We start from the raw sequence: 54958 nt of genomic DNA on the forward strand, positions 1-54958 counted from the left end.
TGCAGCGCGCCCATCAGCATCGGACCGCGCCAGATGACGGACTTGGCCGGATCGAGCATCAACCCGATCGACATCAGCACGACGCCATGTGCCGCAAGCGGCGTGATCCGCTGGCCATCCGGGCTGGTTGGGCGCGCGGAGACACCCATCATCCTCGGCTGGCTCGGTCCGTGAATGTCGGCGTCGAGCAGGCCCACACGCCGCCCCGCCCTGGCGAGCGCCACGGCGAGGTTGGAGGCGACGGTGGATTTGCCCACACCGCCCTTGCCCGAGGCCACAGCGAGAATCGACGCAACCCCCGCCGGGCGGATCGAACTCGTGCCCCCCTTCGGATGCTGGCCAAGTTTCAGCGCAGGCGGCGCGGCATGGGCGGTGAGTGCGACCGTCGCCTTGCTCACCCCCGGCAGGCTGAGCGCCGCGCGCTCGGCAGCGGCGCGCAGGGGCTCCATCATGCGGGCCATCTCGGGGCTTGGGGCCTCGATGACGAATCGCACATCCGCCCCCTCGATGGTCAGCGCACGCACCATGTCGCGCGAAACCAGATTGCCGCCATCGGGCAGTTCCAGCTGCGCCAGCCGCGCCTCGACTTCCGAACGTGTTACCGGCATGTTCACTCCTTTGGCATCCCTGCCTGAATAAGTGGCAATGCAATGCGCCAAGGCAAGGCATGTTGGCAGAGTGCCTGAAAAACACCGCAGTTGCTTAACCTTAGGTCAATTTCCCTTATGCATTTGCTGCATAGCAGCATTGCTTATCCGGGGTATTGTGCAGGTGCAGCAAAGCGCTATCTTGAACTCAACAAGGGCAAAGCGAAACGCACCGCACCCGAATACGAACATATCCGCAAGGTTCCGAAAGATGACATATACAACCGAAATTAACCGCTCCGCAACAAAGGTGCTGGGCGAAGACATAAGCGCCGCAGTCTATGCCGCAATGCAGCGCATCGTGGATTATCGCCTCTATCGCCGCACCATCCGCGAGTTGTCGCAACTCGGCGCGCATGACTTAGCGGACCTGGGGCTGCATCGCAGCGAAATCCGCCGCGTCGCACGGGAAACAGTTTACGGTCGCAGATCGTAATCACGAGATCAGGTGCTCCTCTCCTCCTCCCTGGGGCATCTGTTAGGGTCATGGGCTTCTCTTCTCCTCCCTGAAGGCCATGATCGTCAAAGCGGGATCATCACGATCCCCACCATTTGCGAAAGGCCCCTCCTCCTCCCTGGGCCGGACGTATAGGAAACGGCGGCGCCTCTCCTCCTCCCTGGCGTCGCCGTTTTTTATTTGTATCGCTCTGATTGCCAGCCGCGCTGGCCGTGTGGATCAATGCAGCGCGCGGATCCGGTCACGCCGCCGCGGGCAGGCCAGCGACACCTGACAAGCCTCTTGCAGACATTCCACAAATGCCCGCGCGGCATCGCTTTCGGCGGCATGAACCGCCGGTTCGTCAAGTGCCGCGCGCACCATCTGCGCAGTCACCGGGCCGGGCATGGCAAAGATCCATTCAAGAAAACCACGTCGCGCATCACCCCGGGCCTGCGCGCCGGTTGCGGTATTCGCCTCCAGCCCTTCGAGAATTCGGGTAAGGGTCATCGGTCTTTTCACTCCCCGGCCACACCCCGGGCCGGATGGGGCGGAAAGGGCAAGGGTCATGGCGCAGCCGCTGCGCACACGCCCGCACCGCCCCCCGCGGTTCGACGTAGCACCACGGCTGGTTTCCGGGCTTGGATGGCGGGCCTTTCGACCCTGCATTCCCGCACCTTCCCGGACCATGACCGGCCCAGTGGCATATCGCCGGAACGCCCTCCCTTACCGTTGCGGGGGCAGCGCCGGAATCTCACCGGCTTCCCAATTCTCCGCCCCGAGAGGCGGCACCTTGGCGAGTTCACGCTAGCAGGCCACGGTAATGCTGGAAAGCACGGATTTGGAGTATTTCCGGAAAGATGGAACGCAGGACTTGACCCCCAGAATTTGCAATTCCACAGTTGACCAACGCAAATTTGCAAACCCGACGCCGAGGAATCCGATGGCCATCCAGAAACTCTATGCCGGGGCCAAGCTGCGCGAGACCCGCCAGCGCCTGGCGCTGACGCAAAAGGATTTCGCCGCCAAGCTGGGCGTCTCGCTGCCCTATCTCAACCAGATGGAAAACAACAACCGCCCCGTCAGCACCACGGTGGTTCTGGCGCTGGCGCAGGAATTCGGCTTCGATGTCACCGAACTGTCGACCGGCGATGCCGAAAGGATGGTCTCCGACATGCGCGAGGCGCTGGCCGATCCGGTCTTTGGCGACGATCCGCCCCCCTTGGCCGATCTGCGGCTGACCGCCTCGAACGCACCCTCCCTTGCGCGCGCCTTTCTCGATCTGCACAGCGCCTACCGACAAACACACGAGCGACTGGCCTCGCTGGACGAGGCCCTGGGCCGCGAGGACGCGCGCAGCCAGTCCAGCCCTTGGGACGAGGTGCGCGATTTCTTTCACTATTGCGACAACTATATCGACGCGGTCGATCACGCCGCCGAACACTTCGCCGAAGCAGACGGGCAGCAAGCGGTATCCGCCCTGGCCATCGCGCGGCTGACAGCATTGGGAATCGCTGTGCGCGAGGCCGATACGCCCAAGCTGCGCCACTATGACCGCGCCGCCGGAGTGCTTACGCTGTCATCGCGCGCGGCCCCCGAAACGCGCCGGTTCCAGCTCTTGTTGCAACTGGCGCTGGTGACGCAGGATCAACTGCTCGAAGCGACGCTGGATTTCGCGCGTTTCCAGTCCGACGCCGCGCGCTCGATCGCCAAGATCGGGCTGGCCAATTACTTTGCCGGGGCCGCGCTGATGCCCTATGGCCGGTTTCTCGCCGCCGCCCAGGAGGTGCGACACGATCTTGAGGTTCTCGCCAACCGCTTCGGCGCCTCGATCGAACAGGTCTGCCATCGGCTCTCGACCCTGCAACGGCCCGGAGCCAAGGGCATCCCGTTCTTCTTCGTGCGGGTCGATCAGGCGGGCACGATCACCAAACGGCACTCGGCGACGCGGTTGCAATTCGCCCGCTTCGGCGGGGCCTGTCCCCTGTGGAACGTGCATCGCGCGTTCGAGACGCCGGGCCGGTTCCTGCGGCAACTGGCCGAAACGCCCGACGGCGTGCGCTATATCTCCCTCGCGCGCGATGTCAGCAAGCCGGGCGGCAGCTTCGGCGCGCCGGTGCGGCGCTTTGCGATCGCACTCGGCTGCGAGGTGAGGCACGCGGGCGATCTGGTCTATGCCGACGATCTCGATGTGAGCAATGCGCGCGCCTTTGAACCGATCGGCATTTCCTGCCGGATCTGCGAGCGGGCGGACTGCCACCAGCGATCCGTCCCGCCGCTGGAACGACGCCTGCAGGTAACGCCGGACGAACGCGGCGTGCTGCCCTATAGCGTGGGCTAGCGCGCGCCGCCGCGCCTAATCCCCGTCCCGCATCGGCGCAATCTCCACCGGCAGCGCCCAGTCGCTGACCGGCGTGGCCTCATCCGCCGGTCGCGCCAGCAGCACCTGCGCGTGAAAATGGCCCGTGGTCTCGACCCCCTCGGTCACATGTCCGGCGGCGCGTGCGTTTTCAATCGCGCGCGCCTGTTCCCCGGCGCTCTCGAACCGGCGATGCACAAAGGGCGGGATCGGCAACGCTTCGACCACCAGGCCATGCGCCTGCAATACCTCGGTCGCGGCAGAGCGTTCATTGCCGCGAATGGGCGAGGTCATCACCCAGGGCTTGCGCGCGGCACAAGCCGCCAGCAGCCGGTCGAGCGCGCGCGGCATCAGTTGTGCGACGGAACCGCATTCGACGATCATGTCGCAGCGCGCCAGTTCCGCGGCCAGCGCCTCCGAGGGCGCCGCCACCTCCAGATCCTCGGCAAAGCCCGCGTCAAACAGGCCCACCGCCCGCCCATAGGCCACCGCATTGGGCATCACGTCCAACCCGGTGACATGGAGCGACAGATCGCGGCGGCGCAGACCGGCGAGCCAGTCGCGATCCCAGGCCATCACCTCGGCGGGCGAGGCACTGTCGAACCGCGCCTCGCGGTAGCGCGCGAACACCTGCGCCAGTGTCAGATCATGCGCCATCAGCGCGGTGACGATCCCGTAGCTGCTGGCAAAGTCCAGAATTCGCGCGACGCTCAGCCCACGCAACCGCACCAGTTCCGCCAGCCCGGCGCGAAAGGCCGCCACCGCGTGATGCTGGTTGCGATAGCCCAGCGCATCCATCATGCGGAAATAGGCCCGGCAATCGGGCTGATCGTAGGTGTCGTCAAAGATCGTGACGAAACTGTCCTTTGATGTCTCTGGCACCTTGTTCATCGTGGATACCTGGCCTTTTCTCGGTCTGACCGGACGGACCGGCAAGTCCTGAACCTTGCCGCGGGACCACGGTTTTACAACCGAAATCACGCGGATTTTCACAGGCAGGCACACAAGTGTGACAGAATTTCCGGTTCTGAAACATTATTACGCGCGCCTGTCTGCAACGTGATGCGTCGTGCGCGCAAGTCACTTGAAAGACGCAGGCCAGAGGCACACCCTTTCAGGGCGCGTTCGTTTTTGTTTCAGGAACTCATCATGAGCCATACCAGCACCCAAGTCATTCCCGATGCCTCCAAGATCATGTTCGGCGCAACGCTTGCCTGGATCGCCGTCCTGATCTACGCCTCCTCGAATTCCATCGTCTCGCTGCTGGCCGAAATCGGATCGCAGAACCGGGTGATGGGGCGCAACGTCATCACCTACTGCAACCTGCTCTTCGTCGGCTCACTGATGTCGATGGTGCCGATGGTCATCATGTTCTGGCGCGACTGGACATGGGAGAACCTCGCCAAACTCGGCCGCAGGCACTGGGCGATCCTGACCGCCTCGGCCTTCTTTTCCTCGGCGCTGACGCCCGGCCTCTTCTTTTACGCGATCGAGAATACAACAGTGACCAATGTGGTGCTGATGGGGCGGATCGAGCCGCCGCTCTTTCTGATCGCCGCCTGGGCCATCCTGCGCGAGGAATTCGAGCCGTGGTCGTTTGTCGCCGGCCTCGTGGCGCTGGTCGGCGCGGTGGTGATGATCGTGATGAACACCGACGACAACAGCTTTGTCTTCGGCAAGGGCGAGATTGGCGCACTGCTGGCGACGCTCTCCTACATCGCCTCGACACTCATCGCACGCACCGGGCTGCGTGGCATCCCGATGGGGATCTTCGCGATCTACCGGACGGCGGTGGGCACCACGTTCTACTTCTTCCTCGCGATCTATCTCTTCGGCATCAACCATTTCGAGGACGTGTTTCACCCCGTCGTCTGGCAATGGGTCTGGATCTATGCGGTGATCGTGGTGATCTGCGGACAATTTGCCTGGGCGCTCGGGTTGAAATACGCCCGTTCCGGCGATGTCTCGCTGGCCACGTCCTTTTCACCGCTGGCGGCGATCCTGATCGCCATGATGCTCTTGGGCGAGGATCCCGGTCCCGGCCTCATCCCCGGTGGCGCGATCATCCTTGCGGCGATCGGCATCGGCCAGTATGGCCGGATGCGCAGGCAGCATCAGGCGGACAGCGACGCCCGCAAACTGGCCCGCGACCGCGCGCTCGAACATGAGGGCGAGGTAAATTTCAAGGGCGCGTGACGCGCGTCCTCAGCCGTCCGGCGGCCTGCCGTAGCTCTGGAACACCTCGCGTGGCCCGCAATCCTCCGACGCCTGCCCGGTCAGCCGTGCAAGCGCGGCACGTTTGATCGCCCGCGCCGCGCCTATATCAAGGGCGGTGTCGGGGACAAAACCGGTGATCGCACCGCCCGCCCCCACGTCCGGCATCAGCAACAGTTCGACCGAAAGACTGCCGCACAGCGCATCGCGCATTGCAACCGCCGCCGCCAGCGCCGCCATGCCATCCGCCCCCGGACAGGGGGCCAGAACACACAGACCCGCGGCATTGGCGTGCGGCGCAAACTCACGCGCCTGCGACAACGGCAGCATCCGCGCCGTCGGATAGGGTGCCAGAACCTCGCGCAACACCTGCGCCTCGGGCGTATCGCTGGCCCCCAGACAGACGGTGACGCGCCCGCCCGCGGACGATTTCGCCACCAACACCCCCAGCGCGTGCCGGATGACCTGCCCGGCGTCCGGCGCGACGGTCACGATTTCCCGCGTTATCGCCTCCGCCTGCCGACTCAGGAAAAAGTGCAGGATTTCCTCTGCCATGTTGTTGTAATGGCCCACGTCGCGCGTATCGTGGATGATCCGGCCGATATCGACCTCCTCGACGCGATAACCCGCCGCATGCACCCGCAGCATCGCGTCGATATCGACCGCGTAATCGCCGGTCAGCAGCTGATGCGCGATCAGCGATTTGTCAAACAGATATATCCCCGTATTGGGCGCGCGCAGATGCCCCAGTCCGGGGAACATCAGCCGCAGCGCAGGCGCGACCAGCAGCCGCGTCATCGGCATGTTGTCCATGGGATCGTTCCACGCGCCCTTGATCAGCCCCACTCCGGGCGCGCGGGCGGCGGGCATGCGGGCAAAGAGCGCGGTTTCGAACCGGCCCAGATCGGCGTCCACCTTCATCACCCAGTCATGCGTCGCGGCGGCAATGCCCGCGCGCACGGCATGGCCCATGCCGGTGCGCGGCTCCTCGATCACCCGCGCACCGGCGGCGCGCGCCTCGGTGGCGGTGGCATCCTGCGAGCCGTTGTCGATCACGACAATCTCGGCCACATCGGCCATCGCAGACATCACCGTGACCACCTGCCGGATGGTCTGCGCCTCGTTTCTTGCGGGAACGATCACCGTGACCGGATCGGCCATTCTCTCTCCTTCGGCCCCTCGACCGACACTACATCCATGAAAAGCCTAATCGGGCCAATGCCGGATCACAACAGACTGCCCACTCACACCCGACAAACACCGCGCGAGGACGCTCGCCCGTTATTGACCGGCAACCGCGCTAGAATGCAAGCGTCGCCTCCACGGCGCGCGTCCAGGCGGCGATCTTTTCCTGCCGGCGGCGCTCTGGCATGGCGGGCAGAAACTGCCGGTCCAGCGCCCATGTGGCGGCAAACTCGGCCTGCCCCGGATAAAGCCCGATCTGCATCCCCGCAAGCCACGCCGCACCCAGCGCCGTGGTCTCCAGAACCTGCGGGCGGTCCACCGGCGCGTCGATGATGTCCGATAAAAACTGCATCGCCCAGTCGCTCGCACTCATCCCGCCATCCACCCGCAGCACCGCCTGCGCGCCCTGTCCGGCCCAGTCGTCACGCATCGCCTGCAGCAGATCACGGGTCTGGAATCCCACGCTCTCCAGCGCCGCGCGCGCCAGCTCCTCGGGCCGCGAATTGCGCGTCAGACCAAAGATCGCCCCCCGGCAGTCGGGCCGCCAATAGGGCGCGCCAAGCCCGGTAAAGGCAGGCACCAGAACGACATTCTGCCCCGGATCGGCCTTTTCCGCCAGCGGCTGCGTTTCGCTGGCCTCGCGGATGATCTTCAGCCCGTCGCGCAGCCATTGGACCACGGCGCCCGCCACAAAAATCGACCCTTCCAGCGCATAGGTAGGTTTGCCGTCCAGCTGATAGGCGATGGTGGTGAGCAGCCGGTTCTGCGATACCACCGGCGTATCGCCGGTGTTGAGCAGGGCAAAACAGCCTGTGCCATATGTGGATTTCAGCATGCCGGGCCGAAAACACGCCTGCCCCACCGTCGCCGCCTGCTGATCGCCAGCGACGCCCCGGATGGGTATCTCGCGACCGAAAAGATCGTCCCGCACCATGCCGAAGTCGGCGGCGCTGTCGCGCACCTCGGGGAGCATCCGCATTGGAATACCCAGCAGATCACAGATGGTCCGGCTCCAGCGCCCCTTGCGGATGTCATAGAGCAGCGTGCGCGCGGCATTGGTGGCGTCGGTGGCATGCACCCTGCCGCCCGTGAGTTTCCATATGAGAAAGCAGTCAACCGTGCCGAACAGCAGATCGCCCGCCTGCGCCTTGCTCCGCGCGCCCTCCACGTTCTCCAGGATCCAGCGCAGCTTGGTTCCCGAAAAATACGGGTCCAGCAACAGCCCGGTTCGCTCGGTCACTATCGGCTCGTGCCCCGCCGCACGCAGGTCCGCGCAGTAATCGGCGGTGCGCCGGTCCTGCCAGACGATCGCATTGTGAATGGCCCTGCCGGTGTGCCGGTCCCAGACCACCGTGGTCTCGCGCTGATTGGTGATGCCGATGGCGGCGATATCGGCCACGTTCAGCCCCGCCTTCTCGATCACCGCGCGGCAGGTGCCCGCCGTGGTGGACCACAGATCGTTCGGATCATGCTCGACCCAGCCCGATTGCGGGAAATGCTGTTCGAACTCCTCCTGCGCCATCGCCACCAGCCGCATCGAAGCGTCAAACAGGATCGCCCGACTCGAGGTCGTGCCCTGGTCAATGGCGAGGATATGAGACATGGCTCTGTCCGCTTGCTATGGATGTCATGTTCTCCCGCGTCATCATCCGGCTCGACCGGATGATCTCCCGAACCGGAGATCCTCGGGGCAAGCCCGAGGATGACCCGTCTTCCGGCACCGCGTCACCGCCCGGCATGACCGGGCGATGACAGGCCGCCGCCTTTACTGCCAGGACTTGATCAGCTCATCATAGGCGATGGTGATCGGCTCTTCGTCCTCGTTCTCCAGCTTGGCCTTGGGCGCGCCGGGTTGTGACAGCCAATAGGCCTCGTCCTGCGGCTCGTTCAGCTTGGGTCCGATATCGCCCTGAACGCCCGCACGCTCCAGCCGCTCCAGCACCCGCTCCTGATCGGCGCAGAGCGCGTTCAGTGCCTCCTGCGGGGTCTTGGCCCCCGACATTGCATCACCGATGTTCTGCCACCAGAGTTGCGCCAGCTTGGGATAGTCCGGCACGTTGGTGCCCGTGGGCGACCACTGCACGCGGGCGGGCGAGCGGTAGAACTCGACCAGACCGCCCAGCTTGTCGGCGCGCTCGGTAAAGCTCTCGTGCTGGATCGTCGACTCGCGGATGAAGGTCAGGCCGACATGGCTTTTCTTCACGTCCACGGTCTTGGAGGTGATGAACTGCGCATAGAGCCAGGCCGCCTTGGCGCGGTCCACGGGCGTGGATTTCATCAGCGTCCAGCTGCCTGCATCCTGATAGCCCACCTTCATGCCCTCTTCCCAGTAGACGCCGTGCGGGCTGGGGGCCATGCGCCACTTGGGCGTGCCGTCCGCGTTCATCACCGGCAGGTCGGGTTTCACCGACGCGGCGGTAAAGGCCGTGTACCAGAACATCTGCTGCGCCACGTTGCCCTGAGCGGGGATCGGGCCCGCCTCGGAAAAGGTCATGCCGGCGGCTGCCGGGGGCGAGTATTTCTCCAGCCATTCGATCGCCTTGGTCACCGCATAGACCGCAGCCGGGCCATTGGTCGCCCCGCCTCGCGCCACGCAGGAACCGACGGGCTGGCTGTTCTCGTTGACACGGATGCCCCATTCATCGACCGGCAGACCGTTCGGCTCACCCTTGTCGCCCATTCCGGCCATGGACATCCAGGCATCGGTATAGCGCCAGCCAAGGCTGGGATCCTTCTTGCCATAGTCCATGTTGCCAAAGACTTCGCCTTCGACGCCCAGATGGCTCAGATCGCGCCCGGTGAAGAATTCGGCGATGTCCTCATAGGCCGACCAGTTGACCGGAACGCCCAGATCATAGCCGTATTTCTCCTTGAAATCCGCCTTGTTCTTGTCGTCGTTGAACCAGTCGTAGCGGAACCAGTAGAGGTTGGCGAACTGCTGGTCAGGCAGTTGATAGACCTTGCCATCGGGCCCGGTGGTAAAGCTCAGCCCGACGAAATCCTCAAGATCGAGGTTGGGATTGGTCACATCCGCGCCCTCGCCCGCCATCCAGTCGGTCAGGTTGCGCGCCTGCTGATAGCGCCAATGGGTGCCGATGAGATCCGAGTCGTTGATATATGCGTCGTAGATGTTTTCGCCCGACTGCATCTGGGTCTGCAGCTTTTCAACCACATCCCCCTCGCCGATGAGGTCATGGGTGACCGTGATGCCGGTAATCGCGGCAAAGGCCGGGGCCAGCACCTTGGATTCGTAGCTATGCGTGTCGATGGTTTCCGACACGACCTTGATCTGCATGCCCGCAAAGGGCTGGGCGGCGTCGATGAACCATTGCATCTCGGCCTCCTGCTCGGCGCGGCTGAGCGACGACAGATCGCCGATCTCCGTGTCCAGAAACGCGCGTGCGGCGTTCATGTCCGCAAAGGCCGGCCCGGCCAACAGGCCCAGCGACACCAGCGCGGTGGTTGTGGTCATTCGTAAGTTCATGGTTTCCCTCCCTGAAGAACTTTTGAATATTCACGCCCGGAAATCCCCGGACGCCGGTTTCCCGACTACACCCAGCGAAACACCGCCGCGGCATAGACCAGGCAGACGATCAGCGCATAGGGTTGGTTCGCGCCGACAATCCCGAGCCAGGCCAGATTGATGAAGGCCGAACCCAGAAGCGTAATGAAAAGCCGATCCCCCCGCGTGGTCTCGATCCTGAGGATACCAACGCGCGGGGTCTCGGGGAATTTTATGGCCAGTATCGTGAAGGTGATGAGCAACATCGCGATGATCCCGAAGAAGATCGCCGTGGGCCATGTCCATGCCATCCAGTCCATCACGACCACTCCTTTTTAACATTCATATGAACCGGGACTGAAAAGCGAAGTCGGTGGCTGCTAACACGTTTTAATTCTCCACCTGCTTCCACGATGGAGAGAACTTTGAGGCCGCTCTTTGCGGTGGCGTCAACCTCTACGTTGACTTCAAACTCAACTAATCGCTCCGTCCAAACTGGTTTCCCTTCGATTGCGGCAGGTGCAATTGCCTTGTCTTCGTCGGAGGCTGAACGAACCCCCTGTAATATCTCTAGAAGAGACTTCTTTATAAACTCGTTGAGTTCCATCACACCCTCCCCAACGCAAAGCCCTTGGCGATGTAATTCCGCACGAAATAGATCACCAAGGCCCCCGGCACGATGGTCAGCACCCCCGCCGCCGCCAGAACGCCCCAATCCAGACCGCTCGCCGAGACCGTGCGCGTCATGGTCGCCGCAATCGGCTTGGCGTCCACGCTCGTCAGCGTGCGCGACAGCAACAGTTCCACCCATGAGAACATGAAGCAAAAGAATGCGGCCACGCCGACACCGCTGGCGATCAGCGGCATGAAAATCTTGACGAAAAACCGCGGAAAGGAATAGCCGTCGATATAGGCGGTCTCGTCGATCTCCTTGGGCACACCGCGCATGAACCCCTCCAGGATCCACACCGCCAGAGGCACGTTGAACAGGCAATGCGCCAGCGCCACGGCGATATGCGTATCGAAAAGACCCACCGAGGAATAAAGCTGAAAGAACGGCAGCGCAAAGACCGCCGGCGGCGCCATCCGGTTGGTCAACAGCCAGAAGAACAGGTGCTTGTCGCCCATGAAATTATAGCGCGAGAACGCATAGGCCGCAGGCAGCGCCACCGCGACCGACAGGACCGTGTTCATCACCACGTAGATCAGCGAATTGACATAGCCCATGTACCAACTGGCATCGGTCAGGATCGTGGCATAGTTGGCGAGCGTCAGGTTCTGCGGCCAGAGCGAGAAGACGCCGAGAATCTCGTCATTGGTCTTGAGGCTCATGTTGACCAGCCAGTAGATCGGCAGCATCAGGAACACGAGGTAAAGCACCATCACCACATTGACCCGCGGCAGGCTGAGGCTGCGTGCGGCGCTTCGGGATGCGGTCAGATCGGCCATCACTTGCCCTCCCGTTTGTCGAGATTGACCATGACGGTGTAAAACACCCATGAAATCAGCAGGATCACGAGGAAATACATGATCGAGAACGCCGCCGCCGGACCAAGGTCGAACTGCCCCAGCGCCATTTTCACCAGATCAATCGACAGGAACGTCGTCGCATTGCCCGGACCGCCGCCGGTGACCACGAAAGGCTCCGTATAGATCATGAAGCTGTCCATGAACCGCAGCAGGATCGCGATCATCAGCACGCCTGCCATCTTGGGCAGCTCGATATAGCGGAACACCGCCCAGCGGCTGGCCTGATCTATCTTGGCCGCCTGATAATAGGCGTCCGGGATGGATTGCAGCCCGGCATAGGCCAGAAGCGCGACCAGCGAGGTCCAGTGCCAGACATCCATGACGATCACCGTCACCCAGGCGGCGCGGATATCCTGCGTGTAGTTGTAGGAAATCCCCAGCGCATCCAGCGTATGACCCAGAAGCCCGATATCGACCCGGCCAAAGATCTGCCAGATGGTGCCGACCACATTCCACGGAATGAGCAGCGGCAGCGACATCAGCACAAGACAGAGCGACGCCCAGAAGCCGCGCTTGGGCATGTTGAGCGCTACAATGATGCCAAGCGGGATTTCAATTGCCAGAATGATCGCAGAGAATATCGCCTGCCGCGCCAGCGCATCCCACATCCGCTGGGACGAGAGCATGTCCTCGAACCATTCCAGCCCCGCCCAGAAGAACTGATTGTTGCCGAACGTGTCCTGCACCGAATAGTTGACCACGGTCATCAGCGGGATGACGGCGGAAAACGCCACCAGAACCAGCACCGGCAGGACCAGGAACCAGGCCTTTTGATTGACCGTCTTTTCCATCAGGCCGCCTTTCGTTTTGGGTGATGGTGGATGTCATCCTCGGGCCTGACCCGGGGATCTTCAGCCGCAAACGCCTCTCCGTCATCCTCGGGCTTGACCCGAGGATCTCCGGCCCGACAGATCCTCGGGTCAAGCCCGAGGATGACGGGGGGATTGGCCGGGAATACAGGGCCGGGTCGGTCGGTTTCGCGGCAAGCAACAAAACTCATGCCGCCACCTCGATGCGAGAGCGGGGCGCGACGCGCCAGTCGTCGGAATAGACATTGACCGCCGCAGGGTCAAAACCGATCCGCGTCACGCCGGGCGCGATTCCGGCGCCCTCGGCGGCGATGGCATTGATCTCGACGCCGTTGAAATCGCAGCGGATGATCTTGTGCCGCCCGACATCCTCGACGCGGCGGATCGTGACCGGCAATCCGCCATCCCCGACTGCCAGCCGCACGAATTCGGGCCGCACCCCGATCTGCACATGCCCCGAGGGCCGCGCGTATTCGGCCCCGAGCGGCACCTCGACACCGCCCACGCGGGCGGTTGTCCCCTCGACTTCGGCATCGAGAAGATTCATGCCGGGCGAGCCGATGAAATAGCCCACGAACGTATGCTCCGGCCGCTCGAACAGTTCCTGCGGCGTGCCCATCTGCACCACGCGCCCGTCATGCATCACCACCACCTTGTCGGCGAATGTCAGCGCCTCGGTCTGATCATGCGTCACATAGATCATCGTATGGCCAAACTCGTGATGCAGCGCCTTCAGCTGCGTCCTGAGTTCCCATTTCATATGCGGGTCGATCACCGTCAGCGGCTCGTCGAACAAGAGGGCATTCACGTCCTCGCGCACCATGCCCCGGCCAAGGCTGATCTTCTGCTTGGCGTCGGCGGTCAGCCCGCGCGCCTTGCGGCCCAGTTCCGCCTCCATCCCAATCATGCGCGCGATGGCCTGCACCCGGTCGGCGATGTATTGCACGGACGCCCCCCGGTTGCGCAGCGGAAAGGCAAGGTTGTCGCGCACCGTCATGGTGTCGTAGACCACCGGAAACTGGAACACCTGCGCGATATTGCGCGCGGCGGTGGCCTGATCGGTGACATCCGCATCATTGAACAGGATGCGCCCCTGCGACGGGCGCAAAAGGCCCGAAATGATATTGAGCAGCGTGGACTTGCCACAGCCCGACGCCCCGAGCAGCGCATAGGCCTCGCCATCGCCCCAGACATGGTTCAGCTCCTTGAGCGCCCAGTCCTCCGGCGTGGCCGGATCGGGCAGGTAGGAATGCGCCAGATTATCAAGCGTGATTTTCGCCATTACCCCCCCTCACGCCGCCATCGCATAGGCCGCAGGCGCCACCAGCGCGCCGTCCGCGTCAAAGACATAGACATGCGCCGGATCCAGATAGACCCGCAGCGCAGCCCCCAGTTTCAACTCGCGCACCCCGTGGATCAGACCCACCCAGCGCTCGCCGTGATGATCGAGATGGACAAAGGTTTCCGATCCGGTGATCTCGGTGACGCTGAGGCGCGTGTCGAACACCAGCGCCTCGCCCGCCGCCTGTTCCAGTTCCAGGTGGTTGGGGCGGAACCCGGCCATATAGTCGCCATCGCGCAGCCCGGTCATGCTGCCGATCGCGGGCGCGCTCTGCCCCTCGCCGAACAGGATACGCCCGCCCGATTTGGTGACCCGCAGGAAATTCATCGGCGGATCGCTGAACACCCGCGCGGTGGTGGCGTCATTCGGCTGCCGGTAGACCTTTGGCGTCGGCCCGAACTGCGTCACCCGCCCCTCCCACAGCGTCGCGGTGTTGCCACCCAGCAGCAGCGCCTCTTCCGGCTCGGTCGTGGCATAGACGAAAATGCTGCCCGCCGCCTCGAATATCCTGGGGATTTCGGCGCGCAATTCCTCACGCAGCTTGTAATCCAGATTGGCCAGCGGCTCATCGAGCAGCACCAGCCCCGCATCCTTGACCAGCGCCCGCGCCAGCGCACAGCGCTGCTGCTGTCCGCCCGACAACTCCAGCGGCTTGCGCCCCAGCATCGGCGTGAGCTGCATCAGATCGGCGGTCCTGCGCACCGCCGCGTCAATCTCGGCCGCCGATTTCCCCATCAGCCGCATCGGCGAGGCGATGTTGTCATAAACGCTCATCGAGGGGTAGTTGATGAACTGCTGATAGACCATCGCCACCTTGCGATCCTGCACGCGCATGCCCGTCACATCCTGCCCATGCCAGAAAATCCGGCCCCCCTGCGGCACATCCAGCCCCGCCATCAGCCGCATCAGCGAGGTCTTGCCCGACAGCGTTGGCCCGAGCAGCACGTTCATCGTGCCGGACTCGAGCACCAGGTCGGTCGGATGGATATGCACCCGCCCGTTCACGACCTTCGAAACCCCCTCCAGTATCAGCGCCATGCGATCACCCCTCACTCATCCCTCGGCGACCGCGGGGCGCGCGCCCCCCATGCCCCGCTCCTGTCGCATCCACTCCTCCAGCGCGTCGATCTGCGCGCCGGTCATCTTCAGCCCCAACCGGGTGCGCCGCCAGACCACATCCTCGGCCTCGCTGGCAAATTCATGTCGCATCTGCCAGCGCACTTCGGCCGCCGTCAGCGTCGCGCCGAACTCGGGGCCAAGGTCGGCAGCGCTGCGCGCATCGCCCAGAATATCCACCGCCTCGGTGCCATAGGCCCGCACCAGACGCCGCGCCCAGGCCGCCGTCAGGAACGGATAGCCCCGCCGCAAACTCTCGATCAGCCGCTCCACCCCGTCAACGGGGAAATCGCCCCCCGGCAACGGCACACCCGCCGTCCAGTCGCCACCCGTCCCGGGAAAGAACGGCGTCAGCTTTGCCAGCGCAGCCTCGGCCAGCTTGCGATAGGTGGTGATCTTGCCACCAAACACGTTCAACAGCGGCACGCCTTCCCCCCCGACCAGGGACAGCACATAGTCCCGCGTCGCCGCCGTGGCCGATTTGGCCCCGTCATCATAGAGCGGCCGCACGCCGGAATAGGTCCAGACGATATCCTCGCGGGTGACGGGCCGCTCGAAATACTCGGATGCAAAGCGGCACAGGTACTCGGCCTCCTCCGGCGTGCATTCGGGACGCTCACCGGCATCGCCGTGTTCGGCATCGGTCGTACCGATCAGGGTGAACTCGCCCTCATAGGGAATGGCAAAGATGATCCGCCCGTCAGTGCCCTGAAAGAAATAGCACTTGTCGTGATCGTACAGCTTGCGGGTCACGATATGGCTGCCCCGCACCAGCCGGACGCCCTCGGACGAATTGAGCCGCAGGGTATTGGTGATCACATCCCTGACCCATGGCCCACCGGCATTGACCAGCGCACGCGACCGCACCACCTCTGTCGCGCCGGTCGCCTGATCCTCCAGCGTCACATGCCACAGATCGCCAACCCGCTCCGCCGACTGTACCCGCGTGCGCACCCGGATGCGCGCGCCGCGCGCGGCGGCGTCGCGCGCATTGAGCACCACCAGGCGGCTGTCCTCGATCCAGCAGTCGGAATATTCATAGGCCTGGGTGAACTTGTCCTTGAGCGGCTTGCCCTCGGGCGCGCGCGCCAGATCCAGCGTGGTCGTGCCAGGCAGGATCTGGCGCCCGCCCAGATGATCATAGAGAAATAGCCCGAGCCGGATCAGCCAGGCCGGGCGCCGCCCCTTCATCCACGGCATGATCACGTTGAGAATGCGCGAGGTGGGCGTTTCGCCCTCGAACCGCATGTCGCGATGCCAGGGCAGGACGAAACGCATCGGCCAGCTGATATGCGGCATGGCGCGCAACAGGGTTTCACGCTCGATCAGCGCCTCGCGCACCAGGCGGATCTCGAAATATTCCAGATAGCGCAACCCGCCATGAAACAGCTTGGTCGATGCCGAAGAGGTCGCCGATGCAAGATCGCTCATCTCCGCCAGCTCGACGCTCAGCCCCCGGCCCGCCGCATCGCGCGCGATGCCACAGCCGTTGATCCCGCCGCCAATCACAAACAGATCGACACATCTGTCTTGCGAACCCTGCGACACGCGCCCCTCCCTGTGCAACCTGAACACAAGCGAACCATCTTTTTCTATCTATGGTCAACAAGGAATGTTCGTTTTTTTTCTTTTTTTGCGACCTATATTGATTTCATTGACAAATTCACAGGCGATCCCGACACGCCCATGACTGTTGGTCGCATTACCCAAGATCACGTTACGTCACGCGACCATTCCGAACCGCGATTCGCGCGCCTCGCCGCATCGCAGCACAGCAGATGCTTGCAAGGCGCGGCAAAACGAACATAATCGAACCGAAAACCGATCAGGGACAGCCCATGTCGCAAACCTTTCGCCTGCCGGATATCCTTGAAATCGCCCGCACCGAGGGCAAGGTCACCGTCGAAGGTCTCGCCGAGCGCTTTGACGTCACCGTCCAGACCATCCGCCGCGACCTCACCGAACTGGCCAATACGGGCAAGCTCGAACGTGTCCACGGCGGTGCGATCCTGCCATCGGGTGTCACCAACATCCTTTACGAGGAGCGCCGCCGCCTCAACGAACCCGCCAAGGCCGCCATCGGGCGCGCCTGCGCCGCGGCGATTCCGCATGACGCCTCGGTCTTTCTCGACATCGGCACCACCACCGAGGCGGTGGCGCGCGAGCTGATGGACCACCGCAACCTGATGGTGGTGACCAACAACATGAACGTGGCGCAGATCCTGCTTGCCAACAAGGACTGCGAGATCGTGGTCGCGGGCGGCGCGCTCCGGCGCTCGGATAACGGTCTGGTCGGCAATCTCACAGCACGCACCATCGAGAATTTCAAGTTCGACTTCGCCATTCTCGGCTGCTCCGCGCTCGACGAGGACGGCGACATGCTGGATTTCGACATTCAGGAGGTGCTCGTCGGCCAGACCCTTCTCAACCGCTCGCGCGAGGTGTTTCTCGTCGCCGACCATTCCAAGTTCCAGCGCAGCGCGCCGGTGCGCATCGGATCGCTGCGCGATGTCGATCAATTCTTTACCGACCTGCCCCCGCCCGCGCTTCTTGCCGAAACCTGCGCCGGCTGGGGCACCCGGGTGCATGTGGCGCAGCCCCTCAACACGGGCTGAGCCGCGCCCCGCCAACCGTTGCCGCCCTGCTCAGACCTGGGCCTGAAACACCGCCCCCACCTCGCCCCGGATGATCCGTGCGATCTGCGCGCAATCCTCAAGGCTGAACGTCAGCGGCAGCCGCATGTCAACAATGCCACGCAGAATCCGGTCGCTCGCGGGCATGGGCGCACTCGGCGCATAGCGCCAACTGTCATAGCGGCTGGTGAACCCGCTCGGCTCGGACGCGCCAAACCACTTGAGTTCCACCCCGCGCGCCAGACACCGCCCGAGCACATCGCGAATCCGCGCGCCCTCCCAGTCCAGCAGCAGAAACTGGATGGAGGAACCGACATAGCGCTCATGTTCCGCCCGCTCCACCACCGTCAGCCCCGGCGTGCCGCGCAGCCCCTCCTCGACCACCCGATAGCGTTCGTTCCACTTTTCGCATTGCGCATCCAGCGCCCGCAACTGTGGCCGCAGGATCGCCGCGCGCAGATGATCCATCCGCCCCGAAACATTGGGCGTGTCGTATTTCACCCGCTCGAACACGTCGTCAGGCGGCACCGTGCCGTGGCGCTTGTAGAGCATGTAGGATCCCGACAGGATCACCGCCCGCGCCATCACCTCGTCGTCATCGGTGATCAGAAACCCGCCCTCGCCGGAATTGATGTGCTTGTAGGTCTGCGTCGAATAACAGCCCACCCTGCCCCAGCGCCCCGAGGGCACGCCGCGCCACGCCGCCCCCATCGTATGCGCGCAATCCTCGATCACGGTGACGCCCGCACCGTCGCAGATCGCCATCAGCGCATCCATATCCGCCAGATGCCCGCGCATGTGGCTCAGCATCAGCACATCCGCCTGATCCGCCTTGGCCGCCAGATCCTCCAGATCAATCGTCAGCGCCTCGGTCACCCCGACAAAGACCGGCACCGCCCCCACGCTCGCGATCGCCCCCGGCACCGGGGCCAGCGTAAAGGCGTTGCTCAGCACCCGGTCCCCCGGTCCAATACCCAGCGCACGCAGCGCCGTGGCCATCGCATAACCGCCCGAGGTCACGGCAAGCGCGTATTTCGCCCCGGTATAATCCGCAAATTCCCGTTCCAGCGCCGCCACCTCGCCCGGCTCATCGTCCACGAGGTTGTAACGATGCAGCCGCCCCGAGCGCAGCACGTCGAGCGCCGCCGCAATCCCCTCTTCGGGGATCGGCTCCTGCTGGGTAAACTTGCCTTTGAAAATCTCTGTCATGTGGGATGTTTTGGGGCGGGAGCGGTGGCAGGTCAATGGTTTCCACTCGGCGATCCTGCATCTTTCGAAAACCCGAAACCAGCCTGCGCGCTACCCGATAAGCCGCGCCACGACGTCCGGCAATTCGTCAAAATGCGCAATCATCGCCTCGGGCGTCAGGGCCGCCACGGCGTCCCCATTCGGCCCGAAGGTCACCAGGACGGACGGCACCCCCGCCGCGCGCGCGGTTTCCCGGTCGGTATCCGAATCCCCGACCAGCAGACACCGCGCCGGAACGCCGCCCGCACGCCGCACGGTTTCCCGCAAATGCTCGGGATCGGGCTTGCGCACTGCCAGCGTGTCGGCCCCGGTCAGGGCCTGAAACGCCCCAAGAACCCCCAACCGCTGCAGCAGCAGACGCGCCAGCGCCTCGGGCTTGTTGGTGCAGACCGCCACCCGGTAGCCTTCCGCGCTCAACTCCTCGACCGCCGTCATCGCGCCGGGATAAAGCACCGTATGCACGTTGATCGCGCTCCGGTAGGCCTCCAGCAGCACCGGATACTGCCGGTCGATCTCGGCCCGGTCCCCGGCCCGCCCCAGCCGCTCCATCCCGAGGCTTAGCATCGCCCGTCCGCCGCGCAGCGCGACCCCGGCATCGCGCACGGGATCCAGCAGGTCACCCACACCCATGCCCCGGAAACAGGCATTGGCGGCGGCGATCAGATCGCCGCTCGTATCGGCCAGCGTGCCGTCAAGATCGAACACCACCGTGCGCATTGCCCCGCCTTTCCTGTTCCGCAGCCGCATGGCGGCGTTCTGCCCATCTCTGTGTCATCCCGGTAACCACGTTTGATGGGACGCACCCTTGCACCTTTGTCCCAACCCGATAAAACCTGCGCTCAGGAAATACAAAGGGAAACGCATGGCCATCGCCCTCATCATCCTTGCCGCAGGTCAGGGCACGCGCATGAATTCCGACCTGCCCAAGGTGCTGCACCCAATCGCAGGCGCGCCGATGCTGTTGCACGCGATGCAATCGGGCGCAACACTCGACCCCGATCACACGATCATCGTCGCCGGTCACGGCGCCGATGCGGTGACGGCCGTGGCTCAGGCCCATGACCCCGGCGCGCAGGTGGTGCTGCAGACCGAACAGCTTGGCACCGCCCATGCCGTCGCACAGGCCGCCCCGGCGCTTGGCGACTATCCCGGCGACGCGCTCGTGCTCTATGGCGACACACCTTTCATCCAGCCCGAAACGCTTGAGAAAATGGTCGCCGCCCGCGCCCGCCACGACATTGTGATCCTCGGGTTCGCGGCCGCCGATCCGGGCCGCTACGGACGGCTCGTCACCGAGGGCGAGACCCTGGCCCGCATCGTCGAATTCAAGGACGCCACCCCCGGCGAACGCGACATCACGCTCTGCAACAGCGGCGTCATCCTGGCCCCCGCACCGCTGCTCTTCGATCTCATCGCCGAGGTCGGCAATGACAACGCGGCGGGCGAATACTACCTGACCGACATCGTTGCCCTGGCGCGTGCCCGTGGCCTTTCGGCCACCGCCGTCACCTGCCCCGAGTCCGAGACCATGGGCATCAATTCGCGCACCGAGCTCAGCCTCGCCGAGGCCGCCTTTCAGGCCCGCGCCCGCGCCGGGGCGCTGGAAAACGGCGTCACCATGCCCGCGCCCGAAACCGTGCATTTCGCCTATGACACCCATGTCGGCCGCGACAGCGTGATCGAACAGAACGTGGTTTTCGGCCCCGGCGTCACCATCGAGACCGGCGCGCATATCCGCGCCTTCTGCCATCTTGAAGGCTGCCATGTGGCGCGCGGCGCGGTGGTGGGGCCCTACGCCCGACTGCGCCCCGGCGCCGAACTCGGCGAGGAGACCCGCGTCGGCAATTTCGTCGAGATCAAGAACGCCATCATCGACGAAGGCGCCAAGGTCAACCACCTCAGTTATATCGGCGATGCACATCTGGGCGCGGGCACGAACGTGGGCGCAGGCACCATCACCTGCAATTATGACGGCGTCAGCAAACACCACACCGAGATCGGCAAAAACGTCTTCATCGGCTCCAACACTATGCTGATAGCACCGGTCACCGTGGGCGACGATGCGCTGACCGGATCGGGCTCGGTCATCACCCGCGACGTCGAACCCGGCGCGCTCGCCATCGCCCGCGCCGAACAGGTGAACAAACCGGGCATGGCACGAAAATTGTTCGATTTGTTAAAATCAAAGGCGTCAAGACGCGAAAAAGGGGCAGAATAATGTGCGGTATTGTCGGGGTTCTGGGCGAGCACGAGGTCGCGCCCATTCTGGTCGAGGCGCTCAAACGGCTCGAATATCGCGGTTATGACAGCGCCGGGATCGCCACGGTCAGCAATGGTCATCTGGACCGCCGCCGCGCCGTGGGCAAGCTGGTCAATCTCTCCGACCTGCTGGTGCATCAACCGCTCGCGGGCAAGGCCGGGATCGGCCACACCCGCTGGGCCACCCACGGCGCGCCGACCGAGGCCAACGCCCATCCGCACAAATCCGGCCCCGTCGCCGTGGTTCACAACGGCATCATCGAGAATTACCGCGAACTGCGCGCCGAACTGGCTGCGGCGGGCATCGGCCATGAAACCGATACCGACACCGAAACCGTGGCGCTGCTCACCCATCACTACATGACGCAGGGCATGGATGCCGCCTCTGCCGCCCGCGCCACCATCGCCCGGCTCGAAGGCGCCTACGCGCTGTGCTTTCTCTTCGACGGCGAACCCGACCTGCTGGTCGCGGCGCGCAAGGGCAGCCCGCTGGCCATCGGTCATGGCGCGGGCGAGATGTTCGTGGGATCGGATGCGATCGCGCTGGCGCCGATGACCGACAGCATCACCTATCTCGAAGAGGGCGACATCGCCGTCGTCACCCGCCAGAGCCTGACCATCACCGATGCGCAGGGCCGCCTTGCCAACCGGTCCGTCAAGACCATCGAGATCGACAGCGCCCGCGTCGACAAGGCCGGACACAAGCATTTCATGGCCAAGGAAATCGCCGAGCAGCCCTCGGTCATCGGCGCGGCGCTCAGCCACTACCTGAGCGCGGACGGGCGCAACATCGTCCTGCCCGACACGATGCCCGATTTCGCCACCATCTCACGCCTGACGATGGTGGCCTGCGGTACCGCCTATTACGCCTGCCTGACCGCGAAATACTGGTTCGAGCGGCTGGCCGGTCTGCCCGTAGAGGTCGACATCGCCTCGGAATTCCGCTACCGCGAACCGCCCATCACCCCCGGCACGCTTGCGCTCTTCGTCAGCCAGTCGGGCGAGACCGCCGATACGCTCGCCGCGCTGCGTTATTGCACCGACCGGGTCGACACGATCCTGTCGGTGGTCAATGTCGCCGAAAGCTCGATCGCCCGCGAGAGCGATCTGGCGCTGCCGATCCTCGCCGGGGCGGAAATCGGCGTGGCCTCGACCAAGGCCTTCACCTGCCAGCTGACCGTGCTCCTGCTGCTGGCCCTCAGGGCGGCGCATGCGCGCGGACAGATCGACGATGACCGGCTCGCCGACATCCTCTCAAGCCTGCGCGCGCTGCCCTCCACGCTCAACACCGCGATGGAGCGCAACACCCAGATCAGGATCGTGGCCCGGCAGCTTTCCACCTCGGAAAACGCGCTCTTTCTGGGGCGCGGCCTGATGTATCCGCTGGCGCTGGAAGGCGCGCTGAAACTCAAGGAAATCAGCTATATCCACGCCGAGGCCTATGCCTCCGGCGAGTTGAAACACGGGCCCATCGCGCTCATCGACGACACCATGCCGGTGATCGTCATGGCACCCTGTGACGCGCTCTTCGACAAGACCGTCTCGAACATGCAGGAGGTGATGGCGCGCGGCGGTCGCATCCTGCTGATCTCGGACGCGCGTGGCATCGCCACGGCAGGCGACGGCGTATGGCAAACCGTCTCGATGCCCGATATCGACCCGATCCTGTCGCCCATCCTCTACGCGCTGCCCGCGCAACTGCTGGCCTATCATACGGCGGTGGCCAAGGGCACGGACGTGGACCAGCCGCGCAATCTGGCAAAATCGGTTACGGTGGAGTGACGGCCTGCCCCCGCCGCGATCGCCGCACGCAGCCCTACTCCGCCAACCTGTAGACCCGCAACTCCGGCAACCCCGTCAGCGGCGCGCCGATCAGCCGGAACGCCGCCAGCGACAACTGGCTGCCCGCGCCCTCGGGCGCATCGAGCGGGATCAGATCGACGGCGACGGATTTGCCTGTTGCAGGATAATCCACCCGGCCCCTGGCCGACTCCCGGACCAGAGGCGTCTTGAGCCATAGCCCCGGCTCTCCCGGCGCGCCCAAGGACGCCACGGTGCGCCCCAGTTCCCGCGCCGCGCCCGTTTCGGCGGCGGCCACGGCGGCCTGCCGCTCTGCCTCGGTCGTGCTGTCCAGCGTCTCCGCGGTGCGCGGCGCGGCAACCTGCGCCGCCGGGTCTTGCGCGGGCGCGCGACCAAGGATCCGCTCCACCTGCGCACAGCCTCCCAAGGCCACAATCACACCGGCGATGAGCATCCAATACTTCATATGTCCACCCTACCCGCCGATGCTTTGCCTCACAACGGACAACATGTCCCTTGCCCCGCCCGCGCCGCGCGCATAGATTTCTCGCATGACAGCACCGCTCATAGATCCGTTCCAGCGCGCCATCTCCTATCTGCGCGTCTCCGTCACCGACCGCTGCGATTTCCGCTGCGTCTACTGCATGTCGGAAAACATGACCTTCCTGCCCAAGCGCGAATTGCTGACGCTAGAGGAACTGGATCGCATGTGTTCCGCCTTCATCGGCATGGGTGTGGAAAAACTGCGCATTACCGGCGGCGAACCTCTGGTGCGCAAGGGCATCATGACCTTTTTCGACGCCATGACCCGCCATCTCGACAGCGGCGCATTGAAGGAACTGACGCTCACCACCAACGGCAGCCAGATGGAACGCTTCGCCCGCGATCTATATGCAGCGGGCGTGCGCCGGGTGAACATCTCGCTCGACACGCTCGACGAACGGAAATTCGCGGACATCACCCGCTGGGGCCGCCTGGCGCAGGTGCTCAAGGGCATTGACGCGGCACAAGACGCCGGCCTGCGGGTCAAGATCAACACCGTCGCCCTCAAGGGCTTTAACGAGGACGAACTCTTTACCCTCGCCGACTGGTGCGCCAGCCGCGACATGGACCTCACCTTCATCGAGGTCATGCCGATGGGCGACATCGGCAACGAGGACCGGCTGGGCCAGTACTGGAAACTCTCCGACCTGCGCGCCCGCCTGCGCGAGCGGTTCACCCTCACCGACCTTCCCGAACGCACCGGCGGCCCCGCCCGCTATGTGCGGATCGAGGAAACGGGCCAGAAAATCGGCTTCATCACCCCCCTCACCCACAATTTCTGCGAAAGCTGCAACCGCGTGCGCCTGACCTGCACCGGCGAGCTTTACATGTGCCTCGGCCAGGAGGACATGGCCGACCTGCGCGCGCCCCTGCGCAACAACCCCGACAATGACGCGCCCCTGCGGGAGACCATTCGCGCGGCAATTGCGCGCAAACCCAAAGGGCATGATTTCGACTATTCCCGCCAGTCCGTCGACGGTCGCGTGTCGCGCCACATGAGCCATACCGGCGGCTGATGTCCCGCACCGCGGCGCCCCTGCCCCTCCGGCTCTACAGCGCGGCGGCAAATCTGCTTGGACCGCTCGCCTATGCCCGCGTCCGCCGCAAGCTCGCGGCGCATGGCACGCCCCCCGCCCGCTGGCCCGAGCGCATGGGTCACGCCACGCTGCCCCGCCCCGACGGGCGGCTCGTCTGGTTTCACGCCGCCTCGGTCGGCGAGAGCGTTTCGGTCCTGCGTCTCATCGCGCATTGGGCCGAAACGCGCCCCGATCTCGAATTCCTGCTGACCTCCGGCACCGCCACCTCGGCGCAGGTGGTGGCCTCGCGCCTGCCACCCCGCACCCGGCACCAGTTCGCTCCGCTCGACACACAGGCCGCCGTCCGCCGTTTCCTCGCCCATTGGCGGCCCGACGCGGCGATCTTCGTCGAGAGCGAGCTTTGGCCGCAAATGCTGCACGAAAGCCACGCGGCAGACATCCCCCTCGCCCTGCTCAACGCCCGGATATCCGATCGCTCCGCCCGCAACTGGCAACGCGCACCCCGCACCGCCCGCCATCTCATGGGGATATTCCGCATCATCCGCTGTCAGGACGCGCGCACCGTGGCCCATCTCCACTCCATCGGCCTCGACCGGGCGCAACAGGGGCCCAATCTCAAATCCCTCTCCGGCCCGCTGCCCTTTGACCACGACGAACAGACCCGTCTGACAGCGCAAATCGGCGACCGCCCCCTCTGGCTCGCGGCCTCCACCCATCCGGGCGAGGACGAGATCATGCTGGCCGCGCATCAATCGCTGCTCGCCACCTGTCCCGACGCCCTCCTGATCCTCGTCCCCCGCCACCCCGAACGCGGCCTCGCGCTGGAAACCCTGATCGCCGCGCACCGCCTCGACGCCGCCCGCCGCGCCATTGGCGACCGGATCACTGCCCGGACCCAGGTCTATCTCGCCGATACGCTGGGCGAGACCGGGCTTTGGTATGCGCTCTGCCCGCTGACCTGCCTTTGCGGCTCTTTCACCCCGGTGGGCGGGCACACGCCCTATGAACCCGCCCATGCCGGATCGGCCATCCTGCACGGCCCGCTCTATGCCAATTTCTCCGAGATCTACCCTGCCCTCGACGCCTCCGGCGCGGCGCGCGAGGTGGCCGACGCCGCCGAACTGGTCCGCGCCCTGGTCGGACTGCTGGACGATCCCGCAGCCCTTGACACCATGCGCCGGAACGCCCGGAACTTCGCCGCAACGCAAGAGGATGCGCTCGACCAGATCACCGCCGACCTCTCGACCGCCCTCGGACTCGCCCCATGACCCCGCGCTTCATCTTGTCAGAAATACTCAGCCCCCTATGCCCGAACTGATCGTCACCAATTTCAACCGCAATTTCACCGGCGTCTCGGCAACGGCGGCAGGGGTGGTGCGCATCCAGCAGGGGCGCTATGACATGGCGCTTGCGGGCGTGGCGCTGCCCGGCTGCCCCGCGCCGATCAGCCCCGCCGAGGCGCGCCGCCTGTCGCGCCTCCCGCCCGAGGGCCGTCCCTTCACCATCTGGCACGTGCGGCGCAACACCGAAATGCGCGCCGCCCTCTGGGCGCGCGATGTGCTGCGCCTGCCCGTCCGTATCGTCTTTACCTCTGCCGCTCAGCGGCGGCATTCCGCCTTTCCCCGCTGGCTCATCGCGCGCATGGACGCGGTCATCGCCACCACCGACGCGGCGGCCGGCTATGTCCCGCATGTCCGCGCCGTGGTGCCGCACGGGGTGGATTGCGCCCGCTTCACCCCCGCCCCCGATCGTGCCGCCGCATGGGCGGCAACCGGCTATCCGGGCGCACGGGGCCTCGCCACCATCGGCCGCATCCGTCCCGAAAAAGGCACCGACCGCTTTGTCGAGGCAATGCTGCACCTGTTGCCGCGCCACCCGGACGTCACCGCCCTTGTCATCGGGCGCGGGGCCCGATCCGACCAGGACTTTCTGGACGGGCTTAGGGCGCGGATCGCCGCCGCCGGCCTCTCGGATCGCATCCTCTTTCCGGGCGAGGTGGCGCCCGACGCCTTGCCCGCCCTGATCCGCGCCCTGACCTCCATCGTGCAACTGCCACGTTACGAGGGCTACGGCATGGCCCCGCTCGAGGGCATGGCCTCGGGCGTGCCCTTCGTAGCCACCGATGCCGGCTATTACCGGAACTTTTCCGCCCAGGGCACAGCCGGGATCGTCACCGAGGACGCCACCGGAGCGCTCGACGCGCTCCTCGCTGACCCGGCGCGCCACGCCGCCATGGCCCGCGCCGCCCGCGCCGTGGCCGAGGCCGGTTTCAGCATCGAACACGAGGCAGACGGCATCGGGCGGGTCTACGACATGCTCTGGTCGGGACAGTAGGGCCGGGTTTTCACCGGACGCCCCCCGACCTTCTGCACCCCGCCTCAGCGCAGATGCGCAACCGCCTCAATGGTGCCAAAGTCAGGATATTGCAGCAGGACGACCACAGGATCCGACCCGTTGATCGCCACCTCCAGATCCAGCGGCGTGTGGCTGTCCCATTCGGCCAGCTGCTCTAATTCAGTCACGATATTGGTATAGGTCACCGTGCGGCCCGCATTCTCGCCATGCTCGATCTCGACCGTCTCGCTGGGAATGTAACGCAGCAGTTGCACCATGAGCGGCATGTCGCGCGGCGTCTCCACCTCTGCGCGGATATGCACCAGCCCCTCGTTGCGCGTCACCTCTACGGCAATATCCTCGCGCATCGTGGCCAGTTGCCTGTCGATGAGATCGGTCACATCCGTCAGCCGTGTGCCCACAACATGATCCCGCCCGTTGACGATCATCTGCGGCGTATAGACCATCTTGCGATCGCCCGCACTGGCATAGCCGCGCTGCCGGGCGCTGTGCTCCGGACTGCCGAACGTATCCTTCCAGCCGATGTAATCCCAGTAATCCACATGCAGCGCGAGCGCCACGACATCGTCGCGCAACGCCAGTTGCTCAAGCAATGCGTCCGCGGGCGGACAATAGGGGCAACCCTGAGATGTAAAGAGTTCGACCACAACCGACCGATCGCCGGCCAGAACACCACCGCCAGGAGAAAGGATCATGAAAGCCGTGCAAAGGCTGGCAAGAATATGTCGCATTATAAAATGTTCATCCCGATTGATCGAAACCACGTCGCTATGGGTGCAATCTAGGCTTCTCCGGCCATCATAACCAATCAACGTTTCGAGAGACAGCGGTGATATCGTGAAACAGGAACTTTATTGTGTGCAATAGTATACAAAAAAACGCGCGCCCCTCTTGATCGGCACACCCAAATCGGTCAGAAGCGGGGCAAGTGATCCAGCCTCGAACGTGAAAGGACGGCTCCCATGCCCATCAGCGTCGGACAAGACAGCTCGAAGACCCGCAAATCCCTCACTGTCGGCGATCAGACCGTCGCCTATTACTCGATCCGGGCCGCCGAAGACGCCGGTCTCGGCGATTTCTCGCGCCTGCCCGCCGCCCTCAAGGTGGTGCTGGAAAACATGCTGCGCTTCGAGGATGGCAAGACCGTCTCGACCGACGACATCCAGGCGTTCTCCGAATGGGCGGAAAACGGCGGACACGCCAACCGCGAACTGGCCTATCGCCCGGCGCGCGTGCTGATGCAGGATTTCACCGGCGTTCCGGCGGTGGTGGATCTGGCGGCGATGCGCGACGGGATCAAGGCGCTGGGCGGCGACGCCCAGCAGATCAACCCGCTCAATCCCGTGGACCTCGTGATCGACCACTCGGTGATGATCGACGAATTTGGCAATCCCCGCGCCTTTCAGATGAACGTCGACCGCGAATATGAACGCAACATGGAACGCTACCAGTTCCTCAAATGGGGCCAGGGCGCGTTCAACAATTTCCGTGTCGTGCCGCCGGGCACCGGCATCTGCCACCAGGTCAACCTCGAATACCTCGCCCAGACGGTCTGGACCGACACCGACCAGAACGGCGAGGTCGTGGCATATCCTGACACGCTGGTGGGCACCGACAGCCACACCACAATGGTCAACGGCGCGGCCGTGCTCGGTTGGGGCGTGGGCGGGATCGAGGCAGAGGCGGCGATGCTGGGCCAGCCGATTTCCATGCTCATCCCCGAGGTTGTCGGCTTTGAGCTGACCGGCCAGATGATCGAGGGCACCACCGGCACCGATCTGGTGCTCAAGGTCGTGGAACTGCTGCGCAAGAAGGGCGTGGTTGGCAAATTCGTCGAATTCTACGGCGCGGGTCTCGATCACCTGCCGCTGGCGGACCGCGCCACCATCGCCAACATGGCCCCCGAATACGGCGCCACCTGCGGCTTTTTCCCGATCGACGACGAAACCCTGCGCTACCTGCGCCAGACCGGTCGCGACGAGGCCCGCATCGCCCTGGTCGAGGCCTATGCCAAGGAAAACGGTTTCTGGCGCGGCGCGGATTACGCGCCGGTCTATACCGACACGCTCAGCCTTGACATGGGCACCATCGTGCCTGCCATTTCCGGCCCCAAACGCCCGCAGGATTACGTCGCCCTCGACAAGGCGGCGGCGTCCTTCTTTGACGTGGTCTCGGACTATCGCGGCGAGAACCACAGCCAGGCCGCCGAGGCCATGGCCGCCGAAGGCCCGGCACCCGATGCGCTGATCGACCCGCGCAAATCGGTCAGGGTCAAAGGCGAGGATTATGCGATCCGCGACGGCTCTGTCGTGATCGCCTCGATCACCTCCTGCACCAACACCTCGAACCCCTACGTGATGATCGGCGCGGGCCTTGTCGCCCGCAAGGCGCGCGCGCTCGGCCTCAACCGCAAACCCTGGGTCAAGACCTCGCTCGCGCCCGGCTCTCAGGTCGTGTCGCATTATCTCGAGGCGGCTGGCCTGCAAGAGGATCTCGACGCCATCGGCTTCAACCTCGTGGGCTATGGCTGCACCACCTGCATCGGCAACTCCGGCCCCCTGCAAAAGGAAATCTCCGAGGCCATCGCCGAGGGCGATCTGATCGCCACCTCGGTGCTTTCGGGCAACCGCAACTTCGAGGGCCGCATTTCACCGGACGTGCGCGCCAACTATCTGGCCTCGCCGCCCCTCGTCGTGGCCTACGCCATCGCGGGCGACATGAACATCGACCTCGCCACAGAGCCGCTCGGCACCGGCAAGGACGGCAATCCGGTCTATCTCAAGGACATCTGGCCCAGCCAGAAAGAGATCGCCGAACTGGTCGAGGCGACCGTAACCCGAGAGGCGTTCCAGTCGAAATATGCCGACGTCTTCAAGGGCGACGAGAAATGGCAGTCGGTCGAGACCTCGGAGGGCGAAACCTATGACTGGCCCGCACAATCGACCTATGTCCAGAATCCACCCTATTTCAAGGGCATGTCCAGAGAGCCGGGCACGATCTCGAACATCGAGGGTGCGCGTATCCTGGCGCTTCTGGGGGATATGGTCACCACCGATCACATCTCGCCCGCCGGATCGTTCAAGGAAACCACACCCGCCGGCAAATACCTCACCGAACGGCAGGTGCCGGTGCGCGAATTCAACTCCTACGGCTCGCGGCGCGGCAATCACGAGGTGATGATGCGCGGCACCTTCGCCAATATCCGTATCCGCAACGAGATGCTCGACGGGGTCGAGGGCGGCTATACCAAGGGGCCAGACGGGCAGCAGACCTCGATCTTCGACGCCTCGATGGCCTATCAGGCGGCGGGCACGCCGCTGGTGATCTTCGGCGGCGAACAATATGGCGCGGGCTCCTCGCGCGACTGGGCCGCCAAGGGCACGGCGCTCCTGGGGGTCAAGGCGGTGATCGCCGAGAACTTCGAGCGGATCCACCGCTCCAACCTCGTCGGCATGGGGGTCATCCCGTTCGAATTCACCGGCGGCGACACCCGCAAGACGCTGAAACTCACCGGCGACGAAACCGTATCAATCTCCGGCCTCGACAGCGTGAAACCGCTGCAAGAGGTGCCCTGCACGATCACCTACGCGGATGGCGCCACCCGTGAGATCACGCTCAAATGCCGGATCGATACCGCAATCGAAAAGGAATATGTCGAACACGGCGGCGTGCTGCACTACGTGCTGCGCAACCTCGCCGGATCGGCGGCATGATCGACGATCAGACGGTATTGCGGGCAGACCGCGGCGGGGCATGAACCGCTGACCGCTCCGGCACCCGAGGGGTGCCGGGCAGGACTCTGGCAGCGTACCCCTGACGCACCCGCCCCTCTGCGGAAGGGGCCGGTACGGTTGTGACCCGCCCCGGATGACATGTCATGAGAGACAGGTGACAAGGCTCAGAGCAGAAAAGCCCTGGCAAGAACGGACAGGATACAAACGGCAGACCGCCGACACGCCCCTCCCGCCATGAACAGCCGGAACGGTTGTGACCCATCCCGGATGACATGTCATCAGAGGCAGGTCACAAAGCCCAACACCAAAAATCACCAAGCGCCCCAGCCCCGGAGCGTGCGGGCAGACCTCAACCGGCAGGCTCCCGATGCTCCCGCCAGACACAGCCGGGGGGCGTCAGCCACCCGGGATGACCCGGATCGGGCCGCTCTTTTCATTGGCGCACCGCAGCAATCGCCCTATCCCCTGACTGCGATTTTTTTCCCTCACCCTCTTCTGCCGCAGCGCAGCATAGTCTATATCCCGGAAAACCAAGCCGGGACGGAAAGATCCATGCCAGACAGCCTCGCCCTCGCGGCAGACAACCTTCTCTCGCCCATCGTGCTGTCCTTCGCCCTGGGTCTCGCCGCCTCGCTCGCACGCTCCGACCTCTCGGTGCCAGAGGCGGCGGCCAAGGCGCTGTCGATCTACCTGCTCTTCGCCATCGGCTTCAAGGGCGGGGTCAGCGTCGCCGATCACGGCGTCGATCTCTCGCTCGGCGGGGCGCTGATCGCCGGGGTGGTCCTCTCGGCACTGCTCCCGCTCATCGCCTTCGCCCTCCTGCGCGTGATGTCGCGCCTCGACCGGCTCAATGCCGCCGCGGTGGCCGCGCATTACGGCTCGATCTCCATCGTCACCTTCGTTGCCGCCACTTCCATGCTCGACAGCCAGGGCATCGCATCCGAGGGCTACATGGTCGCCGTCGCCGCCGCGATGGAGGCCCCGGCGATCCTCTCTGCGCTCTGGCTCATCTCCCGCGGCGAGGGCGGCGGGCGGATGGATGCGAAACTCTGGCGCGAAATCCTGCTCAACGGCTCCATCGTGCTGCTGGTAGGCGCATTTCTGATCGGCTGGATCACCGGACCCGAGGGACTGGCAGAGATTTCCAGCTTCGTCGTCGCCCCGTTCAAGGGCGTGCTCTGTCTCTTTCTCCTCGATATGGGCCTGGTCGCCGGGCGCGGCCTGCGCCAGGGGCGCGGCGTGCTGGGTTTAGGGGCGGTTGCCTTTGGCCTCGTCATGCCCATGCTGGGCGGCCTCGCCGGCCTGCTCGCCGCGCTCACACTCGGCCTGTCGACCGGCGGCACGGCGTTGATGATGGTTCTTTCGGCCTCTGCCAGCTATATCGCCGTGCCCGCCGCCATGCGCGTGGCCCTGCCCGAGGCCAACCCCTCGATCTATCTCACGCTCTCGCTCGGCGTGACCTTTCCCTTCAACCTGACGCTCGGCATCCCGCTCTATCTCGCGCTTGCCAGCGCCGCGACCGGAGGCTGATCCGATGCAGACCCATCAGGCCAAGCGCGTGGAAATCACCATCGAACGGGTGATGCAGTCCCGCCTCACCGACGCGCTGCACAAGGCGGGCGTCACGGGCTATTCCATCCTGCCGGTTCTGGGCGGGTCCGGTCGTTCCGGCGAATGGTCCCGCTCCGGTCAGGTCAGCCCCGCCAGCGGCATGGTGCAGGTGATCTGCATCATCCGCCCAGAGCGGCTCGATGCGCTGCTCAAGGCCGCCTTTGCCGTGGTCGAGCGCCATATCGGCGTGGTCTGTGTCACCGATTGCGAAGTCCTGCGCGCCGAGCGTTTCTGAGGGTCCGGCCCGGTCCCGATACCGGCCTCAATCCTGCGCCTTGTGCGCACGCCTTGCGCGATATTCGTCGATCCGCGCCTGCACCCGGTCGGCATAGGCGGCGCGTTCGGCGTCGCTCATCTGCGCCAGATGCTCCAGCAGCACCTGCTGCCCCATCTCGAAGCGGGCGGCAAATCCCTCGCGCTGCTCGCGCATCCTCGCGGCCACCCGCTCCGGCTCGAACGGCACGGCGCGCAGATCCGCCACCAGCGCATCGAAACTCGCGCGCATTCCGCCGTGCGCGCCCTGCCCCTCGCGGTAGGCCTGCCGCATCCTGCGTCCGATCTCGCGGCGATCCTCGTCGCTCAGCGCGCGGGTCAGCGGCCCCCCCGCCATGTCCAGCCGCGACGGATGCCCGCCATGCACCCCGCCATGTCGCAGCACCCAGCCCCCGGCCAGCCCCAGCACCAGGATATTGAGCGCGAGCGACACGATCAACAGCCCCCGCATCCAGGGTTTCATCCGCCCGGCCGTATCCGGTGTATCCGCCATCAGAAATCCCCCCCCGCCAGATCAAACGCCAGTTCCGGGGTCACATCCACCAGATAAGCCGCCTCACCGGGGCCAAGCAGCCCCTCGGGCAGGCTCGTGCCCAGCCAGACCCCGGCCACCGCCGCGGTGGCAAGCCCGGCCATTGCCGGCCAGCCACCGATCAGCCGGTAGAACTGTTCTCCCAGCCCCGCGCGTCGGCGTGGCGCGGGGCTGCGGGCCGCCATCTGCACCGCCTGCGCATCCGCGATGATCCGCGCCATCAGGTCAGCCGAGGGCGCCGCGCGCTCTGCGCGGGCGGCGTCAAAATAGGCCTCCAGCCCGTTCATGTCCCGCTCTTCATCCTTCATCGGCATATCCCAACTCCTCTTGCCGCTCCGTGAGCGCCGCCGCCAGTGCCCGCTTGCCACGCGAGGTCAGGCTTTCCACCGCTTCCACGGTGATCTCCATGATCGCCGCGATCTCGGGATTGGCCAGCCCCTCGATGTGGCGCAATACCACCGCCTGCCGCTGCCGGTCCGGCAATCCGTCCAGCGCGGCCTGCAACGCCTCGGCCCGCGCGCGATCCTGCAGGGTGTCCGCCGCGCTGGCCCGCCCGTCCTCGGGTTCGGGGATCGCGTCAAGCGCCACGCTGCGCATGCGCCGCCGGCGGTCGATGCACAGGTTGGCCACCACGCGGTAGAGCCATGTGCTGACCTTCGCCTCGCCCTGTCGCCAGTCGGGGGCCTGTTTCCAGAGCCGCAGCATCGCCTCCTGCGTCACATCCTCGGCCTCGGCATGCTGCCCGAGCAGGCGGTAGGCATGCGCCATCACCCGCGGTGTCAGACGCTGCGTCAGCACCCGCGCCGCCGCCCCGTCGCCATTGGCGAAGAGCACCAGCAGGGCCTCGTCCGGCGTCTCGCCCATGGCGTCAAATGGCATCTCCATCGTCCCCAAGCGTATCCTTCAGACCCGGCCCTGACCAGTACCGACGACGAGGGGCGGCACCAACGCCGCCGCCCCCTGCCCGGAATTATTCCGTGGCCTTCTTGCCATGGCGCTTGCCATGCATCTCGCGCATCCTGGAAAACTCTTCTTCGCTGATCGCACCGTCGCCATCGGCGTCGATACGCTTGAACATCCGCTCGCTCTGGCCCGCCCGCATTTCGTCGGGGCTGAGCATCCCGTCGCCATTGGCATCATGCCGCTCGATCATGTGATCGGCATAGGCCGCGATGCGCTCTGCCTGACGCTCCGTCATCCGCGCGATCAGCTCGTCGCGCGAGAGCGCGCCATCGCCATCGGTATCGGCCCCCTCGAAACGCGCCTGCATATGCGCCGCCATTTCCTCGGACGTGATCGTGCCGTCCCCATCGGCATCCAGTTCCTCGAAACTGTGCTGCATCCGCATCCCGTGCCCCATCTTGCCCATGTGGCTCCCGGCATGGGCAATACCGACCCCGCCGACCAGAACGGTCGCGGCCAGGGCGGCTGTCAAGACAGTGGTCTTCATCGTGATATCTCCTTCAAAGATGATCGTGGCGATCCCGTGAAACGCGCCGCACTCTGCGACCGCTTACCTGCCTGATACGCAAGGCACCCGGACTTCCGGCGCGATTGCCCGAAATTCCGGCGCAATGCCGCGCCGCACAGACCCGGCTTTGCGACATCGCGACGCAATCTCTGACCTGCATCTTTCATTCCGGCGTGAGCTGCGCCACATAGACGGTATTCTGACACGAGGATGATCATGCGCGATTCGACCGCCGCCCTCTCCACGGACCGTGACCTCTGGCCCGCGCTGCGCAGGGGTTTTTCCCGCAAATGCCCCAATTGCGGCAGCGGCCCGATGCTCAAGAGCTATCTCAAGGTGCGCGACACCTGCCCGGTCTGCCGCGAGGATCTCAGCCACCACCGCGCCGATGACGGGCCCGCCTACCTGACGATTCTTCTCGTCGGGCACCTGATGGCCCCGCTGCTGCATATCGTCTTCGTGCAGTGGCGGCCCGAACCGCTGGTGCTGTTCACCATATTCGCTATTGGCACGATCGCGCTGTCTCTCTACCTTCTGCCCAGACTGAAAGGGGCGATCGTGGCCTTCCAATGGGCCCGGCTGATGCATGGGTTCGGAAACCGCGCCTAGGCCCGCTTGACAGGAGGGCCACGATGACCGGCACGGAGCACGACAAATCCGCCCTGCGCGACGCCGCGACGGTGATCGTGCTGCGTGACGCCGAAAGCCGCCCGCATGTCCTGATGGGCCAGCGCGGCGCGACCGCCGCCTTCATGCCCAACAAATTCGTCTTTCCCGGCGGTGCGGTGGATCCGGGCGATGCCGAGGTGCCGCTTGCGCGCCCCCTGCCCGCGCTCTGCGCCGAGCGGCTGCGCGAGGACAGCGCGCGCGACCTTTCCCGTGCGCTCGCGGTCGCCGCGATCCGCGAACTCTGGGAGGAAACCGGCCTCCCGCTCGGGCACCCCGGCGCATGGCCCGGCGACATCCCGCCGGACTGGACAGGCTTTGCGACGCGCGGCCTCCTGCCGGTGGCGGACCCGCTGCAATTCGTGTTCCGCGCCATCACCCCGCCCGGTCGCCCGCGCCGGTTCGATGCGCGGTTCTTTCTGGTTCATGCCGAGGCAATCACCGGCGATCTCGACGATTTCTCGGCAGCCTGCGAGGAACTCAGCCACCTGCAATGGGTGCCGCTCGCGGACGCGCGCCGGTTTGACCTGCCCTTCATCACAGAGGTGGTTCTGGCCGAGGTGGCCGCGCGCGCCCATGACCGCACGCCACCCGCCTCTGTCCCGTTCTTTCGCAACGATGACGAGAAAAGCCTTTTTCTGCGCCTCAACGGAGCGCCACCACAGCGATCACCGACAGCGTGATCAGCGCGATTCCCCACCCCTCGCGCCGGGTGATCCTTTCACCAAAGAACAGCACCGAGGCGATCAGCGAAAAGATCACCTCGACCTGCCCCACGGCAAACACATAGGCCGCGTTCTGTAGCGTGAAGGCGGTGAACCAGCACAGGCTGCCCGCCATGCCGGTCAGGCCCATCCAGACGGCGGTGCGCCGCGCGGCGATCACCCGCCCCACCTGCCCCGGCTCGCGCCACATCAGCCAGAGCGACAGCGCCAGCGCCTGCATCACCGTCACCACCGCCAGCGACAGGCCCGCGCGCAGCAGCGGATCGGCGCTCGCGATCTCCAGCGTGGCACCGCGATACCCCACCGCCGAGACAGCGAAAAACGCCCCCGAGGCAAGCCCCAGAAGCGCCGCGCGATTGGCAAAACGCCGCCACCAGCGCCCCGTCAGCCCCGGCGTCTCGGACAGGATCAGAACACCCGCCAGCCCCAGCGTGATCGCGCCCAGCCCAGCCGCCGTGATCCTGTCACCAAGGATCACGAGGCCGACAAGCGCGGTCTGCACGACCTCGGTTTTCTTGAAGGTGATGCCCACGGCGAAATTGCGCTCGGCAAACAGCGCCACAACGCACCACGTCGCAAGGATCTGCGACAGACCACCCGCCACGGCATAGATCCAGAACCGGCCCGAATACTCCGGCCACGCCACGCCCTGTAATGTCAGATAGCCGAATACCAGCGCCACGACGAACGGCGCGGAATAGAAGAACCGCGCCAGCGTCGCCCCCCCGGCGCTGAGCGCGCCCATGCTCAGATGTTTCTGCAGCATGAATCGCAGCGTCTGAAACGCGGCGGCGGCAATCGAGAGGATGATCCAGGACTCCATACGTTCTCATGCAACGGATTGCCGGGCTTGACCAGCGCCGTCCCACCTCACCCCGTCGAGATCGCCGTGCCCAGTTGCGCCGCGCTGCGGCCCTGCCCCTCGCGCCCCAGCGTCCGGCACAGGATCAACACCGGGATCAGGCCAAAGCCCACCAGCACCAGCGAGGGCACCGCCGCCTCCGACAGCCGCTCGTCGGCGGCCAGCCGGTGCGCCTGCACCGCCAGCGTCTGGAAATTGAACGGATGCAGGATCAGCGTGGCGGGCAGTTCCTTCATCACATCGACGAAAACGATCAGCAGCGCCGTCAGCACCGAGGTGCGCGCCACCGGCAGATGCACCCGTGTCAACAGTTTCGGCCCGGTCTGCCCGAGCGACCGGCCCACCGCGTCGAAATGCCAGGGAACCGTCGCCATGCCACTGTCATAGGCATTGAGCGCCGCAGCCATGAACCGCGCCACATAGGCCATCACCATCAACCAGATCGACCCGGTGATCAACAGCCCGGTGCGGATGCCAAAGGTCTCGCGCATGAACGCATCCACCGCATTGTCCAGCGCCGCCATCGGCACCATCAGCCCCACCGCGATCACGCCGCCGGGCACCGCATAGCCAACCCCGGCCCCGATCACCAGCCAGCGCGAGGCGCGGCCCGGCCGCGTGCGGGCGCGAAATCCGACCAGAATCGCGCCCAGCACCGTCAGCACGGCGGCGACGCCCGCCAGCGTCACCGAATTGGTCATGAACCCGACATAGCGCGGCGACAGCAGATTCTGCCCCGATCCCACCGCCATCACCCCCAGCATGATCACCGGAACGATGAACCCCAGCAGCACCGGCAGAAAACAGAACGCAAACGCCGCCCAGCCCGCCGCGCCGCGCAGCGCCGGACGCTCCATCGTCTCGAACCGCGCGCCGCGCCCGGCGGTGCGCGCCCGCCCCCGGCTCGCCCGCTCAAGCCCCGCCAGCAACAGCGCAAAGCTCAGCAGGCACAGCGCCAGCTGCGCCGCCGCCGCCCGGTCGCCCAGCGCGAACCACGCCTGATAGATGCCGGTGGCAAAGGTCTGCACGTTGAAGAACGCCACCGTGCCGAAATCGGCGATCGTCTCCATGATCGCCAGCAGCGCCCCGCCCGCAATCGCCGGTCGCGCCATCGGCAGCGCCACCCGCCAGAACGCCCGTATCGGCGAGCGTCCCAGCGTGCGCGCCACCAGGAACGCATTGGCCGATTGCTGCCGGAACGAGGCCCGCGCCAGCAGGTAGACATAGGGATAGAGAACGATGGTCAGCATCAGCGCCGCACCGCCCAGACTGCGCACCTCGGGAAACCAGTAATCGCGCGGACCCCAGCCCATCACCGCCCTCAGCGCCGTCTGCACCGGGCCGGGATGATCCAACATATGCGTATAGGCATAGGCCATCACATAGGCCGGAAACGCCAGCGGCAGCGCCAGCGCCACTTCCAGCGTGCGCACCCCCGGAAAGCGGTAGACCGTCACCAGCCACGCCGCAACCGATCCGATCACCGCCGTGCTCAGCCCGACGATCGCCACCAGAGCCAGCGTCGTCATCGTATAGCGCGGCAGCACGCTCGCCAGCACCTCGCGCCAGGTCTCCAGATCGCCGGTCAGCGCCGCCAGCGCCGCCGCCACGATCGGGGCCACGCAAAGCGCCACCACCACCCATGCCAGACGATGCAACAGGCCTTCATTCATGGTCCCGGCTCCTTGCCGCCCTAATCCGAGTGTTTTGATCAGTATTGCCTGCGCGGAATGGGGTCAAGCTGCGTCCTACCCCTCCGACACCCCCGCCTCGGCAAAGGTCGCCATGCCGGAATGACAGGCCAGCGCCGCCTGCACCACGCCCATCGCCAGCACCCCGCCCGATCCCTCGCCCAGCCGCAGCCCCAGCGACAGCAGCGGCACCTTGCCCAACTGCTCCAGCAGCCGCGCATGACCCGGCTCGGCACTCACATGGCCCGCCACCGCATGATCCAGCGCACCGGGCTGCGCCGCCTCCAGACAGGCGGCGGCGGCGGTGCAGATGAACCCGTCCAGCACCACCGGAATGCGCCCCATCCTTGCCCGCACCATCGCGCCCGCCATCGCCGCCAGTTCGCGCCCGCCCAGTCGGCGCAACACCTCCAGCCCGCCCGCGCCCGAACCCGCGTTCACCGCGACCGCCCGCGCCACGACCCGCGCCTTGCGCGCCAGCGCGTCATCCGCCAGCCCCGTGCCGCGCCCGGTCCAGCCTGCCGCATCGCCTCCGTAGAGCGCCAGCGCGATTGCCGCCGCACTCGTCGTGTTGCCGATCCCCATCTCGCCGACAACCAGCAGATCGGCCTGCCCGTCGACCGCCTCCCATCCCAGCCGCAACGCCGCAACCAGTTCGGCCTCGGACATCGCCGGGCCTTCGCTGATGTCACCCGTGGGCCGGTCCAGATCAATCGCGCACACATCCATCCGCGCACCGACCACGGCGGCCAACTGATTGACCGCCGCACCGCCCGCCTCGAAATTGGCCACCATCTGCGCGGTGACTTCCGGCGGAAAGGCCGAAACACCCTGGGCCACCACCCCGTGATTGCCCGCGAAAACCACCACCTGCGGCGCCGCAACCCGCGCCCGCGCATCCCCCCGCCAACCGCAGTACCACACCGCCAGTTCCTCGAGCCGCCCCAGCGCGCCCGGCGGCTTGGTCAGCATGGCGTCGCGCGCCCGCGCGCGCGCCTGCGCCGTCTCGTCGGGACCGGGCAACGCCGTCAGCACCCCGGCAAACTCGGCGAGAGAGGAAAAATCAGCGCGCATCCGGGCCTCATTGCATGTCCTGTCCCGCTTCTGTATCGCAGGGCAGCCCCCCACCCCAGCCGAAAAAGGGCAGACCATGGCAGAAACCGACACCGCCCTGATCCGATTTCGGGATGTGCCGCTCGCGCTCGGGCTGCTCAGTCGCCTGCCGATGCCGGTGCGCGATACGGCGCGCGGCGCGCGGGCGGCATGGGCCTATCCGCTGGCCGGGGTGCTGATCGGCAGCCTGGCGGCGCTTGGCGGTCTGGGTGCGCTCTGGCTCGGCCTGCCCGCGCCGGTCGCGGCGCTCGTCGCGCTCAGCCTCATGATCGCGCTCAGCGGCGCGCTGCACGAGGACGCGCTGGCCGATACCACCGACGGGCTCTGCGGTGGCTGGACGCCCGAGCGGCGGTTAGAGATCATGAAGGACAGCCATATCGGCAGCTACGGCGTCATCGCGCTCTGCCTGTCGCTGGGCGCGCGTTGGTCGGCACTCTGGATGCTTTATCAGGTCAGCCCCGCCACCGCGACTTCCGCGCTGATCGTCAGCGCCACACTCTCGCGCGCCATGATGCCGCTGCTGATGACCGCCCTGCCGCATGCGCGCACAACGGGGCTGTCGCACAACGTCGGACGCGCCCCCGGCTCAACCGCCGCCCTCGGGCTGGCGATTGCGCTCGTCATGACGCTCTTGCTGCTGGGCGGCGCGGGGATGAGCGCCATCGCGGTCGCGGCCCTGACGACCCTCGCGCTGGCCCTGATCGCACGGGCCAGGATCGGCGGCCAGACCGGCGATATCCTGGGCGCCACCCAACAGCTTGCCGAAATCGCGATCCTGTTCAGCCTTCTGGCCTGATCCCATGGAAAAGGCCGCGCCCGGCGGCACGGCCTCATTTCCTTGAAACGGCAGGGATCACGCGGCGCGTGACACCAGCACTTCGTCCACCTGCCGCGCGGCCAGCACCTCGTCGCCACCGCTGACGGCGGCCACTTCGCGGGTCAGACGCTCCAGCGCCGCCTCGTAAAGCTGACGCTCGGAATAGCTCTGCTCGCGCTGATCGTCGCTGCGGTGCAGGTCGCGCACGACCTCCGCGATCGCAATCAGATCGCCCGAATTGATTTTTTGTTCGTATTCCTGCGCCCGGCGCGACCACATCGCGCGCTTGACCTTGGCCTTGCCCTTGAGCGTGGTCATCGCCTTGGACACGACATCGGGGCTCGACAGGCCACGCATGCCGATTTCGGTCGCCTTGTTCGTCGGCACCCGCAGGGTCATCTTGTCCTTCTCGAACGAGATCACGAACAGTTCCAGCGTGATGCCGGCAATTTCCTGTTCTTCGATCGAGATGATCTGGCCGACCCCATGGGCCGGGTAAACAACGTAATCGTCAGGGTGGAACTCGGTCTTTTTCGACTTCGACATTCAGGTCTTCCTCGCAGGGCTGCCAGTTCAGACGCACAAAAAACACATTCCAGGGGCCGGGATGGTCCTCGGTATATGTGCATTTGCCGTATAGAAATCCACCCCCGGGCAGCAGCGCGGATGAGTGGAGATCAATTCATTTCAGCGTTTGTTACGGAATTGTATCATAAAAAGCGGCCCGGTGAAAGGCCGCTCTGCGCGATGCCGTGATTTCGCATTTGAAACAAACGGCTTATATCGTTCACACCTTTGCGATCACGGCTCACGAACCCGATTTACCTTAGGTAAACCTGAACGAATCGGTTTGGTTTTCGCCGGTTCAACCGCCCTCGCCGGGGGCCTCGGAAAAATACTTCTCCAGCTTGCCGCTCTCGCCGTCACGCTCCTCGGCATCAGGCAGCGGATCCTTCTTGGTGATGATGACCGGCCACATCTCGGCATATTTGCGGTTGAACTCGACCCATTTTTCCATGTCCGGCTCGGTATCGGGACGGATCGCATCGGCAGGGCATTCCGGCTCGCAGACGCCGCAGTCGATACATTCATCGGGATGAATGACCAGCATGTTCTCGCCCTCGTAGAAACAGTCCACCGGGCACACCTCGACGCAGTCGGTATATTTGCAGGCGATACAGGCGTCGTTCACGATATAGGTCATGGCCGTCTCTCATATTTGCCGGGGCACGCTCCACCTAGTCCAGAGCCGCGCATCATTCAAGCGCTCCGGGATCATTGAGATCGAGTTTGCGCCGGTCGCGCTTGGTAGGGCGGCCTTTTCCCTCATATCGGGGCGCAGGCGGAACGCTGTCCCGCGGCACCGGGTCGCCGATATCCTCATAAAGCGCCTGCGCCTCGGGGGCCGGGCCGCGCCGTGTGCCCAGGGCCGCGATCCGCACCACCCGCACCCGCGCGCCCTGCGCGAACGTCAGCACATCCGCCACACCCACAGCCTGCGCCGGCTTGACCACCCGCACGCCGTTCACGCGCACATGCCCCGCCGCCACCTCTCTCGCCGCCAGCGTGCGGGTCTTGAAGAACCGCGCCTGCCACAGCCACTTGTCGAGCCGGATCTTGCCGCCGGAAACGTCCAAGATCAGCCCTTGGTCCTCAGCCCCATCAGGGCCGCGGCAAAAGGATTGTCGGGATCAATCCGATCCTTCTTCTCCGGTCGCGCGCTGAAACTCTTGGCGCCCTGCTCCTCACGCCCTTCGCGCGGCTTGCCCTTGCCCGGCTTGCCCTTGGGCTTGCCGGGACGCCCCTGCTTGCCCCGATCCCCCGCAGCATTCGGCGCGCCGCGTGCGCCCTGCGCGGGGCGCTCGCCTCGGGGCCGATGGGCGCGCGGCGCCCAGGCGAAGGTATAGAAAACCTCCACTTCCGGCGCGGCAACCTCGGGCGTCTCGCCGGGGGGCAGTTCTTCCTCGGGCGTCTCGGCAATCCCGGCGGGCACCTCTGCCTGCGCGGCAGGCTCTGCCAGGAACGCGGCTTCGCCCGTGTCCGCAATCTCCGCCGCCGCATCGCCCACCGTCGTCTCTGTCACCTCAGCCGCATCGGCGGGCGCTTCGGCGATGGCCTGATCCACCGGCTTGACCTTTTCGCGCTCACCGCGCTCTGCCTTGTAGCCCAGCCCCTGCATCAACCCGGCGAACTGCTCCAGCGTCATGCCGGTGATCGACAGCATGTCTGCCTTGGCCTCGAACCCGCCACGCGTGTCCTCGCCGCGCAGCATGTCCGCCAGCCGCTCCAGCATGTCGATGCGAATCGCCCGCTCGCCCGCCGCGCGGTAGCCCGCCATGGTAAAATAACCCTTGGGCGCATGGTCATGCGCAGGCACCGTCACCAGACCCGGCGGCGGCGCCTCGGGGAATTCGTCCAGCCCGTTGCTCAGCGACCACAGCACCAGCCGCAGCCGCGTCGGCGCGGGCTTGAGCAGCAGCGGCAGGAACACCGTGAACTGCCCGAACCGGATACCATGCTTGCGCAGCGCGCCACGCGCCTCCTGATCCAGCGCCTTGACCTCACCGGCCACCTCGCCGCGCGGCAGGATGCCGTAGCCCTCGACCATGCGAAACCCGAACCCCCGCGCCAGACCGCTCAGTGTCTCGTCGCGCTGAATGTTCAGCAGCGGCTCGAACAGCGTCGCGATCTTGCGGTCGATGAAATGCTGCAACCGGCGCTGCACCTTGGCGGCCACATCCGCCCCCGCCTCGTCATCGACAAAGGCAACGACCTGCGGCTTGAGCGCATCGGCCCCGGCGGTCAGCTTGCCCACCGCCTCCTTGCCCCACAAAAGCCCGCCCTGCTCGGTGAAATCGATCTCGGTATCGGGCGCGTTGTAAAACCGGTCCGCCTTGAGATGGAAATGCGGTGCGAGCGCCTGCAAACTCGCCTGCTGCAAGGTGCGCGCCTCGTTTCCCGCCGCCGTCCTGTCCTGAACAAAGCGGAACCCGGCGAGCCGTCCGACGAATTCACCCTCGACGGTCACATCGCCTGTCTCGTTTACCTCGGCCACCATGGCCTCCTTCTGCTTGAGCCGTCGCAAGAGCACGGATGTGCGCCGGTCCACAAATCTCTGGGTCAGCGCCCCATGCAGCGCGTCCGACAGGCGGTCTTCTACCGCGCGTGTCGCGCCGCGCCAATGGTTTTCGTCATCGACCCAGCCTTTTCGCTGCGCCACATAGGTCCATGTGCGGATATATGCCAACCGCTTCGACAGCGTGTCGATATCGCCATCGGTGCGGTCTATGCGCCGGACCTGCCCGGCCAGCCAGTCGTCGGGCACCCGCCCGAACTCCACCAGATCGCAGAATATCCTTTCCAGCAGACCCGCATGCTCGGCCGCGCTGATACCCCGGAAATCTGGAATGCGGCACACATCCCACAACAGCCGCACCGCCTGCGCGTCGCTGGCGCGGCGCGCCACGTCGGGCAACTCTGCCAGCGCCTTGAGCGCGCCCAGATCGTCCGCCTCGCGGGCGCGCGCCAGCAACTCGTGCTCGGGCCGCGCCTCCAGCGATGCGATCAGCGCCGCCGTCGAGCCGTATGCCAGCCGCGCATTGCGCCATTCCAGCTTGCGGACGGGGGCAAAACGATGCTCGGTGATCGCCTGCGCCAGTTCCGGGTCCAGGTCGGGCGCCTCGCCCGTCACCCCGAACGTCCCATGGCTCATCCCCCGCCCCGCGCGCCCGGCGATCTGACCCAGCTCATTTGGCTGCAACTGCCGCATCCTGCGTCCGTCGAACTTGGTCAGCGACGAAAACGCCACATGGTCGATGTCCAGGTTCAACCCCATCCCGATGGCGTCCGTCGCCACCAGGTAATCGACATCGCCATTCTGATAGAGATCGACCTGCGCATTGCGGGTGCGCGGGCTGAGCGCCCCCATCACCACCGCGGCACCTCCCTTCTGCCGTCGCAGCAATTCGGCGATCGCATAGACGTTCTCGACCGAGAACCCGACGATGGCGCTGCGTGCGGGCATCCTCGCGATCTTCTTCGGCCCGCTGTAACTCAGCTGCGACATCCGCTCGCGGCTCAGGAACTCGACCCCCGGCACCAGCGCCGCAATCGTGGGCCGCATCGTGTGACTGCCCAGGAACTGCGTCTCGCGCAGCCCCCGCATCCTGAGCAGCCGGTCGGTGAACACATGCCCGCGCTCGGGATCGGCGCAAAGCTGAATCTCGTCCACCGCCACGAAATCCGCGCCCATCCCCTCGGGCATCGCCTCGACCGTGCAGACCCAGTATTGCGTGCGCTCGGGCACGATCCGTTCCTCGCCGGTCACAAGCGCCACAACAGAAGGCCCGCGAACGGCGACGATCTTGTCATAGACCTCGCGCGCCAGCAGACGCAGCGGCAGGCCGATGATCCCGGTCCGGTATCCCAGCATCCGCTCGATCGCGTAATGCGTCTTGCCGGTATTGGTCGGGCCCAGAACCGCAAGGGTTCTTGACTGATCAGACATCCGCCGCCTTTCTTGTCCTGTTCAGAGATCCCTGCCGCCCAGTTCGCGGCGCACACGTTCCAGCGCGCTGGTTACGTCCTCGTGATGCGGATGTATAGCCAGCGCGCGCAAAAAGGCCTCCTGCGCCAGATCGTGCTGGCCCGTCTCCTCCAGCAGAACGCCCAGACCGAAGATCGCATTGTAATGGCGCGGCTCCAGCGCCAGCGCATGCTCGATGTCATTGAGCGCGAGACCATAGCGTTGCTGCTTGAAGAACGCGACCGAGCGCAGATGCCAGGCCTCGGCGAAATCCGGCGCATGGTCGATGAGCGCGCTCAGATGTTCGACCGCCCTTGCGGAATCGCCCGCCTCCAGCGCATCCTCGCCACGCCGCAGCAGCAGATCCATCGCCGCCGAACCGGATTTCGCGAATTCCAGGTCGATCTCGGCGGCGATCCGCCGCGCGTCCTGCGGCTCGGCTTCGGCCAGCTGTTCAAACAACCCGTCCAGCCGCGCGTTCTCTGCCGCCGGGGCGGGTATGGAAAACGTTACTACCGCCAGAAATGCCGCGACGATACGGTTGAGATTGCGAATTGCTGCGCCCATAACAGACATGAGTTTAACGCAGATTGCCGGGATGAAAACCCCGACATCGCAATTGTGAAAGGAAGCGCAGATGAGCGACGTGATTTCCGCGGCCGTAACCGCCCTCAACGACAAGATGGGCGGCGAAGGCTTTGACGGCATCGCCAAATTCGTGATCGAGGGCGAAGGCGCCATCGTCATCGACGAGAACGGTGCGCGCGCCGCCGAGGACGAGGCCGATGTGACGCTCAGTGCCGATGCCGACACGTTCGAATCGATCCTCAAGGGCGATCTCGACCCCACCGCCGCCTTCATGTCCGGCCGCCTCAGCGTCGATGGCGACATGGGCCTCGCGATGAAGCTGGGCAGCGTCCTGGCCTGATGCACGAGGCCCCGCTCCTTGCAGATCTGGCCGAGGGACCCGAGGGCGGCGCGGCATGGTGGCTGACCGCCGCCGATGGCGTGCGCATCCGGATCGGGGCATGGAACCGCGCGGGGCCCAGGGGCACGGTTCTGCTGTTTCCCGGCCGCACCGAATATATCGAGAAATACGGTCGCGCCGCCGCTGATCTTGCCGCCTGCGGTTATGCCACGCTGGTGATCGACTGGCGCGGTCAGGGTCTCTCGGACCGGCTGCTCGACGACCCCATGCCGGGCCATGTGCATCATTTCGCCGACTACCAGCTTGATGTCGCTGCGATGACCGACGCGGCGCGGCGTCTCGACCTGCCGCGCCCTTGGCACCTTCTGGCGCATTCCATGGGCGGCGGCATCGGCCTGCGCGCGGTGATGCTGGGGCTCGACGTGCAGGACTGCGCCTTTTCCAGCCCGATGTGGGGCATCAGGATGGCCGACGCCCTGCGCCCGGTGGCGTGGTCGCTGTCCTGGAGCAGCCGGCAACTGGGCATGAGCCATTTCTACGCCCCCGGCACGGCGGGCGAGCATTACGTGCTGACCGAACCGTTCGAGACCAACAAGCTGACCAACGATCCCGAGATGTATGACTACATGGCGCGCCAGCTTCGCGCCCATCCCGAACTGGGCCTTGGCGGCCCCAGCCTGCGCTGGCTGCACGAGGCGCTGCGCGAGACCCGCGACCTGGCCCGCCGCCCCTCACCCGATCTGCCCTGCCTGACCATCCTCGGCAGCGACGAACAGATCGTCGACGTGCCCCGCGTGCTGGAACGCATGGCGCGCTGGCCCGGCGGCCACCTGGAAATGGTCGAGGGCGGGCGGCACGAGACGCTGATGGACACCCCCGAGACGCGGGCGCGGCTCTTTACCCTGCTCTGCCGCTTCTATGGCCGCTCCGGCAGCGCGAACGCTACTCGTCCCGCACCACCGGCGAGCGCTGTTCTCCAAGCCCGCTGATCCGCAATACCATCTCGTCCCCCTCGGCCAGATAGCGCGGCGGCTTGTGACCCATGCCCACGCCCGGCGGCGTGCCGGTGGCGATCACGTCGCCCGGCTCCAGCGTCATCAGCTCGCTCAGATAGGCGACGATCTGCGCCACGGAAAAAATCATGCGCCGCGTATTGCCGCTCTGCATCCGCACGCCATTGACCTCAACCGCCATGTCAAGCGCCTGCACGTCGTCCAACTCATCCGGCGTCACCAGCCACGGCCCCATCGGCGCAAAGCTGTCACAGCTCTTGCCCTTGGTCCACTGCCCCGACCGCTCCAGTTGAAGCCCGCGTTCGGACACGTCATTGATGATCGTATACCCCGCCACATGTTCCGGCGCGCGTGCCTCGCTCACATATTTGGCGCGCCGCCCGATCACCACGCCCAGCTCCACCTCCCAGTCGCCCCTGACCGCACCGCGCGGCAGGCTCACCGGATCAAAGGGCCCGTTGATGGCCGAGGTCGCCTTGAGAAAGATCACCGGGTCCGCAGGGGGCCCCACGCCCAGTTCGGCGGCATGGTCGGTATAATTCAGCCCGATGCAGATCAGCTTGCCGACCTGCGCCACCGGCGGCCCCAGCCGTGGCGCGCCGTCGACCAGCGGCAGGCTCTCGGGGTTCAGCCGCGGCAGATCGCCCAGCACCGCCCCCGCCAGATCCGGCAGCACACCCGACAGATCGCGCAACCGCCCCTCGGCATCCAGAACGCCGGGCCTTTCCTGCCCCGGCTCTCCATAACGTGCAAATTTCATAGCCTGCAATCCCCTCTGATCTGCCGCCCACCCTATCCGGCACTGCGCGAATGGCAAGGGTTCCGGCCCTTGTGGCCCGCGCCCGCCCGGCCTATGTCTGGGCAAATTCACAACCCGAGGTGCCAAGATGCTCAACCTGCCGTTTCCCGTCCGCGACGCCAACGCAACATCAGGCAACAAGGATCTGGGCAAGCTGCCGGAATGGGATCTGAGCGACCTCTACACCGCCGAGGACGCCCCCGAGATCAGACGCGATCTCGACTGGCTGCAAACCGCCTGCGCCGATTTCGCCACCGATTACGAGGGCAAACTGGCCAGCCTCGACGCCGCTGGCCTGCTCAAATGTCTGCACCGTGACGAAAAGATCAGCAATATCGCGGGCCGCATCATGTCCTTTGCCGGGCTGCGCTACTATCAGCTGACCATCGACGGCGGGCGGGCGAAATTCATGTCCGACTGCCAGGAAAAGGTCACCAACTACACCACCCCGCTCGTCTTCTTCTCGCTCGAACTGAACCGGCTGGACGAGGCGGCGCTGACGCGGATGTATGCGCAGAACGCCGATCTCGCCCGCTACAAACCCGTGCTCGACCGCATCCGCGCGATGAAACCCTACCAACTGTCCGATGAGCTGGAAAAATTCCTGCACGATCTGGGCGTGGTGGGCGACGCCTGGGAACGGCTCTTTGACGAAACCATCGCCGGGCTCGGCTTTACCGTCGAGGGCGAGGAGATGGGCATCGAAAGCACGCTCAACCTGCTGACCGATCCCGACCGCGCCAAACGCGAGGCTGCGGCACGCGAACTGGCGCGCGTCTTTGGCGAGAATATCCGCACCTTCGCCCGCGTCCACAACACCACCGCCAAGGAAAAAGAGGTCATCGACCGCTGGCGCAGGATGCCTGCCCCCCAGACCGCGCGCCACCTCTCCAACGATGTCGAACCCGAGGTGGTCGAGGCGCTGCGCAACGCAGTCACCGCCGCCTATCCCAGGCTCAGCCACCGCTACTATGAGCTGAAACGCAAATGGCTGGGGCTCGATCGCATGCAGATCTGGGACCGCAACGCCCCCCTGCCGATGGAGGAACCCCGCATCGTCGGCTGGGATGCGGCGCGCGACACGGTGATGGGCGCCTATGCCGCCTTCGATCCGCGCATGGCCGATCTGGCGCACCCCTTCTTCGACAAGGGCTGGATCGACGCGGGCGTGAAACCGGGCAAGGCGCCGGGCGCCTTTGCCCATCCCACGGTCACCGATGTCCACCCCTACGTGATGCTCAACTACCTGGGCAAACCGCGCGACGTGATGACGCTGGCGCATGAGCTGGGGCACGGCGTGCATCAGCGCCTCGCCGCCGCTCAGGGCGAACTGCTGGCCTCGACCCCCCTCACCCTCGCGGAAACCGCCAGCGTGTTCGGCGAAATGCTCACCTTCCGCCGGATGCTGGCGGGCGCGAAAACCGACGCCGAACGCAAGGTGCTGCTCGCGGGCAAGGTCGAGGACATGATCAACACCGTGGTCCGCCAGATCGCGTTCTACGATTTCGAATGCAAACTCCACGCCGCCCGCCGCGAGGGCGAACTCACCCCTGACGACATCAACGCCCTCTGGATGTCGGTGCAGGCCGAATCCCTCGGGCCGGCCTTCGACTTCATGCCGGGGTATGAGACCTTCTGGGCCTATATCCCGCATTTCGTCCACTCGCCCTTCTACGTCTACGCCTATGCCTTCGGCGATGGCCTCGTGAACGCGCTCTACGCGGTCTACGAGGAAAACCCCGACGGATTCCAGGACAAGTATTTCGAGATGCTCCGCGCAGGCGGCTCCAAACACCACAAGGACCTGCTCGCCCCCTTCGGCCTCGACGCAAGCGATCCAGCCTTCTGGGACAAGGGCCTGTCGATGATCTCGGGGCTTATCGACGAGCTGGAGGCGATGGAGGGCTGAGCGCACCCGCGCGGCTTCATCTGGCCGGAAATACCTCGGGGGGAATTGGCCGCAGGCCAAGGGGGGGCAGCGCCCCCAAACCCGGCCCGCCTCACTTCAACTGGCTGTCCTTCGATCCGCGCCGGTTGATGCCGCCGCGCGCCTGAAAGGCGCGGTCTCGCTCCTGCTGGCAGTCGATGCACAGCTTGACCCCCGGCAGCGCCGCACGCCGTGCCTCGGGGATCGGTTCCCCGCATTCCGCGCAATGCGTCAGGCTCTCGCCCTGCGGCCCGCGCCGCGCCTTGAGCCGCGCCAACTCGTCCGCGATCGACGCCTCGATCTGTTCATTCACCGCGCCGTCGCGCGCCCATCCGCCGGCCATGCCGCTCTCCTGTCATCCGCGCCACAGTCTATGCGACGGGCCGGGCCGTGGTCAAACCCGCGCCGCTCAGCGCCGCGCCGCCTTGACCGAAGGCAGGGCCAGCGTCATGTCCCGCAGGAACACGCTGCCCCCCTGCGACGCCTGCCCGATGATCCCGTTGAGCACGCTGATCGCCGCGGGCGAGGTGACCGGCACGTAATGATTATAGGCTTCGCCATCCGAAAGCGCGGTAAAGTCGATCACCGTCACATCCGGGCGCTCGACCTCGTCGACGGCGTCGATCACCCCGAGACGCGGCTTGCGCCCGGTGATAAAGCCCGAGAGCGTCAGTGCCCGATCCGCCTTGGTGATAAAGATCAGGAACGGCTGCGGCAGCTTGCCGATCGCCTCGGCCTGACGCTGGAACACATCCGGGTCGATATCGGGCGACATCAGCACCACGCCGCTGATCCGGCTGAGCAGGGTGCGGTCGCCGCTCAGCGCGATCTGGCGCAGCGCCTCCATGGTCAGTTGCGCACCCATCGAATGGGCCAGCAGAAACACCTTGTCGCCCGGTCGCGCGGTCAGCCGCGTCAGCAACGCCGCCAGATCGTCGCGGGCATAGAGCACCGAATCGCGGTCATAGATATAGCCGCGCGGATCCCCCGCCGAAGGCCACGAGAACAACAGCCCCGGCATGTCGATATCGAAATCGGTCTTGATCTGCGCCAGCCGGTACATCGCCTCGGAGAGCGTGTTGTTGTAGCCGTGAATATAGACCAGCGTCTCGGTCCCCGCGCCGCCGCGGCGCATGTCCGCCAGCAACCGGTCCGGCCGGTCGAACACCTCGGTGCGCGTCACCACGAAATCCGTCGCCGCGTCGGGCGGACCCTCGGGCCATTCGATCCGTCCGACCTGATGGGTCGGCGGAATCGAGATATCGGCCCGGAAATAATGCAGCCCCTCCTTGCGCTCCAGCCCGAAGATCGGGCCGGTCTGATCCAGCTTGCGCCCGGTGGCCACGAAAACCGGCTGGATCGTGGCCGCCGGATCCGGGGCCGCGCGCATCGCTGTGACACGCGGCGCGCAGGCCGCAAGCAGCACCATCGCCGCGCAGCACATCCAGCGCAGCACCAAGGTCTGCCGCCCCGCCCCAAATGTCTGCCCATGTTCAGCCATAACGCGATTCACCTGTCCCTATCTCCCGCCCGCAGGCGAGAGATAGGGGTTCCGCCACGCCGCGCCAAGCATTCACGCCTTGGTCAGCATGCCTTTTTCCTGCGCCAGCGCACGCATCCGCTTTTGCAGTTTCTCGAACGCGCGCACTTCGATCTGCCGGATCCGTTCGCGGCTCACATCGTATTCCGCGCTCAGATCCTCCAGCGTGATCGCCTCGTCGCTCAGCCGCCGCTGGGTCAGGATATCGCGCTCGCGCTCGTTGAGCACGTCCATCGCCTGCGCCAGCAATTCGCGCCGCGCGTCCAGCTCGTCGCGCCGCTCGTAATCCCCGGCCTGATCGGCATCCTCATCCTCCAGCCAGTCCTGCCACTGCATCGACCCTTCGCCCTCGGCCCCCACCGTGGCATTGAGCGACGCATCAGCCCCCGACATGCGCCGGTTCATGCTGATCACCTCATCCTCGGTGACGCTCAGATCATGCGCGATCTTCTTGACCGCATCGGGATGCAGATCGCCCTCTTCCAGCGCGCCGATCTTCGACTTGGCCTTGCGCAGGTTGAAAAACAGCTTCTTCTGGGCGCTCGTCGTGCCCAGTTTCACCAGGCTCCAGCTGCGCAGGATATATTCCTGGATGCTGGCGCGGATCCACCACATCGCATAGGTCGCCAGACGAAAGCCCCGCTCGGGATCAAACCGCTTGACCGCCTGCATCAGACCCACATTGGCCTCGGAAATCACCTCGGCCTGCGGCAGACCATAGCCGCGATAGCCCATGGCGATCTTGGCCGCCAGCCTCAGATGGCTCGTGACCATCCTGTGTGCCGCCTCGGTATCCTGCTCTTCGACCCAGCGCTTGGCCAGCATGTATTCCTCTTCCGGCTCCAAAAGCGGAAACTTGCGGATCTCCTGCATATAGCGGTTCAACCCGCCCTCCGGAGTCGGTGCTGGCAGATTCTTGTAATTTCCCACGCTGTCGTCCCTCCTGATGTTTGCATTGTTAACATTGATTTAGGTAACAAACCCTGTCCTTTCAAGGTATTGTAGCTCACCAATATTAACGCATAATTAAACTCTTTCCGTCGCATGACCCGCAATGTGACAGAACCTCACACGATCTTGCGCGCCTGTCACATCATCCGCGCAACGCCGCGATCAGCGCCGCCATGTCTGCGGGCAGCGGTGCCTCGAACCGCAACGCCTGCCCGCTCACCGGATGGACAAAACCCAGCACCGCGGCATGCAGCGCCTGCCGCGCGAACCCGCGCGCCGCCTCCGCCCCGCCCTCGGGCAGGGCCTTGTCCGACAGCCTGCGCCGCCCGCCATAGACCGGATCGCCGATCAGCCCGTGCCCCACATGCGCCAGATGCACCCGGATCTGATGGGTGCGCCCGGTCTCCAGCCAGCACTCGACCAGCGCCGCCGCCGGGGGCGCGCCGAATGTCTCGGTCACCCGGACCCGCGTCACCGCGTGACGACCCCCCTCGAATTGCACCGCCTGCCGCTGCCGGTCGGTCCTGTGGCGTGCCAGATGGCTGGCGATGCGCAGGATATTGCCCGGCTCGAAACTGACCCCGCGCACCCCGCGCAGGCGCGGGTCACTGGCATCGGGCACACCATGCACCACGGCGGCATAGACGCGCTCGACGCTATGCGCCTCGAACTGCGCCGCCAGCCCCTGATGCGCCGCGTCCGACTTGGCCACCACCAGCAGACCGCTCGTATCCTTGTCGATCCGGTGCACGATCCCCGGCCGCTTCGCACCACCCACCCCCGACAGGCTATTGCCGCAATGATGCAAGAGCGCGTTGACCAATGTGCCCTCCGGGCTGCCCGGCGCGGGATGCACCACCATGCCCGCGGGCTTGTTGATGACGATGAGGTCGTCGTCCTCATGCACCACCGCCAGCACGATCGCCTCTGGCGCCATATGACTCTCGCACGCCTCTGGCAGAACGATCTCGATCAGCTCGCCCCCGACCACCCGCGCCTTGGCCTCGCGCACCACGGCGCCATCGACCCGCACCGCGCCCTCCTCCAGCAGCCGCGCCAGCCGCGTGCGCGACAGCGCCGCCGCCTCTGGCACATCGCGCGAAAGCGCCTTATCAAGACGCTGAGGCGGATCATCCCCGATCCGGAATACGAGCGGGTCTTGCCCCATGGATGAAAACCCCCAGCCGGTCAGCCCGGCGACACTGAAATTTCTGGCGCGGCTCGTGACGGTGCTGACCGCCACGATGATTGTCGGCCTTCTAGTGATCGTCGGCCTGCTTGTCACCCGCTTCTGGGGCAATGACACACCCGCCATGCCCCACCTGCCCGACAGCATCACCCTGCCCCAGGGCGCGCGCGCCACCGCCTTTACCCAGGGACCGGGCTGGTATGCGGTGGTGACCGACGACAACCGCATCCTGATCTTCGACCGCGCCACCGGCGAGATGCGCCAGAGCGTCGACCTGAATTGACTTTGCAAAACCGCCCTCCCGCGTCATGATCCCCACCGGGGAACAGAACCATGACACGACTGCACTGGATCATCCTGCTCTTCGCCCTCTGGACGGCGCTCTATGCGGGATCGTTCCTCGTGACCGCGAACATGCCCCCCGACGGAGACGGTTTCACCCGCGGCATGAACCGGGTCACGCTGTTCCTGCAATTCCAGCTCGGTGCCGGAGTGAGCGCCGCAATCGCCTGGTGGACGGGCCGACTCCTGCCGCGCGGCTGGCAACGCTGGCTCAGCCGCCTGCCCGCCATGATGACTGTCGCACTCTTCCTGCTGATCGGCATCATGGCCCTGGCCGCAACCCTGGCCTGACCGGCACGCAACGCGCCCTGAGCGGGATGGTACCGCCTCCCTGGCTTGAACAGGGGACCTCTGGATCCACAATCCAGCGCTCTAACCAACTGAGCTAAGGCGGCACTGGTGGGCGATTTAACTTTACCGCCGCGTGATTGCAAGCCTAATGAAAGACGCGCCATGGGTCACTTTGAAATTTGTCCGTCAGAGATCAATTTCAAGAATTGCTTCTATCCTGCCAAGAACCTCACACATGGTATGGTGATCGGCCTTGCTGTTGAATTCCGCGTTTCTTGCCAACCAGTCAAGACTTCTGACCTGACTGGTAATGACCACGCCTGAAATTCTGGCGCCTTTTGGCAAGGGAACGTCAAAAGAGCTGATTTTCTCTTTTGTTGTAACCGGGCAGACGAATACAAGCCCGGTCGCAATATTGAAATCCTGTCGCGATAATACCAAGGCAGGCCTTCGCCCGCCCTGTTCCGTTCCTGCGTGTGGTGTGAAGTCCAACCAGATCAGATCCCCCCGATCCGGCTGGTATGTCCCGTTTCTCACCACTCTTCGTCACCCTCCGGGCGGCCCCAGTCAACTTCTGATGCGGCTGCCTTGTCATGATCCTTCAATAGCTCCGCGAGCTTGAATTTCTTTCGCACCGGCGTCACGATCAACGATCCGTCGCGCAATTCGAGATTCACCGTTGCACCCTCTGCAAGCCGGGACTCGCGCGCCAGATGGCTTGGAAGCCTGAGCGCAAGGCTATTGCCCCATTTCGCTATATTGACTTGCATGTCTCGTCTCCCGCTTATCCATTCCACGTTTTGCGTTGCTGCCTTCATGTAGATACTTTTGATATACGTTCCTGCTGGGAGATTACAAATGATTCTTAGGCAATTTTCTTTAACAATCGGTTCATGCGATTCAATCTTGCCACTCTACAGCATGTTGCATCCAATCGGCTCAC

56 protein-coding genes, 1 tRNA gene and 1 riboswitch (1 of these 58 only partly in view) are annotated in these 54958 nt (G+C 65.2%); of the genes, 20 read left to right on the plus strand and 37 right to left on the minus strand.

The genetic code is table 11. The features are described 5' to 3' along the window. On the minus strand, positions 1-608 hold the 5' portion of the coding sequence (locus BSG08_RS06825) for an Mrp/NBP35 family ATP-binding protein (RefSeq protein WP_093034057.1). Its footprint begins 448 nt before the window's first position; only the first 608 of its 1056 coding nucleotides appear in the window; the start codon lies at positions 606-608; its stop codon lies off the left edge, out of view. A 250-nt stretch (positions 609-858) separates the two neighbouring features. On the opposite strand from BSG08_RS06825, the gene BSG08_RS06830 reads away from it, so the two are divergent. Next, positions 859-1083, plus strand: a complete 225-nt coding sequence (locus tag BSG08_RS06830; protein ID WP_093034060.1) for a DUF1127 domain-containing protein — start codon at positions 859-861, stop codon at positions 1081-1083. 240 nt (positions 1084-1323) lie between these two features. Here BSG08_RS06830 and BSG08_RS06835 read toward each other — a convergent pair whose 3' ends face one another. Continuing rightward, entirely contained in the window at positions 1324-1593 is a 270-nt protein-coding gene (locus BSG08_RS06835) for a hypothetical protein (protein WP_093034064.1), read from the minus strand. 99 nt (positions 1594-1692) lie between these two features. Continuing rightward, a riboswitch (cobalamin riboswitch) is annotated at positions 1693-1894 on the minus strand. 132 nt (positions 1895-2026) lie between these two features. Between BSG08_RS06835 and BSG08_RS06840 the strand changes: the two genes are divergently transcribed. Beyond that, positions 2027-3424, plus strand: coding sequence for a helix-turn-helix domain-containing protein (locus BSG08_RS06840; RefSeq protein WP_093034067.1), 1398 nt, complete (start codon positions 2027-2029; stop codon positions 3422-3424). A 15-nt stretch (positions 3425-3439) separates the two neighbouring features. Here BSG08_RS06840 and BSG08_RS06845 read toward each other — a convergent pair whose 3' ends face one another. After that, positions 3440-4333 carry a hypothetical protein gene (locus BSG08_RS06845; RefSeq protein ID WP_093034070.1) on the minus strand — a complete coding sequence of 298 codons (894 nt, stop codon included), beginning with the start codon at positions 4331-4333 and terminating at the stop codon, positions 3440-3442. A 258-nt stretch (positions 4334-4591) separates the two neighbouring features. On the opposite strand from BSG08_RS06845, the gene BSG08_RS06850 reads away from it, so the two are divergent. Continuing rightward, positions 4592-5638, plus strand: a complete 1047-nt coding sequence (locus BSG08_RS06850) for a DMT family transporter (RefSeq protein ID WP_093034073.1) — start codon at positions 4592-4594, stop codon at positions 5636-5638. A 9-nt stretch (positions 5639-5647) separates the two neighbouring features. Here the strand turns inward: BSG08_RS06850 and BSG08_RS06855 are convergent, their stop codons facing one another. The 10 genes from BSG08_RS06855 to glpD form a co-directional block, all read right to left on the minus strand. Beyond that, complete coding sequence (locus BSG08_RS06855) at positions 5648-6817, minus strand: glycosyltransferase family 2 protein (RefSeq protein ID WP_093034076.1); 1170 nt, start codon at positions 6815-6817, stop codon at positions 5648-5650. Positions 6818-6956: 139 nt separating this feature from the next. Continuing rightward, a complete protein-coding gene (gene glpK / locus BSG08_RS06860) occupies positions 6957-8444 on the minus strand; it encodes a glycerol kinase GlpK (protein WP_093034079.1) in 1488 nt (495 codons plus the stop codon). Between the two features lie 162 nt (positions 8445-8606). Further along, a complete protein-coding gene (locus BSG08_RS06865) occupies positions 8607-10325 on the minus strand; it encodes an ABC transporter substrate-binding protein (protein ID WP_175544714.1) in 1719 nt (572 codons plus the stop codon). Positions 10326-10390: 65 nt separating this feature from the next. Further along, positions 10391-10663 carry a DUF2160 domain-containing protein gene (locus BSG08_RS06870; protein ID WP_093034085.1) on the minus strand — a complete coding sequence of 91 codons (273 nt, stop codon included), beginning with the start codon at positions 10661-10663 and terminating at the stop codon, positions 10391-10393. Next, positions 10663-10950 carry a hypothetical protein gene (locus BSG08_RS06875; protein ID WP_093034088.1) on the minus strand — a complete coding sequence of 96 codons (288 nt, stop codon included), beginning with the start codon at positions 10948-10950 and terminating at the stop codon, positions 10663-10665. Before BSG08_RS06875 ends, BSG08_RS06870 begins: the two co-directional genes overlap by 1 nt. Then, the gene (locus BSG08_RS06880; RefSeq protein WP_093034091.1) at positions 10950-11792 is read right to left on the minus strand and encodes a carbohydrate ABC transporter permease; all 843 of its coding nucleotides are present in this window, start codon (positions 11790-11792) and stop codon (positions 10950-10952) included. The genes BSG08_RS06875 and BSG08_RS06880 overlap by 1 nt, the downstream gene beginning before the upstream one ends. Further along, positions 11792-12664 (minus strand): carbohydrate ABC transporter permease, encoded by an 873-nt coding sequence (locus BSG08_RS06885; protein WP_093034093.1) that lies wholly within the window; start codon positions 12662-12664, stop codon positions 11792-11794. The genes BSG08_RS06880 and BSG08_RS06885 overlap by 1 nt, the downstream gene beginning before the upstream one ends. Positions 12665-12869: 205 nt before the next feature. Continuing rightward, positions 12870-13964: an ABC transporter ATP-binding protein gene (locus BSG08_RS06890; protein WP_093034096.1), complete on the minus strand. Its 1095-nt coding sequence runs from the start codon at positions 13962-13964 to the stop codon at positions 12870-12872. Between the two features lie 9 nt (positions 13965-13973). Then, entirely contained in the window at positions 13974-15062 is a 1089-nt protein-coding gene (locus tag BSG08_RS06895; protein ID WP_093034099.1) for an ABC transporter ATP-binding protein, read from the minus strand. Positions 15063-15077: 15 nt separating this feature from the next. Continuing rightward, positions 15078-16688 (minus strand): glycerol-3-phosphate dehydrogenase, encoded by a 1611-nt coding sequence (gene glpD, locus BSG08_RS06900; protein WP_093034102.1) that lies wholly within the window; start codon positions 16686-16688, stop codon positions 15078-15080. 290 nt (positions 16689-16978) lie between these two features. Between glpD and BSG08_RS06905 the strand changes: the two genes are divergently transcribed. After that, entirely contained in the window at positions 16979-17755 is a 777-nt protein-coding gene (locus BSG08_RS06905) for a DeoR/GlpR family DNA-binding transcription regulator (protein ID WP_093034312.1), read from the plus strand. Positions 17756-17785: 30 nt separating this feature from the next. On the opposite strand, the gene BSG08_RS06910 is transcribed toward BSG08_RS06905, so the two are convergent. Together BSG08_RS06910 and BSG08_RS06915 are read right to left on the minus strand one after the other, a co-directional pair. After that, positions 17786-18982 carry a DegT/DnrJ/EryC1/StrS family aminotransferase gene (locus tag BSG08_RS06910; RefSeq protein WP_093034104.1) on the minus strand — a complete coding sequence of 399 codons (1197 nt, stop codon included), beginning with the start codon at positions 18980-18982 and terminating at the stop codon, positions 17786-17788. Between the two features lie 90 nt (positions 18983-19072). Continuing rightward, complete coding sequence (locus BSG08_RS06915) at positions 19073-19738, minus strand: HAD-IA family hydrolase (protein ID WP_093034107.1); 666 nt, start codon at positions 19736-19738, stop codon at positions 19073-19075. A gap of 145 nt (positions 19739-19883) precedes the next feature. Between BSG08_RS06915 and glmU the strand changes: the two genes are divergently transcribed. Continuing rightward, entirely contained in the window at positions 19884-21239 is a 1356-nt protein-coding gene (glmU, locus tag BSG08_RS06920; RefSeq protein ID WP_093034110.1) for a bifunctional UDP-N-acetylglucosamine diphosphorylase/glucosamine-1-phosphate N-acetyltransferase GlmU, read from the plus strand. Beyond that, positions 21239-23062, plus strand: coding sequence for a glutamine--fructose-6-phosphate transaminase (isomerizing) (gene glmS / locus BSG08_RS06925; protein ID WP_093034112.1), 1824 nt, complete (start codon positions 21239-21241; stop codon positions 23060-23062). The genes glmU and glmS overlap by 1 nt, the downstream gene beginning before the upstream one ends. A gap of 34 nt (positions 23063-23096) precedes the next feature. Here the strand turns inward: glmS and BSG08_RS06930 are convergent, their stop codons facing one another. Then, positions 23097-23546, minus strand: a complete 450-nt coding sequence (locus tag BSG08_RS06930; protein WP_093034115.1) for a hypothetical protein — start codon at positions 23544-23546, stop codon at positions 23097-23099. 85 nt (positions 23547-23631) lie between these two features. Here BSG08_RS06930 and moaA point away from each other — a divergent pair, with 85 nt between their 5' ends. Genes moaA through BSG08_RS06945 form a run of 3 tightly spaced genes read left to right on the plus strand, consistent with a single transcriptional unit; the run spans position 23632 to position 26994 of the window. Continuing rightward, on the plus strand, positions 23632-24639 hold the full coding sequence (gene moaA / locus BSG08_RS06935; RefSeq protein WP_093034117.1) for a GTP 3',8-cyclase MoaA: 1008 nt from the start codon (positions 23632-23634) through the stop codon (positions 24637-24639). Beyond that, entirely contained in the window at positions 24639-25928 is a 1290-nt protein-coding gene (locus BSG08_RS06940) for a 3-deoxy-D-manno-octulosonic acid transferase (protein WP_093034120.1), read from the plus strand. The genes moaA and BSG08_RS06940 overlap by 1 nt, the downstream gene beginning before the upstream one ends. A 37-nt stretch (positions 25929-25965) precedes the next feature. Further along, the gene (locus BSG08_RS06945; protein WP_093034123.1) at positions 25966-26994 is read left to right on the plus strand and encodes a glycosyltransferase family 4 protein; all 1029 of its coding nucleotides are present in this window, start codon (positions 25966-25968) and stop codon (positions 26992-26994) included. Positions 26995-27038: 44 nt separating this feature from the next. Here the strand turns inward: BSG08_RS06945 and BSG08_RS06950 are convergent, their stop codons facing one another. Next, positions 27039-27746, minus strand: a complete 708-nt coding sequence (locus BSG08_RS06950) for a DUF1223 domain-containing protein (RefSeq protein WP_093034126.1) — start codon at positions 27744-27746, stop codon at positions 27039-27041. Between the two features lie 231 nt (positions 27747-27977). On the opposite strand from BSG08_RS06950, the gene acnA reads away from it, so the two are divergent. From acnA to BSG08_RS06965, 3 genes are all read left to right on the plus strand, one after another. Next, positions 27978-30728 (plus strand): aconitate hydratase AcnA, encoded by a 2751-nt coding sequence (gene acnA / locus BSG08_RS06955; RefSeq protein ID WP_093034129.1) that lies wholly within the window; start codon positions 27978-27980, stop codon positions 30726-30728. 573 nt (positions 30729-31301) lie between these two features. Continuing rightward, complete coding sequence (locus BSG08_RS06960; protein WP_093034132.1) at positions 31302-32279, plus strand: sodium-dependent bicarbonate transport family permease; 978 nt, start codon at positions 31302-31304, stop codon at positions 32277-32279. Between the two features lie 4 nt (positions 32280-32283). Further along, positions 32284-32595 (plus strand): P-II family nitrogen regulator, encoded by a 312-nt coding sequence (locus BSG08_RS06965; RefSeq protein ID WP_093034134.1) that lies wholly within the window; start codon positions 32284-32286, stop codon positions 32593-32595. Positions 32596-32622: 27 nt separating this feature from the next. Here the strand turns inward: BSG08_RS06965 and BSG08_RS06970 are convergent, their stop codons facing one another. From BSG08_RS06970 to BSG08_RS06985, 4 genes are all read right to left on the minus strand, one after another. Further along, entirely contained in the window at positions 32623-33126 is a 504-nt protein-coding gene (locus BSG08_RS06970) for a periplasmic heavy metal sensor (protein ID WP_093034137.1), read from the minus strand. Then, positions 33126-33479 (minus strand): hypothetical protein, encoded by a 354-nt coding sequence (locus BSG08_RS06975; protein WP_245770614.1) that lies wholly within the window; start codon positions 33477-33479, stop codon positions 33126-33128. The genes BSG08_RS06970 and BSG08_RS06975 overlap by 1 nt, the downstream gene beginning before the upstream one ends. Next, positions 33463-34050 (minus strand): RNA polymerase sigma factor, encoded by a 588-nt coding sequence (locus BSG08_RS06980; protein ID WP_093034143.1) that lies wholly within the window; start codon positions 34048-34050, stop codon positions 33463-33465. Before BSG08_RS06980 ends, BSG08_RS06975 begins: the two co-directional genes overlap by 17 nt. A gap of 85 nt (positions 34051-34135) precedes the next feature. Further along, positions 34136-34615 (minus strand): EF-hand domain-containing protein, encoded by a 480-nt coding sequence (locus tag BSG08_RS06985; protein ID WP_093034146.1) that lies wholly within the window; start codon positions 34613-34615, stop codon positions 34136-34138. 237 nt (positions 34616-34852) lie between these two features. Between BSG08_RS06985 and BSG08_RS06990 the strand changes: the two genes are divergently transcribed. Further along, positions 34853-35245 (plus strand): DUF983 domain-containing protein, encoded by a 393-nt coding sequence (locus BSG08_RS06990; RefSeq protein ID WP_093034315.1) that lies wholly within the window; start codon positions 34853-34855, stop codon positions 35243-35245. 23 nt (positions 35246-35268) lie between these two features. Beyond that, a complete protein-coding gene (locus tag BSG08_RS06995) occupies positions 35269-35985 on the plus strand; it encodes an NUDIX hydrolase (RefSeq protein WP_093034149.1) in 717 nt (238 codons plus the stop codon). Here the strand turns inward: BSG08_RS06995 and BSG08_RS07000 are convergent. The 3 genes from BSG08_RS07000 to cobT form a co-directional block, all read right to left on the minus strand. After that, the gene (locus BSG08_RS07000; protein WP_093034152.1) at positions 35948-36850 is read right to left on the minus strand and encodes a DMT family transporter; all 903 of its coding nucleotides are present in this window, start codon (positions 36848-36850) and stop codon (positions 35948-35950) included. The two genes, BSG08_RS06995 and BSG08_RS07000, sit on opposite strands and share 38 nt — an antisense overlap. Before the next feature lie 47 nt (positions 36851-36897). Further along, on the minus strand, positions 36898-38562 hold the full coding sequence (locus BSG08_RS07005; RefSeq protein WP_093034155.1) for an ABC transporter permease: 1665 nt from the start codon (positions 38560-38562) through the stop codon (positions 36898-36900). Positions 38563-38637: 75 nt separating this feature from the next. Further along, a complete protein-coding gene (gene cobT, locus BSG08_RS07010; RefSeq protein WP_093034158.1) occupies positions 38638-39654 on the minus strand; it encodes a nicotinate-nucleotide--dimethylbenzimidazole phosphoribosyltransferase in 1017 nt (338 codons plus the stop codon). A gap of 76 nt (positions 39655-39730) precedes the next feature. Between cobT and cobS the strand changes: the two genes are divergently transcribed. Continuing rightward, on the plus strand, positions 39731-40489 hold the full coding sequence (gene cobS / locus BSG08_RS07015) for an adenosylcobinamide-GDP ribazoletransferase (protein WP_093034318.1): 759 nt from the start codon (positions 39731-39733) through the stop codon (positions 40487-40489). A gap of 57 nt (positions 40490-40546) precedes the next feature. On the opposite strand, the gene BSG08_RS07020 is transcribed toward cobS, so the two are convergent. From BSG08_RS07020 to BSG08_RS07040, 5 genes are all read right to left on the minus strand, one after another. Continuing rightward, a complete protein-coding gene (locus BSG08_RS07020; protein ID WP_093034161.1) occupies positions 40547-41056 on the minus strand; it encodes a CarD family transcriptional regulator in 510 nt (169 codons plus the stop codon). 319 nt (positions 41057-41375) lie between these two features. Continuing rightward, entirely contained in the window at positions 41376-41714 is a 339-nt protein-coding gene (fdxA, locus tag BSG08_RS07025) for a ferredoxin FdxA (RefSeq protein WP_093034163.1), read from the minus strand. A 52-nt stretch (positions 41715-41766) separates the two neighbouring features. Further along, on the minus strand, positions 41767-42147 hold the full coding sequence (locus BSG08_RS07030) for an RNA-binding S4 domain-containing protein (protein WP_093034167.1): 381 nt from the start codon (positions 42145-42147) through the stop codon (positions 41767-41769). 2 nt (positions 42148-42149) lie between these two features. Then, complete coding sequence (locus BSG08_RS07035; protein WP_093034170.1) at positions 42150-45017, minus strand: helicase-related protein; 2868 nt, start codon at positions 45015-45017, stop codon at positions 42150-42152. A gap of 21 nt (positions 45018-45038) precedes the next feature. Beyond that, positions 45039-45602 carry a tetratricopeptide repeat protein gene (locus BSG08_RS07040; RefSeq protein ID WP_093034173.1) on the minus strand — a complete coding sequence of 188 codons (564 nt, stop codon included), beginning with the start codon at positions 45600-45602 and terminating at the stop codon, positions 45039-45041. Positions 45603-45672: 70 nt separating this feature from the next. Here BSG08_RS07040 and BSG08_RS07045 point away from each other — a divergent pair, with 70 nt between their 5' ends. Beyond that, on the plus strand, positions 45673-45963 hold the full coding sequence (locus BSG08_RS07045) for an SCP2 sterol-binding domain-containing protein (protein WP_093034176.1): 291 nt from the start codon (positions 45673-45675) through the stop codon (positions 45961-45963). Then, a complete protein-coding gene (locus BSG08_RS07050) occupies positions 45963-46952 on the plus strand; it encodes an alpha/beta fold hydrolase (RefSeq protein WP_093034179.1) in 990 nt (329 codons plus the stop codon). Before BSG08_RS07045 ends, BSG08_RS07050 begins: the two co-directional genes overlap by 1 nt. Here the strand turns inward: BSG08_RS07050 and BSG08_RS07055 are convergent. Continuing rightward, entirely contained in the window at positions 46906-47736 is an 831-nt protein-coding gene (locus BSG08_RS07055) for a fumarylacetoacetate hydrolase family protein (RefSeq protein WP_093034182.1), read from the minus strand. The genes BSG08_RS07050 and BSG08_RS07055 overlap by 47 nt on opposite strands. Before the next feature lie 127 nt (positions 47737-47863). On the opposite strand from BSG08_RS07055, the gene BSG08_RS07060 reads away from it, so the two are divergent. Continuing rightward, positions 47864-49684 (plus strand): M3 family oligoendopeptidase, encoded by a 1821-nt coding sequence (locus BSG08_RS07060; protein WP_093034185.1) that lies wholly within the window; start codon positions 47864-47866, stop codon positions 49682-49684. 91 nt (positions 49685-49775) lie between these two features. Here BSG08_RS07060 and BSG08_RS07065 read toward each other — a convergent pair whose 3' ends face one another. The 4 genes from BSG08_RS07065 to BSG08_RS07080 all read right to left on the minus strand — a co-directional run bounded on the left by BSG08_RS07065 (position 49776) and on the right by BSG08_RS07080 (position 53361). Continuing rightward, positions 49776-50045 carry a DksA/TraR family C4-type zinc finger protein gene (locus tag BSG08_RS07065; protein WP_093034188.1) on the minus strand — a complete coding sequence of 90 codons (270 nt, stop codon included), beginning with the start codon at positions 50043-50045 and terminating at the stop codon, positions 49776-49778. A 66-nt stretch (positions 50046-50111) separates the two neighbouring features. Next, complete coding sequence (locus BSG08_RS07070; protein WP_245770615.1) at positions 50112-51203, minus strand: alpha/beta hydrolase; 1092 nt, start codon at positions 51201-51203, stop codon at positions 50112-50114. A gap of 72 nt (positions 51204-51275) precedes the next feature. Then, on the minus strand, positions 51276-52172 hold the full coding sequence (gene rpoH / locus BSG08_RS07075; protein WP_093034191.1) for an RNA polymerase sigma factor RpoH: 897 nt from the start codon (positions 52170-52172) through the stop codon (positions 51276-51278). 163 nt (positions 52173-52335) lie between these two features. After that, positions 52336-53361: an RluA family pseudouridine synthase gene (locus tag BSG08_RS07080; RefSeq protein ID WP_093034194.1), complete on the minus strand. Its 1026-nt coding sequence runs from the start codon at positions 53359-53361 to the stop codon at positions 52336-52338. Here BSG08_RS07080 and BSG08_RS07085 point away from each other — a divergent pair. After that, positions 53360-53665: a DUF6476 family protein gene (locus tag BSG08_RS07085; protein WP_093034197.1), complete on the plus strand. Its 306-nt coding sequence runs from the start codon at positions 53360-53362 to the stop codon at positions 53663-53665. The genes BSG08_RS07080 and BSG08_RS07085 overlap by 2 nt on opposite strands. Positions 53666-53715: 50 nt before the next feature. After that, on the plus strand, positions 53716-54015 hold the full coding sequence (locus BSG08_RS07090; RefSeq protein ID WP_093034200.1) for a hypothetical protein: 300 nt from the start codon (positions 53716-53718) through the stop codon (positions 54013-54015). Positions 54016-54042: 27 nt separating this feature from the next. On the opposite strand, the gene BSG08_RS07095 is transcribed toward BSG08_RS07090, so the two are convergent. From BSG08_RS07095 to BSG08_RS07105, 3 genes are all read right to left on the minus strand, one after another. Continuing rightward, a tRNA-His gene (locus tag BSG08_RS07095) sits at positions 54043-54119 on the minus strand. An 82-nt stretch (positions 54120-54201) separates the two neighbouring features. Further along, positions 54202-54555 carry a type II toxin-antitoxin system PemK/MazF family toxin gene (locus BSG08_RS07100; protein ID WP_093034203.1) on the minus strand — a complete coding sequence of 118 codons (354 nt, stop codon included), beginning with the start codon at positions 54553-54555 and terminating at the stop codon, positions 54202-54204. Continuing rightward, positions 54549-54785, minus strand: a complete 237-nt coding sequence (locus BSG08_RS07105) for an AbrB/MazE/SpoVT family DNA-binding domain-containing protein (RefSeq protein WP_175544715.1) — start codon at positions 54783-54785, stop codon at positions 54549-54551. Before BSG08_RS07105 ends, BSG08_RS07100 begins: the two co-directional genes overlap by 7 nt. Between the last annotated feature and the right edge of the window lie 173 nt (positions 54786-54958).

It is taken from the genome of Roseovarius azorensis, from assembly GCF_900109455.1.
Classification (GTDB): Bacteria; Pseudomonadota; Alphaproteobacteria; order Rhodobacterales; family Rhodobacteraceae; genus Roseovarius; species Roseovarius azorensis.

Coding starts and splice junctions, on each gene's coding strand:
- BSG08_RS06830 (WP_093034060.1), top strand. CDS start 859: ATGACATATACAACCGAAATTAACCGCTCCGCAACAAAGGTGCTGGGC.
- BSG08_RS06835 (WP_093034064.1), bottom strand. CDS start 1,593: ATGACCCTTACCCGAATTCTCGAAGGGCTGGAGGCGAATACCGCAACC.
- BSG08_RS06840 (WP_093034067.1), top strand. CDS start 2,027: ATGGCCATCCAGAAACTCTATGCCGGGGCCAAGCTGCGCGAGACCCGC.
- BSG08_RS06845 (WP_093034070.1), bottom strand. CDS start 4,333: ATGAACAAGGTGCCAGAGACATCAAAGGACAGTTTCGTCACGATCTTT.
- BSG08_RS06850 (WP_093034073.1), top strand. CDS start 4,592: ATGAGCCATACCAGCACCCAAGTCATTCCCGATGCCTCCAAGATCATG.
- BSG08_RS06855 (WP_093034076.1), bottom strand. CDS start 6,817: ATGGCCGATCCGGTCACGGTGATCGTTCCCGCAAGAAACGAGGCGCAG.
- glpK (WP_093034079.1), bottom strand. CDS start 8,444: ATGTCTCATATCCTCGCCATTGACCAGGGCACGACCTCGAGTCGGGCG.
- BSG08_RS06865 (WP_175544714.1), bottom strand. CDS start 10,325: ATGAACTTACGAATGACCACAACCACCGCGCTGGTGTCGCTGGGCCTG.
- BSG08_RS06870 (WP_093034085.1), bottom strand. CDS start 10,663: ATGGACTGGATGGCATGGACATGGCCCACGGCGATCTTCTTCGGGATC.
- BSG08_RS06875 (WP_093034088.1), bottom strand. CDS start 10,950: ATGGAACTCAACGAGTTTATAAAGAAGTCTCTTCTAGAGATATTACAG.
- BSG08_RS06880 (WP_093034091.1), bottom strand. CDS start 11,792: ATGGCCGATCTGACCGCATCCCGAAGCGCCGCACGCAGCCTCAGCCTG.
- BSG08_RS06885 (WP_093034093.1), bottom strand. CDS start 12,664: ATGGAAAAGACGGTCAATCAAAAGGCCTGGTTCCTGGTCCTGCCGGTG.
- BSG08_RS06890 (WP_093034096.1), bottom strand. CDS start 13,964: ATGGCGAAAATCACGCTTGATAATCTGGCGCATTCCTACCTGCCCGAT.
- BSG08_RS06895 (WP_093034099.1), bottom strand. CDS start 15,062: ATGGCGCTGATACTGGAGGGGGTTTCGAAGGTCGTGAACGGGCGGGTG.
- BSG08_RS06905 (WP_093034312.1), top strand. CDS start 16,979: ATGTCGCAAACCTTTCGCCTGCCGGATATCCTTGAAATCGCCCGCACC.
- BSG08_RS06910 (WP_093034104.1), bottom strand. CDS start 18,982: ATGACAGAGATTTTCAAAGGCAAGTTTACCCAGCAGGAGCCGATCCCC.
- BSG08_RS06915 (WP_093034107.1), bottom strand. CDS start 19,738: ATGCGCACGGTGGTGTTCGATCTTGACGGCACGCTGGCCGATACGAGC.
- glmU (WP_093034110.1), top strand. CDS start 19,884: ATGGCCATCGCCCTCATCATCCTTGCCGCAGGTCAGGGCACGCGCATG.
- glmS (WP_093034112.1), top strand. CDS start 21,239: ATGTGCGGTATTGTCGGGGTTCTGGGCGAGCACGAGGTCGCGCCCATT.
- BSG08_RS06930 (WP_093034115.1), bottom strand. CDS start 23,546: ATGAAGTATTGGATGCTCATCGCCGGTGTGATTGTGGCCTTGGGAGGC.
- moaA (WP_093034117.1), top strand. CDS start 23,632: ATGACAGCACCGCTCATAGATCCGTTCCAGCGCGCCATCTCCTATCTG.
- BSG08_RS06940 (WP_093034120.1), top strand. CDS start 24,639: ATGTCCCGCACCGCGGCGCCCCTGCCCCTCCGGCTCTACAGCGCGGCG.
- BSG08_RS06945 (WP_093034123.1), top strand. CDS start 25,966: ATGCCCGAACTGATCGTCACCAATTTCAACCGCAATTTCACCGGCGTC.
- BSG08_RS06950 (WP_093034126.1), bottom strand. CDS start 27,746: ATGCGACATATTCTTGCCAGCCTTTGCACGGCTTTCATGATCCTTTCT.
- acnA (WP_093034129.1), top strand. CDS start 27,978: ATGCCCATCAGCGTCGGACAAGACAGCTCGAAGACCCGCAAATCCCTC.
- BSG08_RS06960 (WP_093034132.1), top strand. CDS start 31,302: ATGCCAGACAGCCTCGCCCTCGCGGCAGACAACCTTCTCTCGCCCATC.
- BSG08_RS06965 (WP_093034134.1), top strand. CDS start 32,284: ATGCAGACCCATCAGGCCAAGCGCGTGGAAATCACCATCGAACGGGTG.
- BSG08_RS06970 (WP_093034137.1), bottom strand. CDS start 33,126: ATGGCGGATACACCGGATACGGCCGGGCGGATGAAACCCTGGATGCGG.
- BSG08_RS06975 (WP_245770614.1), bottom strand. CDS start 33,479: ATGCCGATGAAGGATGAAGAGCGGGACATGAACGGGCTGGAGGCCTAT.
- BSG08_RS06980 (WP_093034143.1), bottom strand. CDS start 34,050: ATGGAGATGCCATTTGACGCCATGGGCGAGACGCCGGACGAGGCCCTG.
- BSG08_RS06985 (WP_093034146.1), bottom strand. CDS start 34,615: ATGAAGACCACTGTCTTGACAGCCGCCCTGGCCGCGACCGTTCTGGTC.
- BSG08_RS06990 (WP_093034315.1), top strand. CDS start 34,853: ATGCGCGATTCGACCGCCGCCCTCTCCACGGACCGTGACCTCTGGCCC.
- BSG08_RS06995 (WP_093034149.1), top strand. CDS start 35,269: ATGACCGGCACGGAGCACGACAAATCCGCCCTGCGCGACGCCGCGACG.
- BSG08_RS07000 (WP_093034152.1), bottom strand. CDS start 36,850: ATGGAGTCCTGGATCATCCTCTCGATTGCCGCCGCCGCGTTTCAGACG.
- BSG08_RS07005 (WP_093034155.1), bottom strand. CDS start 38,562: ATGAATGAAGGCCTGTTGCATCGTCTGGCATGGGTGGTGGTGGCGCTT.
- cobT (WP_093034158.1), bottom strand. CDS start 39,654: ATGCGCGCTGATTTTTCCTCTCTCGCCGAGTTTGCCGGGGTGCTGACG.
- cobS (WP_093034318.1), top strand. CDS start 39,731: ATGGCAGAAACCGACACCGCCCTGATCCGATTTCGGGATGTGCCGCTC.
- BSG08_RS07020 (WP_093034161.1), bottom strand. CDS start 41,056: ATGTCGAAGTCGAAAAAGACCGAGTTCCACCCTGACGATTACGTTGTT.
- fdxA (WP_093034163.1), bottom strand. CDS start 41,714: ATGACCTATATCGTGAACGACGCCTGTATCGCCTGCAAATATACCGAC.
- BSG08_RS07035 (WP_093034170.1), bottom strand. CDS start 45,017: ATGTCTGATCAGTCAAGAACCCTTGCGGTTCTGGGCCCGACCAATACC.
- BSG08_RS07040 (WP_093034173.1), bottom strand. CDS start 45,602: ATGGGCGCAGCAATTCGCAATCTCAACCGTATCGTCGCGGCATTTCTG.
- BSG08_RS07045 (WP_093034176.1), top strand. CDS start 45,673: ATGAGCGACGTGATTTCCGCGGCCGTAACCGCCCTCAACGACAAGATG.
- BSG08_RS07050 (WP_093034179.1), top strand. CDS start 45,963: ATGCACGAGGCCCCGCTCCTTGCAGATCTGGCCGAGGGACCCGAGGGC.
- BSG08_RS07055 (WP_093034182.1), bottom strand. CDS start 47,736: ATGAAATTTGCACGTTATGGAGAGCCGGGGCAGGAAAGGCCCGGCGTT.
- BSG08_RS07060 (WP_093034185.1), top strand. CDS start 47,864: ATGCTCAACCTGCCGTTTCCCGTCCGCGACGCCAACGCAACATCAGGC.
- BSG08_RS07065 (WP_093034188.1), bottom strand. CDS start 50,045: ATGGCCGGCGGATGGGCGCGCGACGGCGCGGTGAATGAACAGATCGAG.
- BSG08_RS07070 (WP_245770615.1), bottom strand. CDS start 51,203: ATGGCTGAACATGGGCAGACATTTGGGGCGGGGCGGCAGACCTTGGTG.
- BSG08_RS07085 (WP_093034197.1), top strand. CDS start 53,360: ATGGATGAAAACCCCCAGCCGGTCAGCCCGGCGACACTGAAATTTCTG.
- BSG08_RS07080 (WP_093034194.1), bottom strand. CDS start 53,361: ATGGGGCAAGACCCGCTCGTATTCCGGATCGGGGATGATCCGCCTCAG.
- BSG08_RS07090 (WP_093034200.1), top strand. CDS start 53,716: ATGACACGACTGCACTGGATCATCCTGCTCTTCGCCCTCTGGACGGCG.
- BSG08_RS07105 (WP_175544715.1), bottom strand. CDS start 54,785: ATGCAAGTCAATATAGCGAAATGGGGCAATAGCCTTGCGCTCAGGCTT.